This window comes from Aeoliella sp. (assembly GCF_965227375.1).
In the GTDB taxonomy this organism is placed as follows: Bacteria; Planctomycetota; Planctomycetia; order Pirellulales; family Lacipirellulaceae; genus Aeoliella.
This window is the reverse complement of the sequence record NZ_CBDDFX010000001.1, coordinates 1,262,883-1,320,553: the sequence shown is the minus strand read 5'-3', so window position 1 is coordinate 1,320,553 and position 57,671 is coordinate 1,262,883. Positions and strand designations below refer to the sequence as shown.

Genomic DNA, 57,671 nt, shown 5'->3' with positions numbered 1-57,671 from the left:
TGGAGGACTACCCGGCGGTGACGTTGATTGCGTCCGACTTGTGGGAGGCGGCTGCCAATCCAAACAACGGTGCACCGCCCAAACCTCAGGAACTCGCCTCGCAAACCATGCGTCGCATCGGGCAGATTGGCTTCGCCGGCGCCGTGTTGGCGGTGTTGGGACTTCTGCTGGGCGCGATTTCCCCCCGACGCGCTAAATCCATAGGAGTGTAGTTCGTACGCCGCCGATGAATCCTCAGCAACTCAAGCAGATCAGCAAACGACTTAGCTACGTACTTCGACATCGCCCCGACTCGGTAGGGCTGGAGCTGCAAGAAGGGGGCTGGGTGGAGGTGGACCAGCTGCTCGCCGCGCTCGCGCAAGCTGGCAAGCGGGTGTCACCGGAAGTACTGGACGAAGTGGTCCGCGACAACGACAAGCAGCGGTTCGAGTTCTCCGAAGATCGCCAGCAAATCCGCGCCCGACAGGGCCATTCCACCGAGGTCGACCTCGGCTACCAGCCCGCCGACCCGCCCGAGCTACTGTACCACGGCACCGCCACGCGGTACCTGGATTCGATCATGGCCGAAGGCCTGGTGAAAGGCCGCCGGCACCACGTGCACCTCTCGACCAACCGAGAAACCATGCTGCAAGTTGGCGCCCGCCACGGCAAGCCGGTCGTGCTGTGGGTAGCCGCCCAGCAGATGGTCGCCGCGGGTCACGAATTCTTTGTGACCGGCAACCAGGTGTGGCTCACCGAGCACGTGCCGCCGGAGTTTTTGGGGGTGGATGAGTGAATTAGCTCGCCCGTCATGGCGCATAGGGCAACTAGTTGGAGGAGCACCGTTTGGACAGAGCCTTCATCGATAAATGGGTCTCACCCTTCTACCCGAACATACTTCACGGCAACTACACTTCGGACCGAGAAGTCGGCCAAAAGCGTGAGCAGTTCAACGCCAATGTACGCGCCGCGCTCGAGTCGATCACGCCGGAGATAGCCGCGCGATTGATTGGCGACGCATGGCGCGAAGCGATCACGGGAAGTTGGTTGGCTGGCCTCAAGCCATTGGTGAAGTGCCGCGACCTGATTGGCGAGGTGCTGCTGGCTTCGAGGTCTTGCTACCAAGGCCAGTCCCACGCGTTCGCTATGGCGTGCTTTGCCGATGACGCGAGCATCGATTATCTGAAACAGTACCTCAATACGTACCTGCGCCAAATCGACTGCTACTACGACCAAGACTGGGCCATGCCGGCACTGATGTGGATCGACGGTCGGCGCGGTACCAACCATGCGGAGGAGTTTCTCGCCCCAGGCGGTTTGTGGGACTACTTTACCAGTGGGAAGATCTCCGACGACAATCACGCGTGGACCATTGAGAGCTGCCAAACACAGTTTTGGGAAAGCATGGAGTACTGTCAGAGACATTTCTTAAGCTAGCTTTCTGGCGTAAGCCACGATGGCACACATGGTTCTTCAAGCATGAACTACCAACCCCTCCACGTCGACCGCGACCACTATTACTCCGTCGGCATCGACGAAGAGTCTGGTGAGTACCTGATGGAAGTCGTGATTACCTGGATCGCTTGGTACAGCATCTACTTCCGGCTGCTGCCGGAGGAAGTGGAAGCGTTCAAACACGACTCGGATGCTCTGCGTGAGTTGTCGTACGAACTCGCCAAGGACCGCGGCAACGAGAAGTTCAAGGACCGAGTGGTCCTCAACGAGCGGCCCGGGCGGTAGGTACTCACCCGGCTTTCACTGCAGCTCAATCGTAGCGACGCGACCGTCGGGCGGGGTTTGTACTCGATAGTCCTGTCCTTGATGGCGAAGCACGAGGGAACCTCCTTGATGCGTGGGGTCGCATACGTAGGCAGTGTCGCCACGGACCATCACCAGGCAGGGTTGGTCCACGGCCACGTCGGCGACCTCGCCAGGTTCGTAGAAGGCGATGAGCGTCGGTCCATTCTCGAACCCGACGGCTTGCAGCTGTTTGGTGTTCGACAGCACGTTCCAGGTTGGTTGCTGGGCAAGCGATTGCAGCTTCCGACGGCTGGCGTCGAGAACCAGGGCGTAGCCAGTCGCGCGGAGCGGCGACGGGTGGTGCAGCCGAACATTCAACACCGGCTCGGTAACGGGTGGATCGTCTTCCTGAGAGTAGCGGCTGTTGATGTCCGACCAGCGACCCGTTTGATCGCCGGCCCGCACCCATAGTGCTTCGTCTTCGAGCGGCATGTAACCAAACCCGTTGTGCAGCAGCCACTGTCCGGGCTCGAGCTGGCACTCCGTGGTGTTTAGCGCCGTGGCGGGACCGCGCGGTGAGCCGGTGGTCGCGACACCGCGGAAGCGACACTGGTCGAGCGACGTAACCGCCCCAGCCCGATGCTGGGTGTCCCAGCCGGCGAGCAGGCACACCACCAGGTCGTCGTGGAAAAACCAAGCCTTGTTGACCGATAGCACTTGGCGGGCGCCCTGCTTCCTCGCGTAAGGCATGACGGTCATGCCGCTCGTTTGGTCGCTGACCGCGCCGACGAACGGTTGCTCGGCGTCCAGCTTCGTGCGGTCCGCTTCCTCATCGAGCACAGTCACGCCGGGTAGGTGCCGCCACTCGAGCACGGGTTGCAGCCCGTTGTATTCGCTTCCGTCGCGAATCAGGTAGCAGTCTCCGCCACACAGATAGGGCGTGCCTTTGAGGTTCTCGCCGTTGACCTGCTCCGTGATCCGCGTGCGGTTAGAGGCGGTTTTCAGGAAGACGGTCGCGTCGTGGCGGTGGTGGGTCGTGAAGTTGCCGATCCGCCAGTGGCGATGACCGACCAGCGGCGGGACTTGGCCCTCCTGGCGGAGGCGAAACTGCTCGACTTCCGCCCGACGCTGTGGTTCGAGGAGTTCCCAGTACTTCAGTTCGTGCCGCAGGTCGCTGTTCGTCAGACGCCCCTTACGAGCGAACGCCCGATCGATGGTGCCCGGTGCGGTGTGGATACCGCGGACCATCCATTGGGGGCCCTCCAGCAAATACTTCGTGAACAGCGCTCGTTTCTCGGCCGGCATCGCAAGTGGCGTATCGTGAAACTGCCAAGCCAGCTCCACCGCAATCCGTAGATAAGACTTGCCGTAGCTGAAGTTGTGCAGCCGTGGGCCGTGCTGGAAGTAGGAGCCGTCCTCCTGAATTCCCTCGCGTCCATTGTCTTTGACTTCCTGCCAGGTGCTCGCAATGGCTCTCTCCAAGTACTTGTCGTTGCCGGTCAGGCACGCGTAGTGGATTGCTAGCTCGGCGCTCCACATCAAGTTGGCGCCCGTGCCGCGCAAGTCGTGTTGCCGCACCACCTGCAGCGCAGCTCGGCGCTGCTCGTCGTCCAGCTCATCGCCGCACAGTACGACCACGTCACGCACCACGCGCGGCACGCCAATCTCGTTCCACCACCAGTTGGAACACTGCGGGCGATGCTGCAACCAGTAGTCCAGCGATTTGTGCAACGCAGGATAAATGGTGGGATCGGAGTGCAGCGGATGCGAAGGAGTTTCGGCCACATGCGCCAGCGCCACCATGCGCAGGAGATGCCGTACCGACGGCCAACCCGAGGGGTGATCGCTGGCGTAGTCGATGTCGGGCCAGGATCCGTCGTCCGAAAGTTTGTCGACGCTTTCTCGGATGGAATCCTCATCCAACGGGCCACAGTCCCTGCGTGGCTGCTCGATCAGGATGTCTCGGTACCTCGACAGCACCAGTTGGTGTAGTTCGGAATTTGGGCTCGCACTGCAATTCACAGCGCACAAAAAACTAGCCAACGCGAACCATGCGGCTCTGCTTGAAGAGAACATACCGCGCCTCATCGGTTTGGCCGCCGAGGTGGGAACGCACAGGGCGTCGGGGGCGGCTTGGTGGGGTAATCGATTACCTCTAGTTGAGCAGAGTGGCGGAGCAGATGCAAACTCAGAGCGTGGTTCGGACACTCGTCAGCAGGAGCAGCCAGCGGCTTTCTCTCGGATTTCTGCTAATGTCGTCCAGCCTTGCTGATTCGCTGTAACAAGTCTGCGCACTTCGGCTGTTTACTGATGCAGTTCAAGCGCCCCCGTTATGCGCATAGCAGCGAATCAACTGTCGACGACTACAACCAGGCCCACCGGAATGCCCCAGCTCTTGAGACGTTTCCTAGTTCTCTGTGCACTGCTTGCCTTTGGAAGCGCGTGCCCTTGGTCGCCATGCCGGGCGTGGGAAACGGTTCCTGCGGTCGATCTCGCGACGATCGATCCGACGCTGCTGACGGACGCCGAGGTGGACCGGATCACGCTCAACAACGCGTACTCGTTTCAGTACTACTTGGGACACTTCGCCGAGTTGGCTAATTCGGTCATCGAAACCGGTCCCGAGCGTGGTTACATCAGCTTGCCAATCTGGCGGAATCCCAGTGAGTCGTTTAACGCTCGCGTGATGGAGAACCACACGGCGCTGGCTTACTTCTATTCGACCAACCGCCCTTGGAATCCGTACTACAACTCGCCAGCGGTGCGGGAGCGTTTGGAGGCGTCGCTCGAGTTCCTGATCGACAGCCAAAGCTCTGCAGGTTGGTTCGCCGAGTACAGTCCCGGTGGCTACAACGTGCCCGCCACAGCGTTCGCCACGCGCTACCTGGGCGAGACGCTTCGGCTGCTGGAAAGTGGGCCCGGCATTGATCCGACAATCATGCAGGCCACGCGCGATGCCGATCGGGCCGCCATCATGGGGATGCTCACCTCCAACAGCGCCTACAACGTTGGCAGAACGGCGAGCAACCAGTATGGCGGAGTGTTCGGCGGTGCCTTGGAGTACCTGGACCTGTACCCCGACGAAGAAATCGCCACCTTGCTTCAGCAGCGGATGACCACGGCCGATGCCGACTTTCAAAGTCCGGCCGGCTACTACTACGAACGGGGTGGCGCCGACTGGGGATACAATCTCCGGACCCACGAAGGCAACACCCGAATCGCCTATCACCACGCTCGCGGCACTGCCATCGGCGATCTTATCGTGGAGGGAGAGGAGAGGTTCTTCGATTGGATCTCGTACAACGCGGTGCCGATTCCGGGGCAGCCGGAGTACTTGCTGAACAGGGCCATCGAAACTCGGCGGCAGTTCCCCACGATGGAACTCTTGGACTACTCGCCGGGAGAAGAGGTGGAACTGGCCAGGGCGTTCAGCATCAGCGTCGAGGAGCAGCAAGCACGAATCGCCGCGATTCGTGCGGATAACGCGGTGAACTGGACGTCTATCGAGCCGCTACTAGCGGGCACGGCTACTTACAGTCCCTCTGCCTTTGTCTACCTAAACAACTACCAATGGCATCCCACCGACGCCCAAAAGCAGGCCGCGATCGATAGCCTGCCCTACATGGCTTCGGATCGCTTTGTCCACCAACGAGCCGATGGAGGCGCTAACGCATCGGAAGGAACCTATGTCCGCCGCGACGACTACTACGCGGCCTTCAACGCCGGAAACGTCTTGGCTAGCCAACAGCGGTTTGGACTGGGGCTGCTCTGGAATCCCGAGGTCGGTGCGTTCATTCAATCGCAGACGGGAAGCCAGAGCTTTGCTTGGGGAACTCGCAGCAATGGCGCCAGCAACGTCTACGAGGCCTCCGCGCTCAACCCGCAGTATCTGCTGGATGGCCAAGCCTTCAACGCAGTCGCCGGCGCGACGGACCTGCCTGATGGAACTCTCTCTGCATCCTATCTGCTGAGTGGCAACGGCAACAAAATGGTCAGCTTTGGCGACGAAGCGATTCACGTCGAAGTCATCCACAGCGGTAGCTTCACCGAACAGATTCCCCTCTTGTTGCTGGAAAGCGATACGCTGTTCGTCTCCAACGAGGTGGTTCGTATCGTACGCGGAGAAGTGACGATGGAGATCCAGATGACTGGAGCCTCGTCCGTGGAGTTGCTCAACAGCTCAACCGAGTTTTCCGGCTATCAACTCGCCGGAATCGCCATCGAATCGAGCGGCTCGCTCGACTATCTGCTCACCTTTCCCGAGACCCTGTTAAACGGCCTGATGGGCGACGTGAATCAGGATGGGTTGATTACCGCGGGCGACGTCGACGCCTTTCTGGATGGGTGGAACACCGTGCTGCCTTCGGACACCGATCTGGTAGCGTGGTCCAAGGGCGACCTGAACCTCGACCGCCAGCACGACCTGGACGACGCCCTGCTGCTTTACTTCGCACTCCAGCAAGCCGGCTTGCCGGCTAACTTCTTCGGGCAGTTGAACCCAGTGCCTGAGCCCTCCAGCGTGGTCATCCTGGCGACGGCTTGTCTTGCCGCAGGCGTTCTGAGCAGGCGGTCCCACAAGTTGCACTAACATGCTACTTCCCGCACCTATGGGCGACTACCGCACGCCATTCGGGCCTTCGAAGCCGCTTTTGTAGTTTTTTGTAACGTGGCAAACCGGTCTGGCTATAAACAGTCTGGGGATCAAGAGACGTTTGTAGACAATCGGGGTCGCAATACCGCTGGAGCGGTGCTGACTTGAGGAGGCGGGCTGAAGTGAGCATGGAATCGCAGACTCCAAGTGAAGAATTCATCCGACAGCTTACGGCCCACCAAGCCCGGCTGTATGGGCTGATTCTGTCGCTTCTCCCCGATGCGCATGCGGCCAAAGACATCCTGCAGGACACCAACGTTGTGCTCTGGCGCAAATGCTCGGACTTCGAGCTGGGCACAAACTTTGGTTCATGGGCTGCAACCGTGGCCTATTACCAGGTTGCGGCCTATCGCAAATCACGTGGAAGAGATCGGCACTATTTTGATGACGACCTGCTGACCACCATTTGCAGTGAAGCGGAACAGAGATTTCAAAACTCCGATGAGCGAGAGATCGCCCTCGACTCTTGCCTCCAGCGACTGGGCGAGAGCGAACGCGACTTGCTACGCAAGCGATACACAGAAGGCTATTCCGTTGCCGACCTGGCGGAACAAATAGGCAAGACCGCCAGCGCAACTCGAGTTGCACTATTTCGCCTACGACATCTTCTCCTGGAATGTATCGAAACCAAAACGAGTTCCTCCTAGTGCTTTAACCATTCGACATTGGGCAACACACGCGCGCCATGGCGCGCAGAGGATCTAGCACTGACCAAACACGAGTGCCCTGACGCACTTGAGTTTTAGGATTGACAAAGCACTTGCGAGGGAAGGAACGACGTTCGCCTCGCTCTTGCTGCCATACGGCTGTCGCAGATTGGACCTAACGCATGCACTGCTCTAAAGAGCTTCGAGAACTACTATTGTCCGTAGTCGACCCGGACGGCGACGAGGTCGATCGCGCGCGCCTGGCCGAATTGCTTCGGTCGGACCCAGAGGCTCGGGCGTACTACCTGGAGTACATGAATGTCCACGCTCAATTGGAGAAGGCTCACGCATTGAGTCTATCCATGCCGGACGATCTATTCGACGACGGCGGGTGGGACACGCCGCAGACCATCCATGAGCAACCCCGCGCACCAAAACAACGCCCGCGTCAGGACTCGCCCAAGTGGTACTCGCGCCTGGGATTTCTCTCCGGCGCGGCCGTTGCTGCTTGCGCGGCGGGCTTGTTATTCGCGATCAGCACGTGGTTTGAGAATGACGGCGACCTACGTCAGGCAGCGTTGCCGAAGCATGCCGTGTACGAAACTCACAACGCGGCTCGCGTTGTGCGCCTGACCGAGTGCAAGTGGAAAGGCAATCCGTTGACCGTGAACGACTACGTTCTTCCTGGTCGCAGCGTCGATCTGGACCACGGCGTTGCCGAGTTGCAACTGGCCGACGGCGCGACCGTGCTGCTGGAAGGGCCGACGAGTTTCGTGGTCGAAACGTCCGATACGGCCTACCTCAAGAGCGGGCACATCACCTGCAGTGTGCTTTCGCACCTCGATGGTTTTACCGTGCGCACTCCCTTGGCAACCATCGTGAACCTGGGCGCCGAGTTTGGCGTGACGGTCAACCCCGATGGCACGACCGAAGCCCACGTTACCGAAGGCATGGTTGGATTCCAACCAAACAAAGACGACGACGCGGCCGAAGTGCTCATGCTGTCCAAGGCCGAAGGCGCCACGCTTCGCAAGACCAGCGAGCTGAAGCCCCAGTTAGTTCAATTCCGCCCCACCAAGGCAGGCCGATACGCCGAGATTGAGACGATTCTTAAGGCCCATCCTTCCAGTGGATTGGTTCGCTCCCATGATCAGGGCATGCTGTTTGGCGGCTATCGTGGACCTACCGCAACGGGAACGCGTCGCATCGGGACGAGCACCTACGCGATTCCCGAACGTCACGGCGAGTCGGGACCGATTGGGTTGGCCAATGTCTTGCTCTTCCGACTTCCGGAGGTGGCCGATCCTCGCAGCATTTCCGAAGTTCAGCTCGAATTCACTTATAGCGACCTGCTCGGTAATCCGGGGTATTGTGTCGACCTATACGGGCTCGGCTATTTCAATCTGCGTTCACCTCGCCGCGATTGGTACTACGCCGGGGAGCGCGATCCCAAAGGAGCGGTCGACTACGGCATGCATGGCGCAGCACCAGTGGAACTGCTCTCCGACGAACTATTGACTCCCGACTCGGAACCGGGTCGCGTGATGTTCGGAGGAGAGACGATGTTGAAATTTTTCCGATCCCTCTATCGCAATGGCGCCCAGGCAGGCGACGTTGTTGTCTTCCGGCTTTCGCCTAACCAGTCCTTGGAAGGCGAAGAAGCTGCCACCGGATATCGCGTAGTGCATCCACCAGCCATCCCGGAAAGCACATCCGAACAGGACCTACCCGTCCTTCGCATTCTGACTTCGGTACGCGACTTGGGGGTTGCCTCTCCCAGGCCGTCGTTACCGAAGCCGTCCCCCCAACCCAAGCACATTTCGTTGATGGAGCATAACCTTGCATACTAAACCACTCACACGGTATTGCCTGTGCAGCTCCGTGAGCGCTACGCGGATTCCATCGAGCCGTCACCACCACTGTACAGCAACTGCTCGCCGCGGGTTCACGCTAGTGGAGCTGCTGGTGGTCATTGCTATTATCGGCATCCTAGTGGGGCTGCTCTTGCCCGCAGTGCAGGCCGCCCGCGAAGCGGCCCGCCGGACACAATGCACCAACAATCTGAAGAACATCGTTCTGGCGATGATCAACTACGAGAATAGCCAGCAGGAGTTTCCCGCCGGTCGTTACAGTTGCGATGCTTCCTCGGTGTCCGATTGCAATCACCTTTCCGATCAGCAGCGGGTAGGTCCCAGCGCGTTTGTGGCGGTGCTTCCGCAGCTCGAGCAACAGCAACTGTTCGACCAGTTCAGCCAAGACGATTTTAATGGTGGTCCCTGGGTCACCGACACCTCTGGCGATACGCAGTGGATTCCGCGTTATGAAGATGCGATCGCCGCTCGGCCCGACGTTTTTGTTTGCCCCAGCGACGACGCCGAACCCTGCTGCCAGACCATGCCAGGTAACATCGTTGTCGGCCGCTCGCATTTTCTGCGAAACTCCCGTGGCGCCCAGGATTGTGCCGCGACCGGCAACTACGCTCTGTGCTTCGGCACGCACTCGCCTGCCATTGCCAATTGGTCGTCGAAAGTCAGCGCCAACGGAGCGTTTATCTACGTTCGTCAGCTAAAGATCAGGCAGTTCACCGATGGTCTCTCCAACACGCTCTTCGTTGGCGAGGGAATCGAAACGTCCACGCACGCCGGGGCGCTCGTGTGGAGCTTGGGATACCGCCACAGTTCGCTAAGAACGTCGGCCAATCCCATTAACACGCCTCCGGGCACGCTGGACGTCAACAGCGCTTACCCACCCGGGCTACTGAATGGTGCGTTTCAGAGCAAGCACCCTGGCGGAGCACTGTTCGCCTACGGCGATGGACATGTTGCACTGCTTGGCGAGTCGATTTCGCAGCGCACCTACGATGCGCTGATGACCCGCGCCGGGGCCGATTTACCCGATAACGAATAACAACCAACACCAACGTAACCGATTGACCATGAATCGATTCTTCAGCTTAACGAACCTCGCCTGCGGGCTGGTCGTGTTGACCATTCCCTTGCTGGGATGCGGCGATGGACGTCCGACGCGAGTTCCGATTTCGGGGCAAGTGCTCATCGATGGCAAACCACTCCCTCAGGCCTTCGTGAAGTTTGTTCCGGAGGAAGGGCGCGCGGCGGGAGGCAACACGGACAGCGACGGGCGTTTTACGCTCACCTGTTACGAGGCGGGTGACGGAGCATCCATTGGCCTCCATAAGGTGTCGGTCCGCGCTACCGACGCGGTGAGCAACGTGGCCATCCGCTGGCGTGCTCCGAAGAAGTACCAAGATATCGAAACATCGGAAATCGAGGTCGAAGTCTCTGAACCACGGGACGACTTGCTCATCGAACTCACATGGGACGGTGGAAAGCCATTTGTTGAAAAGGATCCCCGAGCGCTTTAAATGCAGTCAACAGATGAGCTGCCAAGTCTCTTATCTAACAGCCTATATCTCGAACATCTCTCCTGAACCAACCTCACAGTGATCACCATGACCAAACTCGTTGCACGTGCCGGACTTTGTCTGCTTTGTTTCGTAGGATTCGCTGCGCCCAGTCAGGCGGTAGTCGAAGGGATTACAGGAGTTACCTATGTGGCGGACCCGATCGACGGGTTGATCGTCAACACCGCGGTCATCACTTCGTTCACCACCAGCCAAGGCACGGTCAACACCCTTTCGCACGCCGTATCGGCCACGGGCAACTTCCAGCGGTCGGACGTCGGCTCGGACGTGCGAAACTTGTGGGCGCGAGACGGCGCGGAGATCGATGGCGTCCAGTCCATCTTGAATCTCGACATCTCAACGGGCGTCTTGAATGCTGGCGACAACACCGACCCCGAGCGGATGATCGACGTCGGTAACACCGGCGGCCTTACGGCGAACTTCATGTTCGAGCAGGCGATCAACTCGGGCGCGGCGGGGCTGGCCAACGATTTCTTCATCTTCGAAAACGGCGGCAACGACACAGTCGATATCGTGCCACTCAATGCCGCTGGGCTGCCGATTGGTGACTTCTCGCTCACGATTAACGACACCGACTGGGGATTGCTGCCCGAGAGCTGGTCGCGCGTGGCGGAGGATGTGGTTCCGTTGACGGTTAGCATCGGCGGCGTAGCGTTCGAGCTGAGCGACTTCACCGGCACCGGCACCCTCACGGGTGTTCACGGTCTCTCCATTGCTGGCGGTGCCGGGCTCGATCCCTTGGTGGTTGGCGTGAACAACGCCCTGGCGCCGGCTCCCAGGCCGACCCTGACGGTCAATCGACTGACCGGCGAAGCGGTGCTGAGCAACGAAGGAACCGTTCCGCTCGACCTGTTGGGCTACGAGTTGACCTCCGAGTTCGGCGCGCTTAACCCCGCCAACTGGCTCTCGATTGCCGACGAGTACGACGCCACCAGCGGCGGCGAAGTCGATACCGACGATGAATGGTCCGAGTTGTCGGTCGCTATCGATCGCGACGACATTGCAGAGTTCGCCTTTGGCGGACCGGGCAACGCGGGCGACGGCGGCGTGCTGATGCCCGGGCAGAGCATCGCACTGAGCACCGCCAACGGCCTGTGGTTCCCCACGTTCAACGAGGAACTCACCGGCTTGGTCGCCCGAACAGACGGAACCAAACTGCCCGTGACGATCCTGTTCACTGGCAACGGCGACGCACCGCTGATGCGCAGCGATCTGGACAGCGACGGCGACATCGACGCCGCCGATTGGCAGATCGTCAACTCCAATTACCGAGCGAACTTGGACGACTTGAGCCTCGCCGAGGCTTACTTGGCGGGTGACGTCACCGGCGATGGCGTGAACGACCTGAACGACTTCCTGCTCTTCGTTTCCGACTTCGACGCCTTCAACGGCAACGGCGCTTTCCAAGCGATGCTTGCCGGATCCGCCGTACCAGAACCTTCGAGCGTCGCCCTGGTCCTACTAGCAGGTACCTTGATCGGCCTGCGACGCATGCGGGCGATCGCTATTCCCGCCATTCTTGGTGTGCTCGCCTTGGGATTCGCCAACCGCTCCGATGCGGTGATCATTGCCCAAGAGAACTTCGAGTCGTACACGGCGGTGGAAGGCGATCCGGGTCCCGATTTTGGCGAGAGCGGCGAGAACGGACCCGGCGGCTGGACCAGCGCTTGGGAGGAGCACGACAACCCGATCAGCTCCTACGTGCGCAGCGACTTGCTGCCTGGTTACGGGCAGGGACTGGAGATCGCCAACCGGCAAAGTTCGGACTCGAACATCCTCACGCGGCAGTTTACCGCGCAGACCGATGACTTCTATGTCGGTTTCAGCATGCGGACCACGATGGATCAGCCGGATGGCAACAATCACACGCTGGTTTACTTCAGCGATGCCACAACGGACGACGCCAACGATGGCTACGGCGGCGGCACCGTGCGAAATTCGAGCCCCGCCGGACCCGGCTTCTTCTTCACCCGCCAGGGCGACAACACGACGCACACGATCAGCACGAACCAACAGATTTACGGTGAAGTGTACGACGTGGTGTTCAAGTTCTCCAAGAGCGGCGGGGCCACAGATCCGTTCGAGCAGATCGATATGTGGATCAACCAGGCGACGGAGGGGACTCCCGATATCACCTCCAATTCCGGCAACGCGTCACTGGCTGAACTTTCTACGTTCCATGTGTGGTTCGATCCGCGCAACATGAGCGCACCCGACCAAGGTCAATTGGCGCTCGACAACCTGGTTGTCGCCACGACCTACGACGAAGCGTTGTCGCTCGTTAATGGTGCGAATCCCATATTTAACCTCAATGCGCTGGTCAACTCCACCACCGGCGAGGTCACGCTCAAGAACCAGACTGACGGAGCCATCACCTTTAAGGGCTACGAATTGGTGAGCGATGCAGTCGACACGCTGGATGCCAGCGGATTGACGAGTCTGGCTAGCCAAAGTGGTATCCATCCATTGATCAACCCTGTGGATGGAGATGACCCCGGCAGCACCCCTGGCGACAGTGCTGGCGAAGCCTGGACCGTATCGGGCACCCCCGACAACTTCGCCATCGCCGAGCAGTTCCTGCTGGGCAGCACGACTCTGGGGGTGGGCGAGTCGGTGAGCCTGGGACAGATCTACGACACCTCGGTCGGCGGCGATCTTTCGGGTAGCTATATCGAAGATGGCGTACTGAAGTCGCTCGACATCGACTTCCTCACGCCAACGGGTCTGCCCGGCGACTTCAATGACGATGGCGTGGTGAACCTCGCCGACTATACGGTGTGGCGAAACAACCTGGGTGGTTCCGAAACGGCCCTCAACGGCAACGGCGATGACACGGGTGGCAGCACTGGTGTGGTGGACGGCGCTGACTATGCGTTGTGGAAGAGCAACTTCGGCAACACCGCCGGCGCAGCCGCGGTGGCACAGACCAACGTGCCCGAACCTGCTTCGGCACTGCTGTTGGTGCTGGGAGCCGTGGCATTGGCCCTCTACCGCCGGGCCCCGCAAGCTTGCCTTTGCCGCGCCACGAAGCTTGGCCTGTTGTTGCTCGCAGCGATGGTCGTCATGCAATCTTCTCAAGCCTTGACCACCGTTCGCCAATATACGATGGGCGACAATGCAGACGAGAACAGTGCCGACAATGGCCCCGTAAGCAGCGTGCATGGCGAACCGTTCGACGTGCTGGACAATATCGATTCCGATGGCGAGTTTCAGGACTTGGACGACGCGACGGGAGCGATCTACCACCAGATCACCTCGGGTGACGTGACTGCTGGGCACCCCGGTGCAGTGGGTTCGTTTGCCATTGAGCTAGCTGGCGACGACGACATGATGTTCACCACGTCGCTCAACTCCGCTGGAGACAGCGTTAGCCAGGGGCTTCAGATGTGGGTGCTTCCCCATGCAGCAGGTATCGGCGCGCGGCAGTCGATCGTGTTCGATACCAGCAACGCCGGTGGGCCCGCCATCACTGCAAGTGGGTTCTGGTCGCAGTCGCATAGTGGACATGCCGCCGACAACGACATCAGCGGCGCCGTTCCCGTGGTCGCCGACACGTGGCACCATGTGGCGCAACACATCTATCTGCGATCGGATGTGGACTCGCCTCAGTTGGTGCGGAATTCAGGTGGATGGCTGGCGACTACCAGTGTGGTTTATGTCAACGGCATCGCCACTTCGGCTAACAACGACACCACCGATACCGTGGCCGGCGAGTTTATCGTCGGTGCATCGGGTACGGCGCTCGAGCCGGTCAACTTCTTCGACGGCATCGTCGATGAGCTAGAAGTCTACACCAGCGAACCCAACGAGTTTGATCTGTTCACCGACAACGACTATATCGCCGGGGTGTTGATACCTGGTCTTCCAGGCGGAACGTTGTTGCCGGGCGACGCGAACCTCGATGGTTCGGTCGACGCGACGGACGCCTCGCACTTCATTAGCAACTGGCGCCGCGAGAAGGTGTTGGAAGGTGCGCACAACTCGATCTATGTGGGCGACTGGGAGACGCGCGGTTGGGGCGACTTGGATCTCAACGGTCGCGTCGACATCGACGACGCCATTATTTTGAATGCGGAACTTGTCGCGGCCGGGGCCGGAGCACTCAACTTCGCCGCCCTCACCGGCGGTGCTACTGTCCCTGAACCGACCACCGCGGTGCTTGCCATCGCTGGCTTGGCCATCGCCTTGGTTATGCACCAAAACCGCAGCTAACCCCGATCAATCAACGGAAGCAGAATAGGCACTTGTAAGTCACTAACCTTGTCCGTCAACTGAGAGGTAGAGCTAATGTCTTTTGTGAAGCTATCTACATCGCGCCTTGCGATCATCGCTTGCGGGTTGCTCGCCGCAGCCATCTGCACGTCGCAGGCCACCGCGGCAATCATTGCCCAAGAAGATTTCCAATCGTACACAGCCGTCGTCGGAGATCCCGGACCCGACTTTGGCGAGAGTGGCGAGAACGGCCCCGGCGGTTGGACGAGTGCCTGGGAAGAACACGACAACCCAATTAGCTCCTATGTTCGCAGCAACCTGCTGCCCGGCTATGGCAAGGGACTCGAAATCGACAATCGAGACAGCTCCGATTCGAACATCTTGACCCGCCAATTCACAGCTCAAGACGACGACTTCTATGTCGGCTTCACCATGCGGACCACGATGGACCAACCGGATGGCAACAACCACACGCTGATCTACTTCAGCGACGCGACAACCGATGACGCCAACGATGGCTACGGCGCCGGAACCGCGCGAAATACAAGCCCGAACGGACCAGGTTTCTTCTTCACTCGCCAGGGCAACAACACGACGCATACGATCAGCACGAATCAGCAGGTCTACGGCGATCTGTACGACTTGGTACTTAAGTTCTCCAAGAGTGGTGGCGCCGCGGATCCGTTTGACCAGATCGACGTATGGATTAACCAGGGAACCGAGGGTGCGCCCGACATCACTTCCACTGCGGGCACTGCGGCCCTCGCCGAACTCTCCACGTTCCATGTCTGGTTCGATCCACGCAATATGGATCCGCCAGAGCGTGGTCGCTTGGCGCTCGACAACCTGGTGGTCGCTACCACCTATGACGAAGCTCGGACGCTGATCAACAATCCCGTCCCCGAGCCATCGTCCCTCATGTTGGTTGGCATCGGCGTGGCATTGCTCGCCTGCCGCTACCGACGCAGTTAACCAATTTCCTCTCCAAGGGGCACACGTCGAAGCGGGCAGCGCGACGTGTGTCCCGGGGGAGGATCCCTATCCCATTCAGAAACGAAACCCCACCTCGAGACTACCCCTCCCACCTTCCTCGCACGCGACGCCTGTCGCACCTACTGGAGTCCCCACATGCTTCGATTCGCACTGATTAAAAGAATAGCACTTTGCATAGGCCTAACGACAGCGCTCGGCGTCGTGCTCGCCGACACCGGTGCGGATGATGGCGCGACTTCGGTATCGCCCGAACTCGAAAAGTACCGCAAGCGGACCGACCATTTCCGTCATGCAATTGGCTATCCTCCCACTAGCAAGCGATGGGAACGTGGCAAGGATGCGAGTCACGCCCAAGCGTGGGCCGAAACCGACCGCGCTTGGAGTGTGATGCTCTATCGCCAGGGCATCATCGATCACGAAACCGCTGCGAAGTTGCTCTCCGGCATCCGCAATATGAAGAACGGCGGAGAGGCACAGGTACTCAAAGCCGTGGGTGGCGACAGCGACGTCGCCAGCGCTTCGATCATCGGCCGCACCCGCCAGGAACCGATGTGCCGCATGGTGGTTCGAGACAAGCAACTCGACGTGATGGGCCGGATGCTCAAGACGATGGACGCCTGCCTGGTGGTTGGCGACAAGCACGCAGAAACCGTGATGAACGGGCAAACGCACATGGCCGATGCCCAGCCCACCACCTACGGCGCTTACCAGGTGGCCGTGTTCGATGGCCTGCAGCGTGGCTTCGAGCAGATGGAACTCGCCTACTCGCACACCAACAAGTCGTCCGTTGGTTGCGGTGCGCTCTCCGGTTCCGGCTGGCCGATCGACCGCATGAAGGTGGCAGACCTGCTGGGATTCGATGGCATTGTCGAACCCAGCTACGATTGCGAAGCGGGGCAGGACCACGCGCTCACGACCCTGTTCGCCTTGACCAACATCACGAACTTGATGAGTCGAACCGCGATGGACCACTACATCTGGATGATGGATGGAAACATGTGGTTCGTCCTGCCTGGGGGCTACCAGCAGCCCAGTTCGATGATGCCTCAGAAGGAAAGCGTGGGCTGTGTGTGGGAACACATGCAGATCAAGGCTGCCGAAGTGGGTGGGCTCGCCACGCGAGGTATGCTCGCCTGCCATAACCAGCCATTCCAGGATCAACTCCCCATCTACGTGGCCTGGAAGTCGGTGAACTCGGCCGCCAAGTCGACCGAGCACTCGCTTTCGATCTATGGCAACGCCATTCAAGACATTCAGCCCCAGGAAGAGCTGCTGCTGAAGTTGGCGAGCGAGTCGTACTCGTGCGCCGCGGACGTGAAGGTGGTCCTGACCCGCGACTACGGCTACGGTCTTCGCCACGCCCACCGTGTTGTGGCGACGTTCTTCCGCTTGGCCAAGGAACGTGGTATCCCGGCCAACCGAGCCACCGGCGCTTTGCTGGACGAAGCGGCTGAGTTCCTTGGCGAAGAAGGTCCGCACATGCCGGACCAGGAGCTGCGCGACCTGCTGGACCCGGTGAAGTTTCTCGAGCGGCACACCAACCCGGGCGACCCCAATCCCGACGAAACGCGTCGCATGGTGCAGGTTCGTCGCGAACGGTTAGCCGAGATGCAAGCACGTCATGACGAGCGCCAAGAGAAGATCAAGGACGCCCACCAGCGCTTGCTTGCTGAGATCGACGAGATCACCGGCAACTGAGCGAACCTGCCAAGGCACACGTGACTATCCCCGACCCCCGAGTGGTTGAGCCCCAAAGTAATCGGGCTCACCACGAGGGGGATTTTTTGCTGCTATGGTTACGCTTCAGTTCACCCGCCCCATCCGCTTCACGAATTCCCTGTCCAACTTCTCGATATCCCCGAAGTGCTCGCGGAATTCTTCAATCCGCGTCTCGGGCGATACCGGGATGAGGGGTTTCTTTTTGGCTTGGGCTTTGACGTAGGCGACGTACTCGTCGGGGTGGTAGCGAATGAGGAAGTAGTTGAGCGCCCAGGCGTCGGCGTAGGCGTCGGCGGCGGTGCGGGCGTCGCGGAAGCGTTTGTCGTCGGCGATCATCGATAGCAAACTTGCGCGTCGCGGGGTGTACAGATTCTTCTTGAACGTCGACAGGCGGAGGTGGTTCACTTTGCCAATGCCGCGCCAGCCGCGGGTGCTCGACAGGTCGGGCGCTTCGAAGTACACGGCCATGCCTTCGACCAGCCACAGCGGCAACTCGGCCAGCCGTTGTTGCAGGCCACAGTTGAACGCGATCTGATGCGTCGCTTCGTGCACCACCGTGGCCACCAAGGGAATGGCGGCCGGCTGCGCGAGCATGCGGTTGATGTCGCGGAGCGACCCGCGCCCTCCGTTGGCGCCGCGCAGTGCCTCGGAGCCGGTAAGGTCGTACATATTCACGCGATTGGTGGTCAGACTGTAGTAGCCGATGATACTGCCAGCGGCGGTGCCGAGTTCGTCGGCGCTGGCCGCGCGGTACTGATCGGCCGAAGCGTAGATCACCACGACCAGCGGAAACTCGGGCTCGTGGATCTCGACGCCCTGGTTCTCCCAGTAGTTGGTGAACGCGCGGTGCAGACGCTCCAGCAGCGAGCTGGTCCACTGGGCGTAGGCGCGGCTCGTGTTGTAGCACACCACGTAGTGCGGCGTAGTGTGCGTGTTGAATCCCTCGGGTAGCTCGCTGAGCACCCGCTGGGCCAGTTGGTCGGGCGTAAGTGGCGTAAAAGGAGCCTCGAGTCGTTCGCGCGACACCACCATGGCTGCTTCGACCAGGTGCTGCACGCCGTCGGGCGTCTGAACCATCACTCCGCCGTCGGTGTCCTCGGCCAGGATGCGGCCGGTGATGGAGCGCTCGGCCCCGCCGTCGCGATAGTGGACCACTTCCACCGGGGCGGGCGTGGGCTCGTCGGCCCGCACAGCGGCCGCGCCAGCGAGCAAGAGGGCCAGAACCGCGGCCAGGCGGCGTGGGCGCTCGAATTGTCGCTGGTGGGCGTGGATCAACGCAAAGGTCCCGGGGTGGCGGCGTGTTGACGATCGTGTGCGCGTCTTGTTCTATTGTAGCTCACCACCCGTTTACTGTCCCGATCGATATTTGCAGGCAAAAACACGACAATGAGCGACCCCTACTTTCAGCAGCTTTTTGCGGACCGCATCGGCGGAGCCAACTACGGCAAAGGCACCGCCATCTACAAGTTCGAGAAGATCAAGCGAGCCAAACGCCAGGCGCTGGCCGACCATCCCGATCGCAAGCTGCTGGACTTCGGCATCGGCGAGAACGACGCCATGGCGCCCGAGGGCGTTCGCCAGGTGATGGCCGCCGAGATCAACAAGCCGGAGAACCGGGGCTACGCCGACAACGGCATTGCCGAATTCAAAGAGGCCGCCGCGCGATTCATGCAGCGAGAGTTCGGCGTGGAACTCGACCCTGCGACCGAGATCAACCACGCGATTGGCTCGAAGCCGGCCTACGCCATGCTGCCGGCTGTGTTCATCAACCCAGGCGACATCACGCTGATGACCGTGCCGGGTTACCCGGTCGCCGGGACGCACACCACTTACTATGGCGGTATCGTGCACAAGCTGCCGCTGTTGGCCGAGAACGACTTCCTGCCGGACCTCGACGGCATCTCGCCCGACATCCTGGCCAAGGCGAAGCTGCTGGTGATCAACTATCCCAACAGCCCGACCGGCAAGACGGCGACGCGTGCGTTCTACGAAAAGGTGGTGGAGTTCGCCAAGACGAACAACATTGTTGTCGTGCAGGATGCGGCCCACTCGATGTTGTCGTTCGACCAGGAGCCAACCAGTTTCCTGAGCGTACCCGGCGCGAAGGAGGTGGGCGTCGAGGTGCATTCGATGTCGAAGGGCTTCGACATGATCGGTTGGCGAATGGGCTGGGTGTGTGGGCATCCGCTGCTTGTGCAGGCGTTTGCCGACGTGAAGGACAACAGCGACTCGGGCCAGTTTATCGCGGTGCAGAAGGCGGCCGCTGCGGCGCTGGACGATCCGGAAATACCGAAACAAATCCGCGAAAAGTACCGTCGCCGCATGGAAAAGCTGGTTGCCGTGCTCAGCAGGTGCGGTTTCGATTGCAAAATGCCCGGCGGGACCTATTTTCTCTATACGCCCTCGCCCAAGGGTCTGGCCGACGGAACCACGTTCGAAAACGCCGAAGCGGCCAGTCAGTACCTGATTCGCGAGCAGTCGATTTGCACGGTGCCGTGGGACGACGCTGGGCCGTTCCTGCGATTCAGTGTGACCTACGTCGCGGATGACGAAGCGGCCGAGGACGCCCTGATGGCGGAGACCGAATCGCGGCTTAGCAAGATCAGCCCGGTGTTTTAGCGTAACCAATCGACGCGCCCGATGACCGACGAACAACTTCTCACCCGACCGATCGTGATCCTGGGAGCCCCGCGGTCGGGCACGACGTTGTTGAGTCAGTTGCTGAAGTTTCATCCGCAGGTTTACCTGGCGAACGAACCGCGGATTCTCTGGAAGTACGGCAACGACAGCAAGTCCGACGCCCTGCAGCCGAGCGATGCGCGGCCCGAGGTGGTGAGCCACATTCGTGGTGAGTTCGCCAGTCAAATCCGCGCGGCCGGCCGCGAGCGGCTCGTGGAAAAAACACCGAGCAACAGCCTGCGGGTGGGCTTTGTCGATCGAGTGCTGCCCGACGCCATCTACATTCACATCATGCGCGAAGGCACCGAGTCGGTCCTCTCGATTCGCAAGTTCTGGGAGCAACACGCAACCGGCGTGGGCGGCACCACGCGGCGGCAGATCATGCGGCGCGTCAAAGAGATCAAGCTGCGGCAGGTCCCTTACTACGCGGGCGAGTTCACACGGCGAATGATGTCGAAGGTGGTGCCCAGCAACAAGCCGCGCGGCGTGTGGGGACCGCGCCTGCCGGGCATCCAGGAGATGGTCCGCGATCTCGACCCGCTGGAGGTCGCCGCCTGGCAGTGGCGGATGTGCGTGGAGCACGTGTGCCGCGTCGGTCGCACGCTGCCGCCGGAGCGATACACGGAGAGCCGCCTGGAAGAGTTCGACGAGGCGGAGTTCGAACGGCTGTTGGCATTCTGTCAATTGGAGTCGACTCCGGAAGTTAAAGAAGGTTTCGCCAGCAAGTTCCAGGCACGCCCCGCGCAAGCTCGCAGCGACGCGGCCGAGTCGGACGAAGTAAAGCTGGTGCGGGAGTTGATCGCACCGACGACCACGTGGCTCGCTTCGCTCGAACCCTTGGCCCGCCACCGGCAGTAGTCAGCGCGGTTTCTTCTTTACTCGCTCGGCCTCGAGGTCCGTCCTCAAGACCTTTCCATCCTCCAGCACAAACCGCACGCTGGCTAGCGTCTCGGCTTCGCTGCTGTTGTGAGTAACGTGCAGCGTAGTAGTCTCGCTGGCCGTATGCACTTCGCGCAACAGTTCGATCATCTGCGCGCGGGTTTGCTCGTCGAGCGCCGCCAAGGGTTCGTCCAGTAGCAACACCGACGGCCGGGCGGCGAGCGCGCGGCCCAGCGCAACGCGCTGCTGTTCGCCACCGCTGAGCCCAGTCGCTCGGCGGTCCAGTAGGTGCGTGATCGAAAGTCGCTCAGCCAGTTCGTCGGTCCGCGCGCGGATCTCCGCGCTCGGGCGCCTGGCCACCGAGAGGGCGAAGCCCAGGTTGTCGCGAACCGTCATCCGAGGAAAAACGGCGCCTTCCTGGGGAACATATCCAACTTGGCGATCGGCGGGACGAAGTACTGTGACGTCGCGGCCCGCCAGTCGCACCGCGCCGCTGGTGATCGCTCGCAGGCCACAGATGGCCTCGAGCAGTGTAGTTTTCCCGCTACCAGTGCGGCCCATCAGCACCGCATACGCCCCGGCAGGCACCTCCAGCGAGACCTCCGCCAGGCGGAACTCGGAAGTCGTCACACAGAGGTCTTGGCATTCGATCATGGGAGGCGTGTCGCGGAAGTCCGTCATTTTGGCCAGCCGACGCAATGCTAGCAATCGCTGCACGAATGGATAAGGGAACAATGCCTTCGAAAGCGCTACCCCCGCATCCCTGCTTATCTCCACTATCTGCTTTCCCTACTTTGCTAGCAGTACCAGCAAAGGGGAGATTCTGGAGCAAGCCGATCTTGCGTAATCCATGGCGAGCCGCTGTAATGCACGGAATCTAATCGGAACTCTCCTCTTTCGGCGGATCGGGCGAACCAACACGCCGATGTAGTTAGGCACAGGAAGGCCTAAGGTTAAGACATATCAAATGGGTATCAAATCGCAACACAACGCCGGTAGCTCGTGGAAGCAGCTCGTCTTTTATGGCGAGGTGGTAGGCTTTGTATTGGCGTGGGTCGTCGGCGGAGTGCTGCTGGCTCGCAGTGCCTCCAGCGAAAACAACCTGGCCAACACCAGCGGCCTGGACAACTACGCCGAAGTCGGACTCACCGAACTTCCCGGCAAAGATCTCGAGTAGCCGCGAGCCAAGTCACCGTGAGCCGAACTCGGCCCCGGCACTCGTACTCTTACACGTCGGCCAGTGCTTCGCTGTCGACATCGTCGCGCGTATCGCTCTCGCTCCGGCGACGCAGGTACAGCTTGATCGGCACTTCGTCGAACTCCAGATGATCGCGGAACTGATTCAACAGATACCGCTGATACGTGGCGTCGATCGCCGCCGGTTGGCTGCAGAACAGCACGATGGTCGGCGGTTGGGTTCCCACCTGCGTAGCGTAATAAATCTTGGGTCGGCGGTTCTTGTATAGCGGCGGCGCTTTGCGCTTCACTGCCTCGCGTAGCATGCGATTCAGCTCGCCGGTGCCGACGCGCAACCGAGCTTGCTTAAACAGCATCTGCGCGTGGTTCAACAACGCTTTGACGTTCTTACCCGTTTGCGCGGTGATGAACGCGATCGGCGCGTAGCGCACCGTGCGATAGGTGTCGTGCAGGTAGTTCACCCACTTCTCGGTGGGCATGCTGCCGGCCAGTTGGTCCCACTTGTTCACCACCAGGATCACCGGCTTGTACTGCCCGACGATGTAGTCGCACAGTTGTTTGTCGACCTTGCCAATCCGCTCGGTGCAATCGTGGAACAACAGCACCACGTCCGCCCGACGTATCGATCGCTGCGCGCGATGGGTGCCGTAGAAGTCGATGTCCTTCTGGCTCTTGCCTTTTCGCAAGCCCGGCGTGTCGATGGCGGTGAACGCCTTGCCGTCGAGTTCGAACCGCACGTCGACACTGTCGCGCGTGGTGCCGGGCACTTCGCTCACGATCATTCGCTCGGCTTTGGCCAGCGTGTTCACAAACGTGCTCTTGCCCACGTTCCGCCGACCGACGATGGCCACTTTCATCTCGGGTTCGGCGTCGGCTGTTTCCGAATCCTCGCCGTCGTGTTCGGGCAGCGTGTCGATGATGCGGTTGAGCAGTATTCCGCGGTTGCGGTTTTGTAGCGTGCTCACTTTGATCGGTGCGCCGAAGCCGAGTCGATGGAACTCCTCGGCCGACGCATCCAGCGACTCCGCGTCGGCTTTGTTCGCCAGGCACACCACCGGCACCTTCACCAGCCGCAGCCGCTTGGCCACTTCCTGGTCCATGGGCAACAGGCCGCTGCGGGTGTCGAGTACCAGCAGGATCAGGTCGGCCGATTCGATGGCCATTGTGATCTGATCCTCGATATGCTTCGTCAGATTGTCGGCGTCGTTGAAGCCCATACCGCCAGTGTCGACCAGCTCGAAGAACTTGTCCTCGTGGCACATCAGGTGCGTCAGGCGGTCGCGGGTGATGCCGGGCTGATTGTCCACGATGGCAATCTTGGTCCCCGCCAGCCAGTTAAACAGGCTGCTCTTGCCCACGTTGGGGCGACCGACGATGGCGATTTGTGGAACAGGCATGATGGCTGGACGTTCGGGGTGCCTTGGGGAAGGCCGCGACCATGCGCATCTTCCGAAATTCAATAGGGCGGCGAGTGCACTCTTCTCGCCGGGCGATCGAGGGGGTTGCTCATCCTGCGAACATCCCTCACCGTATTGTAATTGCCTCGCCGACGCAGGGCAGCCCCCAAGATAGCCTAAATCGCTAGCGAAAGTGCCGTGTCGCCCACCGATCCCGCCAAGCACCGTGCCGTCCTGGCCCGCCTCGAAAGCTTGCAGCTGGCAGGCGTGGAGCAATTGCCGCGCGGAGTGGCCCCTGCACCGGCCCCCGTAGCGGAGACCACGCCCACAGCCGCCGCCGACGTGCCTGTGGCCGAGTCGGCCCCGCCGCCGCCGCCAGCACCGCCAGCCGCCGCCAGCAGTGCCGAGCCGCCCATGCCTCGGGTAGCCAAGTCTTCCGCCCTGTTCGACGAACCTGCCGGCGGTGAGAAGGTCTCCACCGCTGCGACGCTCGAGGTGCTGCAAACCGAAGTCGCCGCCTGCACATTGTGCGACGAGTTGGCGACCACGCGAACGCAGACCGTGTTCGGAGTCGGCAATCCCAACGCCAAGCTCTGCTTCATGGGCGAAGCCCCCGGCGCCGACGAGGACCAGACCGGCATTCCGTTCGTGGGCCGCGCCGGGCAGCTGCTCACCAAGATCATCGAAGCCTGCCAGCTCACCCGCGACGAGGTGTACATCCTCAACGTGCTGAAGTGCCGCCCGCCGGGCAATCGCAACCCCACGCCCACGGAGTCGGCCCACTGCAAGCAATACCTGCGGCGGCAGCTCGAGCTGATCGACCCCGAGTACATCTGCTGCCTGGGCGCCGTGGCCGCCCAAAACCTGCTGGAGACCACCCAAACGATCGGCCGCCTCCGCGGGTCGGTACACCAATACCGCGGCATCAACGTCGTCTGCACCTACCACCCCGCCTACCTGCTGCGAAACCCATCGGCCAAAAAAGACTGCTGGGACGACATGAAAATGTTGATGAGCCTGATGGGCGTGGAGCTGTAAGGCTTGGGGTAGTAATCCATCATCACCCTCCCTCTGGGAGGGTCGCGACTGCATTTGTCGCGGGGAGGGTGAACCGCCAGCAAACGCCCAGCCACTGCTAACCCACGGTCCCTGAACCGTTTTGTCCCACCTGGTCCAAAACGCCAAATTGTCCATCTCCATAAGTCTTTACCTACCAGCGGCTTGCAAATTCGCCCACGTTGAGTAGTTCCCCGATTTTCATCCGTGGTACCAAAACTCCACCCACGGACGCCCCAGCTCGTCTACACAACTCTTTTCGCGACAACGAGTTACGAAGACCACCCTGCGGAACGGTCCACGGAGTTTTGTCCCTGGTGTGTTTACGGGAGGACAAAACCCAGCCCATGCCAAATCTCAACGCGCCCGCGCGCACCGTCCCCACCAACTGCGAAGCAGCCCTCTTCATTAGATCAAACGAGAGGGCGGAATCTACGGCGATCTTTTTACAGAGGCGATTTTCGGGGAAATGGATGTCGCGCCGATGCTTGGGGATGTAGCCCCAGAGTGGCGACGTACCGGCCATTAAACCGGTGAAACCGGTCAAAGCCGTTTCTGAAGAAATGGAACTTTGCCTGTTGTCGTGCATCCGCTCTATTATGGCGAGCACAAGGCGGTGAACTCAGTCAGCAGGGGAGGTAGGCCGTGCAGCGAAACGACAGGTTCCTTCGAGCGATTCTGTGCCTGGTGGCCATCCAGATCGGCAACTTGGCTGGGGACTGCCGCGCGGAAGACGATCCGCAGCTCACACTAGCCATCGAGCACCTGGAGGAGCTGGACCCATCGCAGCCCGAGGAGCGGCGCGAACTCATCGCGACTCTCAACGATTCCGAGCAGAGTGATTTGCTGCGTCGAACGGCGCTCAAGCGACTCGCAAGTACTGCCACCGACGACCAAGAGGTGCACGACGCGTTGATCGCCTTCGTGGAATCGGGCTATGGAGATTGGCACCTCCGCTCAGAGGCTCTTGGCAGTTTGCATCAGGCAGGCGTGCCCGCCTCGCGCGCGGTGCCAGTGCTGATCGTGGCGCTGGACGATCAGCAGTTTCGAGCAGGATGGAACAAGACTATTTACGTAACCATGACCGACATTACCGCGAGTCATTTGGCCGGTTACGGCGCCGAGGCCAAGGCGGCCATACCCAAACTTTTGGAGCATGATCAAAAAAACGCTTTGGGAGCTATCGATCCTTGGCAGTTCCCGTTGTATGCCCACGGCGAAGCTTCTGTGCTGCCGCTGGCGGGTGTGCTGGTGGACGATCCCGACGTAGAGCATCGCCGCACGGCTGCCAACCGCCTGTTGTACCATCGAAGTATCGCTCAGCCAGCCACCGATGCGTTGACCAAAGCGCTCGCGGATGCGGACGAGGAGGTGCGCGTCACCAGCGCCGCGACCTTAGTTCATCTAGGAGACCGTACCGAGGCGCTCGACACCTTTCTGTCGGCGATCAACAGCAGAGATGCGGAGCGTCGACTATTCGTAACGAAGTGGCTGATCCACTTCGATCCTCCAATCAAAGGCACGCAGGAAACCTTGCGGATGCTGCTCGAGGACGACGACGCCTGGGTACGGTGGCAGGCTGCGCAGTCGCTGAACCTCGCGGAAGTTTACGTTGCTATGCTCGAGGACGCTGATACTTCCACGCGCATCCGCGCAGCGCGTGAAGTGATCAAGACGAAGTCGCATGACGGTGAGGTCTTTGCGACGCTGCTTGAAATCGTCCGCACGACGGAAGGATCGGATCGTTTTCATGCGCTGGCTACGATGAAGTCGTTGCCGGAAGAGATTCGAGCGGCCGGCGCCCCCGTGTTCGTCACCCTGCTAAGCGACGACTCGCGTGGTTACGGCAGGGCTACTGCCTCGTACGCTGCAAGGTACCTGAGCAACGTCAAAGACCCTTCGCCCGAGCTTCGAGCGCAGGTCGAAGCGGCTGCCAAACAGTGGAAGAAGGCAAAATCCCCTCCCGCCCAGGTGCTGAAAGCCTGGGACGGCGAATGACGCGCGGCTGGCCGGCTGAAGTTGCAACGGAGTGCCACCTCCGAATCGTTGGGCGTGGCTGATGTCATCCGATTGAAACGAAGCTGGGTTCGCTTCAGTGTTCTCGTTGGCTTTTGATACGATGTATCCAATTTGGCAACTAAGTTGCACCACCACTCGCGTGTGGCAGATTCTCCGTCGGCGATGGTGGATGTTGGCGCTGCTTGTTCTCTTGCTGCTCGTATTGGCGCCCGTGCTGTGGCAGATGGTCCGCCCCCACTCCGACCTGGAGCAGCAGCTAGTTGGGACTTGGAAGTGGAAAAGCTACACTGATGAGGTGGTGACGATTACGCTCCATCCCAATCGCACGATTACCTGGGACGGCGAGTTCCTCGGAACGTGGTCCGCCTCGGGCGACACATTCGAAATGTGCGACCTGAACAACGTCGATGAGGTTCTCCGAGTGTTGTTCGCCGACGGTACGGTCACCTCCCGAGTCGTCGATGTCTCTGATTCCAGCCTGACCTTCACGCACGTAGCGAACGGGCAAACACTCGAGTGGCAGCGAGTCGATACCGACTGACCAATGGTGTCGAACCTGCCTTGGCCGCAAGGCCTCCGGCAAACTTCGCATAGTCACGGCGTGAGCAGCAAGGCGCAGGTGCCTAAGCCGGTTTCGCTTTCCGGATCATGGATTCTTTTTAAGTCGGCGAGTCCATCAGGCTGAAACTGCAAGTCTTGCGAGGACATGAAGTTGCCTTGATAATGTGCGGGTCTGTTCAAAAAAGGTTTGGCAGAGTTTTTCCGTACGCTTATCGATATCGGGCACGAGTCGACGAAGGATCCATGATGACGACACAACTTTCACTTGCATCCTCGTTACCTGACGAACAAAGTCGCCTTGCCGACGTGATCGCAGACATGGCGGATCACTCGCGCAAACGAGCGTACGCCACTTGGCTCGATGAACAAGGCGATCCACGCGGGGCCTTTCTCAACGACGTGCTGGACCAATGGGATGCTGGGGCAGAGACGCTGCCCACGAATGACACGCTTAGCATGGTCTGGCAACGCACATGTGGCGTGACGCTGCTGCAGATGATGCGAAGCGAAAAGCTTGATACGCTTGCGTCACTGTTTCCCGTATGTCGCCCGGCGCTGATGATCAACCTCACGCTGGCCGACAGTGAACTTCCGGTTGGCACAAGCAAGTTCGGCGGCAAGCCGGATCTGCCCGATGGTGAATCGTGGCCGGAGTTCAATGGCAACCTGCATACGTTTATCGGCCAAATCAACCTAGCTGAAATCGCAATCACTCAACTCTCCGGGGAGCTGCCGGCGAAGGGATTGCTATCCTTCTTCATCTTCGACGATCCCATCGAAACCGGACAACCCGCCGCCGAGGGCGAACCGGGTGCGTGGAAGGTAATCTTCACCCCCGACCTATCAAGTTTGCAGCGACATACGCCGCCCAAAGCCTTCGATGAGGGCAACGCGCTCGCTCCAGAGTGTGCATTGGAGTTTGAAGAGACGCTCGACCTGCCCTACGCATCGATGTTCGATTTGGATCAGGATCACGCCGATCTGTTCCTCGGGTGCCGACGCGCCAAAGAGCTAGGACTGACGAAGGGTCACACCGATGCCTACGAAGAGCTTCAGCAAGCACTAATGCCGGAGCGCGAGCAGCGGTCGCACTTGTTGGGCTGGTCGCATCCTCAAGTCGCCGCCGATGATCCGGTGGATGAAGGATTCCGAAATCTGCTCACCGTCGCTTCGGAAGAACTATGCGAATGGTGTTGGGCCGACGGCCACCTACTCTATTTCGGGATCTCGGACGAAGACCTCAAGAACCACCGATTCGATCGCACCACGATCATTGATGGCTGATTGACGTACGAATGCCGTGCCAGCCAAATGGTCACTACATCCTCGCTAAGCATCGCCGGTCGGTGCGAGTAAGACTACTTTGGGCCAGCGGCGCACAAAGTTCTTCTCGGCAGTTCTCTGCTGGTACGTTTCTGCGGTGGCCCGAATAGGATTGTGCCGAACGATCATTCCAAACAGGTCTTCGAGTCCATGCGGGGCGACCACACCAATCGATCCGTCCTTTTTCAGAGTGACGCCTACCGAGGTTGCGTACTCGGGCCAGGAACCAACCCCTTCTTCGAGCGAAGCAAAGGGTTCGAAAGTCCTTCCGCTGGTCGTCGCGTACCAGGAGTGAACGGTTGCTTGATTAACCACTTCCCACCTCGCGCCAGGTAGCACGGCTGGAAGCTGCCCGGCCAACTCGCGGTCTACCTGTGGGTCGAGTTGCTCTGGATCGTAGTAGACAAGGTCGATATCCGATATCGGCGTGGGGCAGGAGAAGCCATGCAGTCGGTCCCACACGACGGACCGCACCGCCCCTGCGCCGATACACCAGTTATTCAGATCGAGCTTCTGCGCCTCCGCCAGCGCATCCATCAGCCAGGCAGTCTGACGTGTGATTGCGATGAGGTCGCGACTGAGTTCTTGATCGACACTGCTGTTCACACGACACCTAACTCGACGATGGGCCAGTCTCCATATTATTTGCCGGCGTCAGACAGTATGTCACCCTCCCAACGCCGGAAGATAGTCCAGCTGGCTAGACGACCTCGGCCACTCCGTGGCTGTGAACGTGCCTTGGCCGCGTCGTCCGACCAACTCCCCGCCGCATAGCACACGAAATAGCCCCGGGACTGCCGGTCTTTCCCGAACCTTGCCGGTTGTGTGGGCTGGCGGGGCGGACCTTGCGGGTCGTGACGGTTCTTCCCGCGGCCTTTTTGTAACTTGTTCTCAAGGTTGCCTCCAAGCTCTTTTGTCACCCGCAGCCGGTTGTTAAAGTCGAATTCATCGGGGTGCCGGAGTGCCCTGGAGAATTGCACACGACGAAACGACGCGCGGCGTGCCGCTCGTCCAGACAACTTATGTTTATTCCCGATTCTTCCCAACACGACGAAGTCGACAACCTGCTGCGAAATGCCAGGTTGCGCGACGAATTGGAACCTCTGTTCGACGAGTCGATCGGCAGCGTCGACTACCGGTCGATGCCGACCCATCGCGAAAACGAGTTCCTCGAGTCGATGTTGGAATGGGAACGAGCGCCGATGGTGCCGATCAGCCAGTGGTTCGACCCCGAATTGCTGCTGCCGCACCCCGATCACTTGTCGCAGGAAGATCTCAGCGAGCTATTGGCCAGCGTGGTCGAGCAATTGTATCAGCAGTACATTGTGCTCGACTTTACCAATCATCTGGACGATCGGCAGCTCTACACGCTCATCTATCGCGACATTTTGCCGAGCTACGAGAAGAAGCTCGCCAAGCGGAGAAGCTTTCTGCATTGGGACTGTGCCAACATCGAGGGCGATCCCAGCGTGTGGCTGCGTTACTACGCCAGCGACGAGGAACGCGAGGTGTGGGCCGCCGAAACTGGCGAGCCGCTGCCGCCCCGCGAGGTGCCTCCCTTTGCCCGCCAGCTTCCGCGGGGACCGATGTAATAGATGCCTCAGAGCATCTCGGGCCACATCGCGTCGCTCACCAAGAGCCCTTCCCGCGTAAGACGTATCTGCTGGCCGTCGTCTGCCAGCAAGTCGAGTTCGACGAACCGCTCGATCGCCGCGCCAGCGAGTTCATCGATCGAGTAGCTGGTCGCCTGCTGGAATTCGTCGCGCCGCAACCCTTCGAGCCGCCGCAACGCGAATACCAATCGCTCGCGGGCGCGGGACTCCTCGTCGAGTTGCTCTCGCTCGGCCACGGCCGACTCGCCGGCTAGCACTCGCTTCAAGTAGGTGGTGGTGCTGCGATGATTGGTCTCGCGCACTCCGGCCACGTACCGCGCTGCGCCGGGCCCCACGGCGTAGTACTCGTCGCCACGCCAGTACGCTTCGTTATGGCGGCTGCGATGACCTGGGCGCGCGAAGTTCGATACCTCGTAGTGCTCGAAGCCCGCCGCGGCAAGCTGGTCGATGGCCGCCAGGTACATGTCGCGCTCCAGTTCGTCCTCGGCGGCTTGCATCTCGCCGCGCTCGCGGCGGCCCCAGTAGGTCGTGCCCTTCTCGAACGTGAGTCCATAGACCGAAATGTGCTCGGGCGCGAGATCGATGGCTTGCTGCAAATCATCAAGCCACTCGTCGAGCGTTTCGCCGGGCGCGGCGAAGATCAAGTCGAGCGACACCGCCATGTTGTGCTGCCGCGCCAGAATGACCGAACGCCGAATGTCATCCGCGCGGTGGTCGCGTTCCAGCAACTCCAGCTTGGCGGCGCAGAAAGACTGGCTGCCAAGGCTCAGCCGATTGACTCCGGCCGTGGCCATCGCGCGGGCGACCGCGTCGAGCATGTCGGCCGGGTTGGCTTCGACGGTCCACTCGTACCCGGCGGCCAGCGGGTGCCAGTGGGTGCACAGTTCGGCCAACCGCGAAAGCCCCTCCGCGCCGAGCTGCGTGGGGGTGCCACCGCCGAAGTAGAGCGTGTCGACTTCGCTCGGCTTATGGAGCTGCTCGCGGAGTTCGCGTTCGACCGCATCGAGGTACGCCGGCACCAAATCCGCCCGCCCGGCGACCAGCGCGAAATTGCAGTATCCGCACCGGTGTGCGCAGAACGGAACATGAACGTAGGCGGCTCGTGGCATGGAGTGAATGGACTACGTGGAGCGATTGACGACAAGGGGGCTTTACCCAGTTTAACATTCGTCAAAAAGCCTTGCTTGGGCGAATAAACCTCCCCCATAATTACGAATGCGGAAAGGAGCCACTTTCTCCCACTTAGCCTGGAATCCGCGATGCGTACTGTCATGTTGGTCTCAGCAGTGTTGCTGCCCCTCGCCGCAACGTCGGTTGCCAACGAGGATTCGGTGACCAGCGGCTTGGCCGAACGAATGACCCGCGAAGCCCTGGCGGCGGGAGCGGCGGGCGATATGGACCTGCGCGAGCAGTTGCTCACTCAAGTGCTGCGCGTCGCACCCGACCATGCCCCGGCCCATTGGGCCTGTGGCGAGATGCAGGTCGATGGCGAGTGGAAACCGATTGTCGCCATCCAGGACGAAGCCAGCCAGAACCGGCAGATCGACGAGTACCTGCGGCTTCGCCAGCGCGCCGCCACGCCCAACGACCAGTTCCAGCTCGCAGAGTGGTGCGAGCTGAACGACCTGAACGACGAAGCCCGTTACCATTGGCTGCAAGTGCTGGCCGCCGATCGGGACAATCGGCAAGCGCTGCGTGCCTTGGATTTGCAACGAGTGGGGAACAATCTGCTTCCCTCCGATCGGGCCGACCAGTTCCTCGCGGAGCAGAGGAAGCTCAACAAAGTGAATGCCAAGTGGCGAACAAGGATGGCTGGATGGCAGCGAGCGCTGGCGGCCGGTGGCGACGAGGCCGCCCGCGCGCTCGCGGAAGTCGAAGCGGTAGTGGACGAGTCGGCGATTACGGAGTTCGAGAAGCTGGCCGCACGAAGTCGCGGCAAGCATCCAGCCGAAGCCGAGCGATCGGTGCAGTTGCTGAAAGCCTACATCTCGTCGCTCGACCGATTGCCGAGCTACGAGGCGAGCCTTGCGATTACTCGCGTGGCCGTGCTGGCCGACGATGCTTCGCTGCGCAAGATGGCAACCGAGTCGCTCAAGGATCGTCCCAGCTACGAAGTCGTGCCTGTGCTGCTCACAGGGCTTGTGCCGCTGATCGAGAGTCGGTTTGATATCACGCGTTCGGAATACGGTCGACTCAACTACAGCCATCACTTCGAGGCCGAAGGAGCCGACACCGACTACTTGGCCGAGTCGTCCACCACGCTCAATTCACCGATTGTCGTGCAGGCCGAATCGAGATTGGATGCTGTACTCCGCGCGAGGCTGCTGGCCAAACAGCGATCCGACGCAGTGGCGTGGCAGTTCTATGAAGAGGCCATGCGCCTGGAGCGGCTGGCGAGCGAAGCCAACTCCAGTCGCCAGCAGCTTAACGAGCGGATCGTTGCGGTCCTGGCTTCGGTGACCGGAGAGAGCTTCGGCGACAATCCCTTACTGTGGTGGGACTACTGGCGCGAGGAGAATGGCTACGACGAATCTCGCGAGACGATCGCCTACAGGACGAGCCAAACTTACGATGTACCCCAAGTGACCGATCTGCCGCCAGAGGTTGAATACCGCCGCAGAGTGCCGAGAATCTCCTGCTTCGCCGCTGGCACGCTGGTGTGGACCAAGACCGGCAGGCATCCGATCGAGTCGCTCACCGCTGGCGACCTGGTGCTGACCATGGACCAGCGGACCGGCGAGCGTTGCTTCCGTCCCGTGCTTGTGACCACCCTTCGCCAGCCCAGCCCTCTAGTACGAATCGCCACCGGTAGCTTTGAGTTGCTGGCCACGCCAGGACATCCCTTCTGGGTGGAGGGCACTGGTTGGCAGATGGCCAAGGAGTTGGAAGCGGGCGATCGAGTGTTGTCGGCCCAAGGCGCGCCGATCGAGATCCAGGCAATTTCCAGCTCGGGCGTCGAAGAGGAAGCGTTCAACCTGATTGTCGAAGACAACAGCAACTATTTCGTGGGACCGGATGGTCTCTTGTCGCACGACAATACGCCGCGCAAGCCCGAATTGGCCCGCGCCGGCCAGTGGTGATTTCGAATCGAGTGAGTTAGTTAAACCAAGTTAACGGGAAGATTATGTCGATTAAGCTCTCAGCAGCACTTGCCCTCGCCCTCGCCCTCGGTACTGCGTCGGTCGTTGGCGCCACAGACAACAGTGTGCACCAAGGTCTAGCCGAGCGAATGACTCGCGAAGCCTTGGCAGCCGGCGCGGTCGGCGACATGGATCTGCGCGAGCAGCTGCTCGATCAGGTGCTGCGCATCGCGCCCGATCATTCCCCCGCCCATTGGGCGCGTGGCGAGATGCAGGTCGATGGCGAGTGGAAGCCGATCGTCGCCATCCAAGACGCGGCCAGCGAGAACCGACGGATCGACGAATACTTGCAGCTCCGACAGCAAGCCGGAGCGACGCCCGACGACCAGTTCCAACTGGCCAGGTGGTGCGAGCGCAACGACCTGAACGACGAAGCCCGCTACCACTGGTTGCAGGTGTTGTCTGCCGATCGCGACAACCGCCTGGCGCTGCGTGCGCTTGATTCGCAGTGGGTGGGCGATCAATTGCTCCCTAGCGACCAGGCCGAGGAAATCGTCGCCGAGCAGCGGAAGCTTCGCAAGGTGAATGCCGACTGGCGAACAAGGATCGCTGGATGGCATCGATCACTGACGGCCGGTGGCGACGAGGCCGCCCAGGCGCTCGCGGAAATCGAAGCGGTGGTGGATGAGTCGGCGATCACGGAGTTCGAGAAACTGGCCGCGCGCCGTCGCGGCAAGTATCCGGCCGAAACCGAGCGATCGGTACAAATGTTGAAAGCCTACGTCTCGGCTCTCGGCCGTTTGCCCAGCTACGAGGCGAGCCTGGCGATCACCCGCGTGGCCGTGCTGGCCGACGACGCCTCGCTGCGCGAGGTGGCCACCGAAACGCTTCACGATCGTCCCACCTACGAAGTGGTGCCGGTGCTGATAACGGGCTTGTCGCCGCTGATCGAGAGTCGATTCGATATCACACGTTCGGAGAACGGCCGACTTAACTACAGCCATCAATTCGTGGCCGAAGGGGCCGACACCGACTACGTTGCCGAGTTGTCCAAAACGCTAAACACGCCGGTCATTGTGCAGGCCGGCTCCGACGTGGCGTCCGTGCGCCGCGCGGTGGCGCGTGCCGAACGACGATCAAATGCCGCCGCTGCGCGGTCGTATCAGGAAGCGGTGCGATTGGAGCAGATGGCCAACCAGGCCAATACCAGTCGCGAGCAGCTTAACGAGCGGATCGTTACCGTGCTACGCTCGGTGACCGGGGAGGACTTTGGCAACAATCCCTTGCCATGGTGGGACTACTGGCGCGAGGAGAATGGCTACGACGAATCGCGCGAGACGGTCGCCTATCGGACCGTGGAGACCTACGACATGCCGGAAGTGACCGAACTGCCTCCCAGCGCCCTGCCGCCATCGGGCGGTGGAGGGGGCGGTGGAGGGGGCGGGCGTTGCGAGTGCTTCGCCGCTGGTACGCTGGTGTGGACCAAGACCGGCACTCAGGCCATCGAGACACTCACGGCCGGCGACGTGGTGCTGACCATGGACGAGCGAACCGGCGAGCGGTGCTTCCGCCCGGTGCTCGACACCACGATCCGCCAGCCGAGTCCGCTCTTGCGAATCGCCACCGAGGGCTACCAACTGCTGGCCACGCCGGGCCACCCCTTCTGGGTCGAAGGCACCGGATGGCGAATGGCCAAGGAACTCGAGCAGGGCGACCGGATCCTGTCGGCCAACGGAATGCCCATCGAGATCCGCACGGTCACCAGTTCCGACGTCGAAGAGGAGGCGTTCAACCTGGTGGTCGAAGGCAACAACAATTATTTCGTCGGCCCGGAGGGACTGTTGTCGCACGACAACACTCAACGACGACCCGAACTGGCGCGTGCCGGGAAGCGGTAGCCGCGAACCGTTTACGGTTCTGTAAATAATTGGGGGGAAACGTGACTACTAAGCTTTGGATGGTAGTGGGACTTTGCGTCGGCGCGGCTTCGATGTCCGTCGCGGCGGAAAGCAGTGTGAACCGCGGGTTGGCCGAGCGAATGACACGCGAAGCCTTGGCGGCCGGGGCCTCGGGCGATATGGAACTTCGCGAGCAGTTGCTCGACCAAGTGCTCCAAGTGTCGCCGAATCACGCCCCCGCTCGCTGGGCGCGCGGCCAAATGCGGGTCGATGGCGAGTGGAAGCCGATCGCTACCGTTCAGGGCGAGGCCAGCGGAAGCCGTGAGATCGACCAGTATCTGGGACATCGGCAAATGGCCTCCCAGTCGACCGGCGACCAGTACCAGCTGGCCAAATGGTGCAAACGAAACGGCCTGAAAGACGAAGCACGCTACCACTGGCTGCAAGTGCTGGATGCCGATCGCGACAACAAAGAAGCGCTGCGAGCGTTGGACAGCCGATGGGTGGGCAACCAATTGCTTCCCAACGACGAAGCGGAACAAGTCTTGGCCGAATTGCGGAAGCTCCGAAAACGGAACGCGACCTGGCGGACTCGAATTACCGGATGGCGAAGAGCGCTCAGGGCCGGTGGCGACCAGGCCGCCCGTGCGCTCGCCGATGTTGAAGCGGTGGTGGACGAGTCGGCCATCACCGAGTTCGAGAATCTGATTTTTGGGCTGGAGAAAGAGTCGTCCACCAATCGCGAACGTAACCGGCAACTCTGCGCCAAGTTTCTCTCCGCACTCGAGCGTTTGCCCAGTCACGAAGCGTCTGCTTCGCTGGTGCGCATCGGTGTGCTCTGCAACGATCGGAATCTGCGTTGGGAGGCCATTCAAATAATCAAAGAGCGGCCAGATTACGAGGTGATCCCCGATCTGATCGCCGGACTATCGCCGATCATCGAAACCAAAGTCGAAACGACCCGTAGCTCCACCGGACGGATCAGCTACACCCATGAATTCTTCGCCGAAGGCCCCGACGCCGACTATGTGACGGAATCGTCAGTTTCAGCGTCTATTCGATCGAGGCTGCCCGCCGCTGCCGATGTCGCCCAGTTCGTGCGTGAAGCGCAGCGAGCCGAACGAGCTTCCTACTCTCAATGGCAACTCATCGCTCGCGATGCGTCGAGACTCGAGAACCGAGCCGATCGCATCAACGCCAGCCGCAAGCGTCTCAATGGCCGCATCGTCTCGGTGTTGCAGGAGGTAACCGGAGAGGACCTCGGCAACGATCCCACGCTGTGGTGGGACTATTGGCGCGAGGAAAATGGCTACGAGAAATCGGAAGAGACGATTGAATACCGAACGTATCTCACGTACATCACGCCACCACCGCCGTCCTGCGAATGCTTCGCCGCTGGCACGCTGGTGTGGACCAAGACCGGCACGCAGGCCATCGAGACGCTCACGGCCGGCGACGTGGTGCTGACCATGGACGAGCGAACCGGCGAGCGGTGCTTCCGCCCGGTGCTGGAGACCACCATCCGCCAGCCGAGTCCGCTGCTGCGAATTGCCACCGAGGGCTACCAACTGCTGGCCACGCCGGGCCATCCCTTCTGGGTGGAAGGCACCGGATGGCGGATGGCCAAGGAGCTCGAACAAGGCGACCGAGTCCTGTCGGCCAACGGAATGCCAATCGCGATCCGTGCGGTTGTCAGTACCGACATCGAAGAGGAAGCGTTCAACCTGGTGGTCGAAGGCAACAACAACTACTTCGTCGGCCCGGATGGCCTGCTGTCGCACGACAACACTCCGCGCAGGCCCGAATTAGCCCGGGCCGGGAAGCGGTAGCGCTCGGTTGATGGAGCGCGGGCGGAAACGCACGCTATTGGCTGCACTTTCCGCCCATTCTGCGCGCCGGCCTGATTTCGCACACTCGGCGCAATGGACCTCGCGGTGCAGAATAGAGGGCAAGGCGGTGGTATCGTTCTGACGATGCTTTACTACTGAGGTCGCAGCGATAGGCCACAAGCCAACTGCGATTTTTGTCCTATCTCCGCCATCGCATGCGTGAGCAAGAAGAGGTCCTCCGTGAAGACTACTACCGCCGATGAAGCTCTAGACGTCGTAAAATCCGGCCACCGCGTGTTCATCCACACCGCGGCCGCCGCGCCGCAGGCCCTGGTGCAGGCGCTCGGCCGGCGCGCCAAAGACGTCGACCAGGTCGAAACCATCCATCTGCACACCGAGGGCGCAGCGCCTTACGCGTCGCCCAATTTGCAGGGGCACATCTACTCGAATTCGTTCTTCGTGGGCGCCAACGTTCGGCCGGCGGTGAATGAAGGTTACGCCGACTACATCCCGATCTTTCTGAGCGAGGTTCCCAAACTCCTCCGCAGCGGCGGGTTGCCGCTCGACGTGGCCTTGATTCACGTCTCTCCGCCTGACAACCACGGCTTTTGTTCGCTGGGCGTTTCGGTGGATGCTTCGCGGGCCGCGGCCGATTCGGCCAAGGTCGTGATTGCCCAGGTCAACAAGCATATGCCCCGCACGCACGGGCATGGTTTGGTGCACATGTCGGACATCGACTTCGCGGTCGAGCACGACGAGCCGCTGCACGCCCACCACACGGCCGAAGCGACGCCTGTCGAACGGGCGATCGGCAAGCACGTGGCCGAGTTGGTGGAGGACGGCGCAACGCTGCAGTTGGGCATCGGCGCGATCCCCGACGCGGTGCTGGCCGCATTGAAGGATCACAAGGACCTCGGCATCCACTCCGAAATGTTCTCCGACGGAGTGGTCGATCTGGTTGAAAGCGGCGTTATCAACGGTGCGTTCAAGGCCCGGCAGACCGGTAAGGTCGTCGGCTCGTTCTGCATCGGCAGCCAGAAGGTGTACGACTTTATCGACGATAATCCTTCGGTCGAAATGTTGGAAGCCAGCTACGTGAATGACACGGCCGTGATTCGTCGCCACCCAAAGGTCACCGCGATCAACAGCGCGATCGAAGTCGACCTCACCGGCCAGGTGTGCGCCGACTCCATCGGCCCGCGGATCTACTCGGGCGTGGGCGGCCAGATGGACTTCATCCGCGGTGCGGCACTATCGCACGGCGGCAAACCGATCATCGCGCTGCCATCGGTCACCCGTCGCGGCGTCTCCCGCATCAGCGCCATGCTCAAACTGGGCGCCGGCGTTGTGACCACGCGGGCCCACGTGCACTACGTAGTGACCGAAAACGGCGTCGCCTACCTGTACGGCAAGAACCTCCGCCAACGGGCCAAAGCCCTGATCGACATCGCCCACCCCGACCACCGCGAGGACCTGGAACGCGCAGCCCACGAGCGCTTCTCGTCGCTCGATTGGCGGGAATAGGCGAGCAACCAACCTGTGTCCTCGTTCCCACGCTCCGCGTGGGAACATGCTGGGTGACCGCTCCGCGGTCGTTGAGTAACTGCCATAAAAATTAAGCCCCGAGCAGGCTCGGGGCTTTTCATGTTTCCTCCACCGCGCGAGTTGGGATAAATTTGAAGTATGGCCACGCAAGTACAGGACCTTAAAAAGGATGTGTCCAAAATGCGATCCTATTTCCGAATCTTTGCTATCGCTACATGCCTACTTGGTGTCCTCTTCACGTCGGGCCTACGGGCAGACGAAGTCGCATCACCCAAGCCGAAGTCTGCCAAGGAATCAGGCATACGGTTGCTGAACACCAAGTTCTTCAGCAAGTCAGCCGATGAGCCGATCGTGGTACTCCAGAAGTCCGTAAAGGATACCGTTGCGCCTGAGAGTGTCTTCCTCGACATCGACGACGAAGGCACGTACTACGCCGCGACGGTTCGCTATCCGCTTAAGCTAGGCCTGGAGCGTGTTCGAACGTTGCTGAACAAGGAATATGGCAAGTGGGAGATGAAGGATTTCGCCAAGGATCCTACCATGGGAATTTGGCGGAACGAAAAAGAGAAGTTCAGCATTCAACTCAGCGAAGACGCGGATAACGTGGTGGTGATCTACATCAGCTTTGAGCGGGTGCCAGCCGATCGTATTGAGAAAGCAGTGGATCGATTCGTTGAAGAGTTGAGTAAGGAATCCGAAGAGTGAACTGTCGGCAATCAGAAGGCCCGTGATGTTCGGCAAACTCCACTTTCGACTCCGCTCGTTGCTGATTCTCACTCTACTTGTGTGCCTGGCGCTGTGGAGTGTGCCACGCGTTTATCGTTGGTATCACTCGGTTCCGCTCGCACAGGTGCTCGCCGAGTGCAACCAGCCGATACCTTTTGACCAGGAGGGGATCATCACTTATCCCTCACCGAACGTTACGGAGGAAGAGGTGCTTGGTGTGTTACATGAGTATGTGACCGACCCAAAAGTCCCCGCGGAGTCGCGAGCAGTACTCAAGTCGGTATTGCATTCCAGGCGTTTGCCCGGAGGGTCGACGTTGGACCCCTATTTCTGTGTGGTGAATTCAAGCATGCGCGTCGACGTACGTCTGCACGTTGCCATGTCGCGTGATGAATTCATCTTCATCCCAATTAGAGAGTTTGCTCCAACTCCAGAGCGGCTTCGATCTGCGTTCCCGCTTCATCACTACGACACCACGCTCTTGAACGACACGCACCTGTTCTCGCAGTAAGCCAATGCACACTGATCAGATTCTCGCAGAAGACGGCGTGACGCTGCGGCCGAGTCCCTTGAAGTGGCTCGGTATCTTGTTCGGCAGCCTGGTGTTTGTTGCGGGTGGCGTGTTCTTGGTGGCTATGGGATTGCCCAAGATTGGGTGGGTGGTAATCTCAGCCTTCAGTACTTACGCGAGCGTTGCATTCGTCGTTGTGAACAGACCGCTCAGCTGGCTTCGTATCACGCGGGGTCAGCTGCAGGTGATCCGCTGGCATCAATTAACCAGCTACGATTGGCGCGAGATCGACTGCTTTGGAGTGGCCGATATGCATTTCGGCAGACGCGTTGGAATAGGCGTCGTTGAGGGGCACCCGTCCATTGAAGAGAAGTCAGCCAAGCGCAACTTTGGTCGCTTTGGCTACCACGAAGTACTACCCGACACGTATGGGACTAGCGCAGAGGAACTCGCTGAATTGCTCAATCAAGTGCATGCCCAACTCGCAGACGCGCACCGTTAACGCGACTTCACACCGCCCTTGCCTTCTTCCTCACCGGTCTCCAGCACCGCCAGGAACGCCTTTTGTGGGATGTCGACCTGGCCGATCGACTTCATCCGCTTTTTGCCTTCCTTTTGCTTTTCCCACAGCTTCCGCTTCCGGCTGATGTCGCCGCCGTAGCATTTGGCGGTGACGTTCTTTCGCATCGCGCTGATCGTTTCGCGGGCGACGATGCGGGTGCCGATGGCCGCTTGCAGGGCCACTTCGAACATGTGGCGGGGGATTTCCTTCTTCAGCTTCTTGATCACTGCACGGCCGCGGGGGTCGGCGTCGCGGCGGTCGCATACGATCGATAGCGCGTCGACCCGCTCGTTCTTCACCAGGATATCCATCCGCACCAGGTCGCCCAGCTCGTAGCCGCGCAGTTCGTAGTCCATGGTGCCGTAGCCCTTGGTGGTGCTCTTGAGCTTGTCGTGCAGGTCGTACACCACTTCGGCCAGGGCGATGTCGTACACCAGCATCACACGCGTGGGGCTGAGGTACTCCTGCCGCACAAACACGCCGCGGCGATCGGCGCACAGTTTCATGATGCCGCCGACGTACTCCTCGGGCATCACGAAGCTCACGCGCACGATCGGCTGATGGAACTCTTCGATCTCGCCCATCTCCGGCACGCGGGTGGGCGTGTGCACCTCGAGCCACTCGCCGTCTTTTTTCTTGATTTGGTAGGTCACGTTCGGCGCGGTCTGCACCAGATCGATGTCGGCCTCTTGCTCCAGGCGTTGTTGCACGATTTCCATGTGCAACAGACCGAGAAAGCCGCAGCGGAAACCAAAGCCGAGTGCGTCGGACGTTTCGGGCTCGAAAATGAAGCTCGGGTCGTTCACCTGGAGCTTGCCGAGCGCTTCGCGGAGGGTTTCGAAGTCCTGGCCATCGGAAGGATACAGACCGCAGAACACCATCCGCTTTGGTTCTTCGTAACCCGGCAGCGGCTTGGCCTGTTCGCCGCGGGCGACGGTTACGGTGTCGCCGATGTGCACCTGGCCCAGCGATTTGATGTTGCACACCATGTATCCCACCTGCCCAGCCGACAGGCTGGGCTTGGCGGTGCGTTTTGGTGTCTTCTGGCCCAACTCGACCACTTCGTGCTCGGTGCCCGCTTGCAGGAACTTGATGCGGTCGCCTTTGCGAACCACTCCGTTCATGACGCGGACAAAGATGATCGCGCCGCGGAACTCGTCGTACACGCTATCGAACACCATCGCCTGCAGCGGCGCTTTGGGGTCGCCGGTGGGCGGTGGGATGCGATCGATCACCGCTGTGATTACTTGATCGCAGTTGAGACCCGTCTTCGCACTGCAGCCGATGGCCTCCGTGGCGTCGAGCCCCAGCGTGTGTTCGATCTCCTCTTTCACCTCGTCGGGTCGGGCGTGGGTCAGATCGATCTTGTTGAGTACCGGCACGATCTCCAAGTCGTGATCGATCGCATTGTAAGCATTGGCCACGGTCTGCGCCTCGACGCCCTGGAACGCGTCGACCAGCAGCAGTGCGCCTTCGCAACACGTGAGCGACCGAGACACTTCGTACTGAAAGTCGACGTGGCCCGGCGTGTCGATCAAGTTCAGCTCGTACTCCTTGCCCTCGTGTTTGACGCGCATCGAGACCGAGTTGGCCTTGATGGTGATGCCGCGCTGCCGCTCGAGTTCCATGTCGTCGAGCAACTGCTCCTTCATCTCCCGCTGGCTGACCGTACCGGTTACCTCCAGCAGGCGGTCGGCCAGTGTGCTCTTCCCATGGTCGATGTGGGCGATGATCGAAAAGTTGCGGATGTACTGAGGGTCCATGGAGGCAGCGGTTAGAGGCCGGAGGTCAGGGAGGTGGGGGTCGCGAGCCGGGTCGTCCCCGACCCCGGATTTCTCGAACGCATAGCCCCTCAATATACCATGGCAGGGCACTTGGGAAGAATGGGCGAATTCCCGGGGATTTTGCGGCTAGCGGAACAATTTGGCGACAAAAGCCATCGCCGCCGAGATGCCGAGCATGACACTCAGAAGCAGACAGCTAAGTGCGGGGATCAGCCAATACCAAGCAGGGCGGGTCAGCCGCGATAGTTCATAAGAGGTTCCAGTTCTGTAGTCAAAATCGCGCTGTAAGAAGGCAAGTGCTTCGTTTAATCCTAGCACAGCTGGGGCGAATTCCGGCAGTCATGTGATCTGCCGGCACGAGAATCCGCGAATGCGCCACCCATATGCCGCCAGCTCTCGCCTTGCCCTGACGTAGTAGACGATCAAGATGGGCACACCGAATACTGGAGTGGCTGAAAGCAGTGCCAAGAGCAGCCCCCAGCCCCAGCCAAGCACCAACGTACCAAACCACGCGTTGTAAGCTACCACGATTGGGCCCAACGACATCGCGAACCAGAAGCGGGTTTCTTCGCTGGCCATCGAGGACTGGCTCAGCACAACCAGCCCAACATGGTACGCGAGTATTAGCGGCAAAAGGCGGATCGTCCACGCAACGCGCCACTGCCAGACGGGCTCGCGCAGGAGCTTCTTTACCGGAATGACGCCGATAGGGGGAAGAAACGGATTGTTGCTTTCTTGATCCATTGGTTCTGCTGCAACCACAAAGTGTCCAGTAATCCATATTAAGTCATCCACCACCTTCGTGAAATCTTGCTTTGACTTCCGGCTTCGGTTGTCCGACAATACTGGCTCGCCACGATCAAGTTTCGCCAGTCACCCGGAGGGTTTGTCATGATGGTTGTCCGTTGCGCGTTTGCGTTGTTGTTGTGTGTTCTCGCGATTCCAGCCTCGGCCGAAGACTGGCCGCAGTGGCTGGGGCCCAATAGCGCCAGCGAGTGGAATGCCGAGGGAGTGAAGACCCAGTTCGGCGATGGCGACCTCACAACCAGATGGCGTGTGCCGTGCGGACCGGGCTATTCGGGTCCTGTGGTCGTCGGCGGCAAGGTCTATCTGTCCGACTACGAAGTAACCGAGGGCACCATCGAGAACAATCCTGGCCGGCCGATCGCTCTGAAAGGCAACGAGCGGCTGCACTGCATCGACGCGGCCACCGGCAAGGTCGATTGGACCAAGGGCATGCCGGTCGACTACTACGTTTCGTACCCCGGCGGTCCGCGGGCGACACCTTGCGTGGATGGCGACCACGTTTACACGCTCGGCACCGAAGGCGACCTGGTTTGCCGCCGCACGAGCGATGGCGAACTGGTGTGGCATGTGAACTACCTGAAAGAGTTTGGCACCAAGACACCCATCTGGGGCCATTCTTCCTGCCCGATCGTCGTAGGCGATCTGGTCTACACCTTGGTGGGCGGTCAGGGCACAGCCATCGTGGCGTTCAACAAGAATACTGGTAAGGAAGCCTGGCGCGCGCTCAACTCCAGTCAGCCGGGCTACGCCGCACCGATTGCCATGCAGCTGGAAGGCGAAACTTGCATCGCTGCGTTCCATCCCACCGGCGTGTCGATTCTCGACGCCGAAAACGGCGCGGAGAAATGGTCGAAGCCCATCCAACCGAAGTACGGGATGTCGATCGCCGTGCCGCGCAAGATGGGTGAGCAAATGTTCGTCACTTGCTACGGCGAAGCGATGATGGTCGGCGGCGTTGGCACTGGCGATCCGAAGACCACTTGGAAGTCCAGCGCACCACGCAAAGCCGTTTATTGCTCCAACGCTCCTCCGTACTTCGCCGACGATGTTGTTTTCGGTTGCGACATTGAGTCGAGCAAGCTGATGGCCATCGATCCCGAGTCCGGCGAGCGATTGTGGGAAGACGAGGCCGTGCTGGTCGGTAGCGATGCCGCCGGCGTGCGTCACGGCACCGGTTTCATCGTCCGCCACACTCCCACTGGCAAGTACTTCCTGTTCAACGAACTGGGCGAGCTCTTAGTGTGCGACATGACGCGCGACATGTTCGAGGTCCAAGCGCGAGCGAAAATCATCGAGCCCGACGGCGAGGCCTTCCGCCGCGAAGTGGTATGGACCCACCCGGCATTCGCCGAAGGCTGCGTATTCGCCCGCAACAACAGCGAGATTGTGTGCGTGGCGTTGAAGGAGTAGGTGGCCCTTCCAGGGTAGCGGCGTAGCCGCAACCCTTCGCTGGGAGACGGAATGCCTTCGGCATAGTGCGCAAGGCGCCTGAGTATCCCGAAGGGATTGTGTCATTCAGCCCAGTGTTGCGGCTACGCCGCTACGCTGGGACCGCTTGGAATGACACGCGGCGGCAATTCGGCTTCTACTCATGCTCATGCGCCGACTTCGGCGCGGCCGGGCCGAGCACCGGTTGGACCCAGGCTTGTTTGAAGTCGCCGACCTCCGAGGGGTTCGGGTGTTCGGCCGATGAGGTGATGCGGGCGCGGACGTAGTATTCGTCGCCGGAGAATTTGTACTCGGCCGAGGTGCCTTCGACTTTCTTTAGCACTTCGCCGATGCCGCCGGAGTAGCGGTGTGTTACGTGGCGAGGCTCATCGCCTTCGTCTTCGATCGGATGGCCGACCAAGTCGGTGGTGTTGCGCGTGCCGACGAACTCGATGGTGTAGGTCTCGCCGGGCACGGGGTCGACTTCCACTTGCATTCCGTCGTGGTCGGTGGCCACGCGCTTGAGCGACACGCCGCTCGAGGCGTAGAAGCGGGCGTGTTCGAGCGACTCGATCAGCGCTTCGGGCGTGAGCTGGTTGGCCAGCACCATCACCCAGCCGCGACCGGGGTTGCTTTTGCGGTTCGGAAAGTCGTGGTAGTTGTGTCCGTCGTCCACGGCCAGGCCGTACATCATGGGCAGGTTCAACGCCCCGATTCGTTGGGCGAGCACGATGTCCCAGATTCGCTCGGTGCCGGGGTGCTCCTCGTCACCCGTGTTGTTTACTCCGGGATGACCGTTGTAGACCTCGAAGAACTTCTCGCCGCGCACGCGAAGCAGATCCTCGGCGGTTACCGCGAAGCCAAAATTCGGGTGGTTCAGATGAATGATCATTGGCTGCCCGGTCGCTTCGCGCTGCGCTTGGACCGCGCGGAAGTTATTCTCGATGGTCTCCTGCACGCTACGCCCGCCTTGGGGAGGAATCAACTCCTGCACGTTGTGGGCGTTCATGTGGATGGGCTTGCCGTGATGGCTGTCGCTGATTTCTTCGCCTTGCACCAGCAGGAACTTGCCCGGCTGATCCAACCGCCCCGACACTTCGACGAACTGCCGCAAACGGACCTCCACCTCCTCGTCAGCGCCGCGCTCTTCGATCCAGTTGGGAAAATTCTCCTTCAGCTTCTTGTAGGCGGTCAGGCCACCCTTGGTCTTGCTGACCTTCACCCACCGCTCGGTGGTGGCCAGCACGTTGTGGTCGGTGAACACCAAAAACTGATAGCCATTGTCGCGATACCACAACGCGATCGACTCGAGATAATCGTCGCCGTCGCTCCAATGCGAATGGGTGTGCATGTTGCCCCGATACCAACTTAACCCATCCCCGGCCTCCAGCACCGCCGGTTCGTGGGCCGAAGCCAGGGACACCGTCATAGAGCAGGCCGCAACACAAGCGAGAATACGGAGAGCGTGCATGATGTTGAATCCGGGAGGGGAGAGGGGTAGGAAGGCTCCCCTAGCTTACACACCTCGCCGACTGGATGCGACATGCGGCCTGGAGACTTCCCGTTTGGTCGTTGGGTGGCTGGGGTCGAGCTCCGCGAGCCCCCATCTGCTAGCCATTTTAATCTTTCTTGTGGCTAGATTCCCTTCTCCGACCTAGTCCGTCACGCAGGTCAATCAAGAGGCCGATCACCACACCCATGCAGAGGGCAACCAGCATCTCGGACGCATTATCATCCCCTGTGTCTACGGCTGCGCACACCAATCCCATGACTGTCGGCACAAACACGATGGGGCCGAAGTTGCGGTACCCGCCATAGCAAGAAATAGCGAAAATGAATACCAGTGCCTGAATATTTATCCAGAACTCACGAGCCGATTCTTCAGACTCTGTCGCCAAGTAAGCGTAGAGCGTCAACAGAAGAAAGACCAGTGAAATACCGGCGGGCAAGCACCACAGTGCTCTCGACAAGCGGGCGGCTCTTTCTTTCGTACCCATGGCGTTGATGGTAACCAACGAACGCCGATCGACTCAGGGGTGGCAAAGTCGCGGCCAATTTGCGGTCTCGGTCATGCTCCGACTAGTGGATAACGTGCTACTCGACCGCGGGCGTCGTGGTAACCTTTCGCTTCAATTCGCGGGCGATAGCTACCGCCGGCGGCGATCGCGGCGCGTGAGTCGCGTGTCGACCTGCTCGTCGGGCATCGGCTCGTCGACCGGTGGTGAGTCGCGACGGTCGCGGCGACGGCGGGCATCGTCGTTGATCTCCAGGTCGTAGTCGCCGCGATCGATGACTTGCACCTGGTCGGGCCCCTCACCGGGAGCGACGACTAACTGGTCGATGTCTTCCACTTGGACCGTGGTGCCGCTGAAGTCGGCGAACGCTCCATCGAGGGTCACGCGGTCGAAGCTCGGACCGCCAGCCAGCGTGAGCATGTCGCGGCGGCCGCCGCGCCCGTCGATAACGAAGCCGCCTTCGAGCGAGAGGTTCATCGCGGTGGGATGCACAGCGATGCGGTCGTCGCCGCGGGTGCCCATCACGATTACTTTGGCGGCCGACTCCACCGCCACGCTGGCGAGCACCGCTTGCGATCGGTTGTCGACCAGTTGCAAGTCGCCATCGGCCACGCGAACCGTGGCGTCCAAGTTGCCCGACTCGCGGCTGGCCGCGTAGTACAATACCTCCTCGCCGAAGAACAAGTTGGTCCGCAGGTCGGTGATCGTGGTGTTCCGCTCGATCACATTGGCGAGCGTCGTGGTCCGCAGCGCGTCGAGCGCCGGGCCGTCGAAACGGTTCTCGTACCAGAACCGGTCGCCGTCGCGAATGCGAGTGAACTGGTCAATCAGGATCGTCCGCCCGAGTTCTCCCAAACTCGATCCGGCGACGTGATCCTCGGCCAGAATGCCGACCCACGGATCAACGTTGTCGACGCTGCCGTACAGCGCTTCGAGCTTCGCAGCCAGGTCCGCGTCGGAGGTGATCTCCGTGAAGCTCATCACGCGCGGCAGGCCATAGTCTTCGCGGACCTGATTGTAGTCGGCCAGACCATGATCGCGACCGCGCTGAATGTTGAGCGACGCCAGGTCGAACCCGCCGGCGCCGGGAGGGCCGAACAGGAAGTTGCGAACGTCGTCGACCACTTGCGTATCAACCTCCTGGGCAAGCTGACTGCTGGCGCCCAGCAGCAGTGATTCGATGCCGTTCTCGGTGATTTCGCCGGGCGAGAAGAACGCGTCGGCGAGTGACAGGTTGCCCTCGTCGGCCACCGAGCCGTCGGCGTCGAGTCGCAACAGCTCGGTCGACAGCATGCTGTGGCCGAAACGATAGGCGGCCGTCGAAAACACGTTGGCGATCGATGTGTTGACCGTCGAATCGTAGCCGCGGTACGACTCGATTGCATCGACGCCCAACAGCGCAGGCAGCCACTCGTTGTAGGTGATCGCCTGGATCTCGGCGGTGACGATCGCCCGCGCTTGTTGGTAGACGTCTTCGTCGGACAGCGCGGGGTCGGCCTCCGCGATGGCATCGGCCAGGCGGTTGTGCTCGCGGACCCAGATGGTGTGCATGGCGGTGAGGGCCACGTTCTCGTTGGCGCGGATGTCGCCGGCCATGAAGAAGCCGCTCTCGCCAATCGGCAGCAGGTCGCCCTCGCTGGTGAGCATCCGCCCGCCTTCGAATGTGCGCAGCGAGTCGGCGGTGTCCGAACCGTACACCACCGAGCCGTCGAGGTAGGCGGTGATCGAGTTGATCTGCTGCCGCACGCCGTCTTCGTCAACCGTGTAATTGGAGCGGCTGAGGCCGATGGTCGCTTCGCCACTGCCGGTGGGATCGAACCATGCATCGCCAGTGGGCACGTCGATCGCAAAGTCCTCGCTGGGATCGGCGCCGACGGTGAGATCGATGTCGTGGTCGATGAACTGACCCCAGATCCACACGAAGTCGGTCAGGTAGCGATCGTTGCTTTCCAGCTCTGTTTGATCGGCCACCGAGTTGGAGACCTCGCGGGCGCTGGGTCGATCTTCGCCGGTGGGCGTTGCGGCGCCATCGGCGTACTCTTCCGCCGTGAGTCGCAGCAGCTCGGTGAGCGCGGCGCCCCAGTCGGGGTTCGCCAGATTGTTGTTCGTCCCATCGACGGCGGCCACTTCGACCAGGGGAAACTCGACGAGCGGGTCGAGCGAAAGAGGGCCGCCGGAGTCGGCCGCCAGCATCCTACGTTGTTCTAATTGCTCAGTCCGTCCGCGCGCAGCAGGGGTGTAGTTTTTCATCGGTTGCCTTGCTCTGTTCCAAGTCACAAAAAGAAGAAGTCCCGCCCGGCGTCGGCATGGTTCCAGATGCCGCCCGAGTGCCACAGGTACTCAACCCACCCCTGCACAATGGGTCTTGCAAGAGACGGGATTATCCCGATACACGAGAAACTCCCTGACTCCGACTACCATTCGCTCAGACCGCGTGGAATCTATTGCACCTGCAGCGAAGTTTTTTTCTTGGCGCCAAATGCTTGCGGGATTTGGAGAGAGGTGTTCTTCCGTGGGGATCACGCAGAAGAGAGGTTCGCCCAAGACTACTGATTCCGAAGGGCTTCGATATTCCTCGATTTTATTGTTGGTGTCCACATGGGTTGTCGGCAGTGAATAGGATTAGAAATTGGACTTGTGGATTACGAATAGGATTCCATGCTCCTGACTGTAACCTACAAAGAGCAACTCGCCGTCTGGCCCACGTTCGTCGGGTTGAAAATTCACCGACTTGTAGAACTTCAAGTCCGTACAATCTTCAGGAGTCCACCACTCAACTGAATCTTCATTCCAAAATCGATCGGGGACTTTGGTGTTGTCTTGCAGAGGATTCAGTTCTTCAGAGGTCAACATGTAATCCACGAATGGTTGGTCGCATTTCAACCGCCAAAGGTATTCGTGGTCTACCAAACCACCAAGGTCATAGACCTTCACATCGTCAACGGCGCCTGCCGGGGATTTTTCGAGGAGGGTATTCAACGGATATGGCCAGTCTTCTCGCACTTCTGATGGCCGAAACACCCAATAGACGACCCCCCATCTGAACGCCTCCCACACTCCAAAGCAAGCGCAGACGATGGTAATGAGCAACAGGCATGTACGAAGACTAAAGCGAAACCGCATCTTGAATCTGTTCCTAGACCAATTCGGCCCTTGATTGCTTTCGACGGATTGCTTCGATGTGTTGAGTCCCACTCGCTCTATGGCCGCGTCGAGGAATTCTCCTCCGGCGCGCTCACGCCCGGCAGCGGCAGGCCCAGTACGTTCAGCTTGGGATTCAAGAAGCACACCCCGTAGTACAGAATCATCAGCCCGAGGAACACCGCGACGAACGAGCCGAGGATGATGCCCACTTGCGACGAGGATTCTTCAACGTCCTCTTGCTCACCCCAGACCAGTTCGCCTTTCTCTTTCTTCGCTTGGGGTTTCGCGGCCGGCTTTGCTGACGATGGTTTGGGTTGCGACGGGGTGGAAGCCGTCGAAACGGCCGTGGCGGCTTTGTTTTGTTGCCGCTGACTTCGCAGGCGGTCCGACGCTGCTTGCGGTGCGCCGGTGTGGACGGCCGGCTCGAGTGTTTGTTTCTTGCGCTCGATGGGGGCGGGCTCCGCCGGTTTGGTCGGCATCGCTTTGTCGATTTCGTCGTCGTTCAGGATCATCGCGGCCACGGCTTCTTCGAAATCTTCGTAACCACCGTCGCGGCAGATGATCTTCTTCCACCGCTCCACGCTTTGCTCAGGCAGGCCGCGGACGCGGTCGAGTTCGATTTGCGCTTGCTCGCCCAACCCTTCGACTGCCGCGCTCACCGACAGCCGGCCGCTGGTGTCGTAGTCGTACGTCACCGTGATGGGCGTGCCGGCGGGCAGGCCGGGCGGCAGGTGCTTGATGGCAGCCACCGCCAGCGGCGAGCATTGGTCGGGCAGTGAACTTTCGCCTTCGAGAAGTTGGATCTTGATGCTTCGCTGGTTGTCGGTCTTGGTGACGAACTTCCGCGTCACCGTGTACGGCAGCGGGGTGTTCCGCGGGATGAGCGTCACGTTTTGCGTGCGGAGCGTCTCCTGGTTGATGCCCTCGATGCCCAGCCCGTGCGAGTTGACGTCGGTCACCTTGAGCTTTGGCACCTCAGCGTCGATGCCCTGCACTCCCATTTGATAGCGCGCGAACACCGCCGCGCCGCGGGCCACCGCTTCGTCGGGATGCACTCCGTCGTCGGGCTTCAGGCCCGAGATCTTCTGCATTGCCTTGCGAATGGCCGGCATGCGGGTCGAGCCGCCCACCAACAGCAACCGATCGACCTGGTCCCACAACACGCCGGCTGCTTTCACCGCTTGGTTGGTGGTGAACACGGTGCGCTCCACCAGGTCGGCGGTGAGCATCTCGAAGTCGGCCCGCGAAATCGGCAGCCGCAGTTCCTGCTCGTCCATCGCGAACACCAGCGTCGCCATGGGCAGTGCGGAAAGGTCGTGCTTTGCCGCCCGCGCTGCGCGGAGCAAGCGGACCTTGTCGCGGTCGTCGAACTCACGGGCGTCGGGATACAGCGCGCGGAACTGCTCGGCGGCGTGGTCGGCCAGGCGGGCATCGAAGTGGATTCCGCCCAGTTCGTAGTCGCCATCGGTGGCCAGGGTGCGCACCTTGCCGGCGGCGAGCTGCATGACGGTCACGTCGAACGTACCACCGCCCAGGTCGTACACCACGATTTTCATTTCGCCTTCCGGCGCGCCATCGGGCGACAGGTAGCCAAGTTGCTCGCCGAACGCCAGGGCGGCGGCCGTTGGTTCGTTCACGATGTCCAAGACCGGCAGACCGCTCATCTTGCCCGCGTCGGCGGTGATCTTGCGGCGCGCTTCGTCGAAGTAGGCCGGCACGGTAATCACCGCCTGAAAGTTCTCGCCAATCGCTGCGGCGATGTCGTGCCGCAACTGGCGCAAGATGCAGCCCTGGATCACTTCGGGCGGGTACTGCTGGCCGACGATCTTGTACCGATAGAGCTCCGCGCCGACGTCGCGTTTGGCGTTCTCGGCCACGCGCCCGGGAAACTCGGCGGCCGCCTCCCACGCGGGGTTGCCCACCACGATGTTGTCGTCGTCGAACAGCACCACGCTGGGCGTAAGGATGCCGCCCGTCGTGTTGCGAATCATCTGGGTGTGCCCCTCGGCGTCGATATAGCTGACGGCCGACAGGGTCGTGCCGAGGTCGATTCCAACGGGGATAACTTTTGCCATGTTTACTCTTCCGCAGCGTGAGTGTACCGACAGCCGCACCACTTCGCGTTGCGGCTATTTTTGCCGGCTGATACCATAATAATCTAGAGGCTTGCCATTTGCTTGTGTTCTAGACTTGAGAACCCTGCGAACTACGGTAGGTGTCGTACAAATCGGGACCTGCGAGTCGGCAATCCGTGCACGCCCGGGGGAATACGGCAGGACAAGATTCCAGCGGAAGCGATGAGCACAGCAGCTACCAACGACTTCGACCCTTATCACAAGTGGCTCGGCATCCCGCCGTCCGAGCAACCGCCGAACCACTATCGCCTGTTGGGTTTGACGGTGTTCGAGGACGATCCCGATGTGATTGCTGCTGCCGCCGATCGGCAGATGGGGCACGTGAAGAGCTTCGCCACCGGGCGATACGGCTCGCATTCGCAGGAGCTGTTGAACGAGCTGGCGAAGGTGCGGGTTTGTTTGCTCAACCCGAAACTCAAGCCGACCTACGACGCGAAGCTCCGCAAAGAGCTACCCCCTAAACCGACTCCCAAACCGGCCGCACCACCACCGGTACCAGCTGCCGCGCCGAGCGCGCCTACCGCCCCGCCGGCGCAGGTCGTGCCGCGCGTGGCGAGGCCAACGAGTGTCGCACCACTGGCAGCGCCATCGAGCGCCGAGCCGAGCGAACTACCGACGATCGGTCCTCGCCGAGTCAGGCGTCGCCGACGCAGAAAACCCTCGGCGGTTCCCATCCTACTAGGGCTAGCGATCGCCGTGCTGGCAGTGATTGGCTTGATGATCTACTTGTCCAGCAAGCCGGTGTAAATCAAAGGCACAGCGTAGCTGGATTCGCAAGAATTCAGAGGCACGACCAGCGCGTCCGAATTCTTGCGAATCCGGTTACCGGTTTGGGAGGCTCCACCGCTACTGCGACTTGGTAGCGTCGTTGATCTGCTGTGGTCGCTCGTCGGCTTGCGTAAAGTACGTGACGTTGGTTGGTGGGGCGAACTCGATGCCTGCTGCCGCAAAACGGCGGACGATTTCTTCGTTCGCGCGCTGGCTGAATGCCAGGAAGTCCCAGTACTCGGCTGGGTGGTACCACACCATCATGCGAATGTTGAACGAATCGCGATTAAAGTCGTTGAAGAATACGCGCGGCGGAAATTCGGGCGTCATCCCTTCGTGGTTGTCGAGCACTTCTCGAATGATGTTCACCGCCTCGTCGATTTTCTCGGGCGGGGTATCGAGCGGGATCGGAATGTCTGACACGCGGCGGATCGAAGGGCGGCGTCCGATGTTCTCGATGTCGCAGCGGGCCATCTCTTCATTGGGAATGGTGGTCAGGTGCCCGGTCAGCAGTCGGATCTTCGTGGACCGCAGCCCGACCTCTTCCACCACTCCGTCGTAGCCTTTGGCCACGATTCGCTCGCCCACGCGGTACGGTTTGTCGAGCGAGATCATGATGCTGCCAAAGACGTTCTTCAGCGTATCTTGGGCCGCCAGGGCGACTGCCAACCCGCTTACCCCGGCTCCCGCCAGTAGCGTCGTGAGCGGGATGCCAATTCGCTGACCTCCTTCGAGCAGCACAATAACCGCCGCGGCAATCGTGACGACCCGACAAGTCAATCTGACGAGTTGGGCGTCCATACCGCCTGGTTTGATCCATGAAGCGGCGATGACGAACTCTGCAAGTCGGCTGCCGATTCCCAGCACGAACATCATCAGGGCGAATAGAAAGACCACGTTCCAAAAGTAGGTGAGCGCCACGAGCAACCCACCCGTTATTCGCAATTGGCTTTCGATAAATTCGTTGGTCAGCAGTGGCACTAGCATCGCCACGATCGGGAAGATGAGCGTCGCCAGATATTTCAGAAACCCAGCTTCCCTGGCCGATCGGCTGCTGCGCATGCCCAGCACGTAGGTGCCCACCATCACCGCTATCGACACCAGCATGACGCACGCCAGCCCAACCCACTGCCACATTGCCTGCCCGGCGGGTCGTTGGTGGAACCAGCGGGGTAGGCTGAGGATCCAATTGCGCGGCAGCATGTCGCCGGGTTCGGCGTGAAAGAAGTCGTACGCGCCGGGCGTGGTCGTGGGGCGGTCGATGTAGGGTAGATGCTGCACGCGCTCGTAGAACTCCGGCGCCCGCTCGACGGTAGCCGGTGAGAACAGCCACTCTCCGGCTTTCTCTCCCTCGGCTACCTTTGCAATCGTGATTTCGGTGTGGGGGATGGTCCATCGCGTTAGCTCTTGCTCATCAACCTCCTCTTCGTCGGGCCACTCTTGCTCGGGTGGCAGCTCAATGCGATCGAGAACTTCCTTCAAGCTAATGAGCGACTCGGACGCTTGCGCCGACAGAAGCGCCGGAGGAATGTCGCTGAGGTCGAAGCAACCTGCGAGACGGTGCCGATAGTATTGCTCTTGATCGGCGGACAGCGTGCCGCGACGCATGCCCTCGCTCTGGACGATCTCGTACACCTCGCGGTACGTCTCCAGAAAGGTCTTCAACGTGGCTCTTGGACTCGTCGTAACGGCCGGCTCCAGGGGATGCTCCACCGGCGCGTCGGTAGCTCGCGCGCAAGCCGCCAGAGCAAAAACCAATAGCGTGACGAGAGAGGACCTTCTCATAGCAGCCTTTTGAACAACCGAGGCGGGACCAATTCACGCTGTCCCGCGGAATCGGTCGGTGAAAAGCGTGCTGGCCTCGTTTCGGCCAATCACAACCCGCATCTGCGAGTATACACCAACCGTGCGATGCTCGACTACTTCACTGCTTCCTGCCGCAGCACAATCGGCACGTAGCCGAACGCCATTCCCGCGGGTGGCTCGACAAGCAATGCAGGATCGAGTGAGACCAGCTCGCCCGAGGTGGGCGGGGACATGTAGTCGCGGTCGATGGGCCAGGCGTGGTGAATCCGCTCGACGAACTTCTGTAGAGCGGCTTTTTTTTCGTCGCTCCAGTTGTACTGCCGGAAGCTTGGTTGGTCGACGAAGCGGTACCACGCGTAGGTTACCAAAGAACCATCGCCGAGCGTCACCTGAAACGGCTCCGACGCCGCGCCTGGGGTGGTCCAAGCCGGCGATTGGGGAGACGTGAACGGCTTGCCGGGCGCGGCGAGTTTGAACTGGGCATCATGCAAACCGGTTTCCTTCGGTACTTCATCGGGAGAGACAGCAACGCGCACTTGTTCTTCGTGGCGGTAGTACTGTGGGAACTGCCCCGCTGGCGCGTCGCCATCGGACTTCCACACCAATCCCCACGTGTTGTCATCGAACACCTGGGGGTCGAACGTGTCGGCAAATCCTCGCATCGGAGCCTTGTCTTGATCGAAACCCGGCGTGCGGGTGCTGAGCTTGGCGACGTAAGCGCCCTTGGGATCAAACCGGCCGGTAGGTGCGTTGCCACCGCGCCGCCAAGCGAGAAAATCGTTGTACAGCGCGGCCGGCGAGTAGTAAGTCACGTCCTGCACCAACACCGCGCGGCGGCGCTCGTCGATCGGGAAACGTAGCGTGGGAATCTTCGAGTACCGCACACCCGCGTTGTCGGTCGCGGTAAGTTGCGGCACCGTGTTAATCTCCATCGCCCCGCCACCCATCAGGCCGGACCGCGAATCGAGCCCTCGCCCATGCAGGAATGGCTCGTCGAACACGTCGGCGATCTTGCTCCAGGTCTCGGGAATGTAATAGGCGATCGGGCCCTTGAAGTTTTCCGTCGAGAGGAAACAGGTCCACGCCTTGTCGCCCACCGGCGCGTGACCATCGACTGAAGGTACTGGATCGGTAAACGGCAGCGCCATGTAGGTGTACCCAAAGAACCGTCCCGCGGGATCGCCATCCAGCGGCAGTGCGTCCGGCGGGATCAGCAACCGGTTGCTCAATTGAGCGATGCCCAGCCGATTGTCGGGCAGGGCCTCGGTGTCGTAGAAGAACGACCAGCCGGGCGAGCCGACTTCGTAGTCGTAGCACTGCGGCGTGCCGTTCATGCTGAACTTGGGAGGGCCATAGCGAAAGCGATTGCCCCGCCAGTAACCCAAGCCACCTTCGACCGTCTGAAACACCGACGCCCACGTAGGCCCGCGCTCTTTCCACGTTCGCGCCAGCGTTCCTTCGGGCGCAAGCGGCCGGTCTTTGTTGTCGCGGTTGTCGGGCATGATCCAACCACTTGCCAAGCCAATCTGAAAATGGGCGAGCGGTTTGTCAACCAGCGTCCAGGCCGCCGAGTAGAACCCCATACCGTACCCGTACTCCGCCCGATCCTCGGGCTGTGACGCTTGATAGCTAATGTAACCGTGCAGTCCACCGCCGCGCTGCTGCGGTTGCTGCTGGGCATAAGCAACCTGCAGGCAGAGCGATGCCAGTGCAGCTATAACGAAGCGTGACCGAAGGTTCGTTAGCATGTCTTGTAGCCGGTTTCGTAAGAACTCGGAGGCTAAACTCGGGTGCCTGCGTGAGGCCAACTACCCGGTGACGAGAATCTCGTCCAACACCTTTCCATGCACATCGGTCAGGCGGCGCTGGCTGCCGTTGTGGGTGAAGGTGAGCTGCGTGTGCTCCAGTCCTAACAGATGCAGGATCGTCGCGTGGAGGTCGTAGATGGTCGTCACTTTCTCGACAGCGCGGTGGCCAAACGCGTCGGTGGCGCCGTAAGAGTAGGGCGCTTTCACCCCTGCGCCGGCGAGCCACACGGTGAAGCCATCGGGGTTGTGGTCGCGACCCTGCGCGCCTTTCTGGAACACCGGCATCCGCCCGAACTCCGTGCACCACACGACCAGCACGTCCTCGAGCATTCCGCGGGCTTTGAGGTCGGCCAACAGCGCGGCGGCCGGTTGATCGAGCACGGGGCCGTGCCGGTCGTAGTCGGACTTGAGTTGCTTATGCCCATCCCAATTGCCAACCCCTTCGCCCATCGCATAGGCGCCGTTGAAGAGCTGGACAAACCGCACGCCGCGTTCCAGCAATCGGCGGGCGAGCAAACAGTTGCGGCCGAACCCGGCGGTGAGCGTATTGGGATCGTTGATGCCGTATCGGTCGAGTGTGGAAATCGACTCCCGCGACAGATCGGCCACTTCGGGTGCGCTCGATTGCAGGCGGGCGGCCATTTCGTAGCTGGCGATCCGCGCAGCCAGCTCGCTGTCGCCGGGGAACGACGCCAAATGCCGTTCGTTGAGCGAACGGACGAACGCGCGGGTTGCATCGTCGGTGGAGCGCGACACAGTCTCCGGGCGGGCGATGTTCTCGATCGGGCGATTGGCGCTGAACGCGGTGCCTTGAAACACCGCAGGCAGAAAGCCGTTCGACCAATTGTTGGGCCCCGCTTGGGGAACGCCGCGCGGATCCGGAATGGCGACGAACGCTGGCAGATCCTGCGACTCGCTGCCGAGGGCGTAGGTGGTCCACGCTCCGATGCTGGGGAAACCGTCGAGCGTGAACCCGGTGCTCATCTGATTTTCACCCGGCCCGTGCGTATTCGACTTGGCGGTCATCGAGTGGATGAAACACATGTCGTCCACCAGTTCGCCCAAGCGCGGCAACAGATCGGAAGTCCATTTGCCACACTCACCACGCGGGCGGAACGTGTAGGGACTGCGCGTGAGATTCCCAGCCACGCTTTGGAACGACACCAACTCCGCATCGCCCGGTAGTGGCTGGTCGTGATGGGCAATCAGTTCGGGTTTGTAGTCCCAGGTATCCAGCTGGCTGCACGCACCGCTGCAGAAGATCATCAGCACTTGCTTGGCGCGCGCCGTGCTCTGTGGGCTGCGGGCGGATGTCGGGCTGGCTGGCGCGTCGCGGGACACGCCCGACGCCAGCGCACCGTCGGAGGCCAGCAGACTGGACAGAGCCAACGCACTGAGTGAACCGGCGGCATCGCCCAGGAATCTCCGGCGATCAAGCAACCGATGCCCGTCGATGGATAGTGGCGAATTACTCACGGTATTGCGCCCCAATAACTACTGGATGTAGACAAACTCGTTGGCGTTGAACAGCGCCCGGCAGAAGGCAACCAGCCCATGCTGCGAGACGAACTCGAGACTCTCCTGACGCTCCGCTTGATCGGGAGGACGACCGAAAGCGAGTTGGAAACCAAGGTCGACCAGGGCTTCAGCGTCATCGGTAGCTTCCCGCTCCAGGCGCTCGGCGAACAGACCCGCTTGTTGCATGACGAACGGGCTGT

At 60.7% G+C, this 57,671-nt stretch carries 46 protein-coding genes (2 of these 46 cut by a window edge); 29 read left to right on the top strand and 17 right to left on the bottom strand.

Annotated elements, in window-relative coordinates:
* The 4 genes in view from ACQK2L_RS05470 to ACQK2L_RS05455 are tightly spaced (at most 50 nt apart) and all read left to right on the top strand, a layout consistent with a single transcriptional unit that may run on beyond the window.
* A protein-coding gene (locus ACQK2L_RS05470) for a hypothetical protein (protein ID WP_425395921.1) crosses the window boundary here: on the top strand, positions 1-212 show its 3' portion. 115 nt of this gene lie to the left of the window's left edge; only the last 212 of its 327 coding nucleotides appear in the window; the start codon falls outside the window, past its left edge; the stop codon is at positions 210-212.
* A 14-nt stretch (positions 213-226) separates the two neighbouring features.
* Positions 227-775: an RNA 2'-phosphotransferase gene (locus ACQK2L_RS05465; RefSeq protein ID WP_425395920.1), complete on the top strand. Its 549-nt coding sequence runs from the start codon at positions 227-229 to the stop codon at positions 773-775.
* Positions 776-825: 50 nt separating this feature from the next.
* Positions 826-1,416, top strand: a complete 591-nt coding sequence (locus ACQK2L_RS05460) for a DUF6000 family protein (protein WP_425395919.1) — start codon at positions 826-828, stop codon at positions 1,414-1,416.
* 42 nt (positions 1,417-1,458) lie between these two features.
* On the top strand, positions 1,459-1,719 hold the full coding sequence (locus tag ACQK2L_RS05455; RefSeq protein ID WP_425395918.1) for a hypothetical protein: 261 nt from the start codon (positions 1,459-1,461) through the stop codon (positions 1,717-1,719).
* 15 nt (positions 1,720-1,734) lie between these two features.
* Here ACQK2L_RS05455 and ACQK2L_RS05450 read toward each other — a convergent pair whose 3' ends face one another.
* A complete protein-coding gene (locus ACQK2L_RS05450; RefSeq protein ID WP_425395917.1) occupies positions 1,735-3,642 on the bottom strand; it encodes a polysaccharide lyase family 8 super-sandwich domain-containing protein in 1,908 nt (635 codons plus the stop codon).
* Positions 3,643-4,114: 472 nt separating this feature from the next.
* On the opposite strand from ACQK2L_RS05450, the gene ACQK2L_RS05445 reads away from it, so the two are divergent.
* The 8 genes from ACQK2L_RS05445 (at position 4,115) to ACQK2L_RS05410 (ending at position 17,362) form a co-directional block, all read left to right on the top strand.
* On the top strand, positions 4,115-6,307 hold the full coding sequence (locus ACQK2L_RS05445; RefSeq protein ID WP_425395916.1) for a hypothetical protein: 2,193 nt from the start codon (positions 4,115-4,117) through the stop codon (positions 6,305-6,307).
* A gap of 191 nt (positions 6,308-6,498) precedes the next feature.
* The gene (locus tag ACQK2L_RS05440; protein ID WP_425397420.1) at positions 6,499-7,017 is read left to right on the top strand and encodes a sigma-70 family RNA polymerase sigma factor; all 519 of its coding nucleotides are present in this window, start codon (positions 6,499-6,501) and stop codon (positions 7,015-7,017) included.
* A gap of 182 nt (positions 7,018-7,199) precedes the next feature.
* Positions 7,200-8,867: a FecR domain-containing protein gene (locus tag ACQK2L_RS05435; protein ID WP_425395915.1), complete on the top strand. Its 1,668-nt coding sequence runs from the start codon at positions 7,200-7,202 to the stop codon at positions 8,865-8,867.
* Positions 8,868-8,898: 31 nt separating this feature from the next.
* Positions 8,899-9,924 (top strand): DUF1559 domain-containing protein, encoded by a 1,026-nt coding sequence (locus tag ACQK2L_RS05430; protein WP_425397419.1) that lies wholly within the window; start codon positions 8,899-8,901, stop codon positions 9,922-9,924.
* A gap of 28 nt (positions 9,925-9,952) precedes the next feature.
* Positions 9,953-10,399: a hypothetical protein gene (locus tag ACQK2L_RS05425; RefSeq protein ID WP_425395914.1), complete on the top strand. Its 447-nt coding sequence runs from the start codon at positions 9,953-9,955 to the stop codon at positions 10,397-10,399.
* A gap of 87 nt (positions 10,400-10,486) precedes the next feature.
* Positions 10,487-14,671, top strand: a complete 4,185-nt coding sequence (locus ACQK2L_RS05420; RefSeq protein ID WP_425395913.1) for a PEP-CTERM sorting domain-containing protein — start codon at positions 10,487-10,489, stop codon at positions 14,669-14,671.
* A gap of 75 nt (positions 14,672-14,746) precedes the next feature.
* The gene (locus tag ACQK2L_RS05415) at positions 14,747-15,643 is read left to right on the top strand and encodes a PEP-CTERM sorting domain-containing protein (RefSeq protein WP_425395912.1); all 897 of its coding nucleotides are present in this window, start codon (positions 14,747-14,749) and stop codon (positions 15,641-15,643) included.
* Positions 15,644-15,799: 156 nt separating this feature from the next.
* Positions 15,800-17,362, top strand: coding sequence for a lyase family protein (locus tag ACQK2L_RS05410; RefSeq protein WP_425395911.1), 1,563 nt, complete (start codon positions 15,800-15,802; stop codon positions 17,360-17,362).
* A gap of 105 nt (positions 17,363-17,467) precedes the next feature.
* On the opposite strand, the gene ACQK2L_RS05405 is transcribed toward ACQK2L_RS05410, so the two are convergent.
* The gene (locus ACQK2L_RS05405; protein WP_425395910.1) at positions 17,468-18,658 is read right to left on the bottom strand and encodes a DUF1570 domain-containing protein; all 1,191 of its coding nucleotides are present in this window, start codon (positions 18,656-18,658) and stop codon (positions 17,468-17,470) included.
* A gap of 111 nt (positions 18,659-18,769) precedes the next feature.
* On the opposite strand from ACQK2L_RS05405, the gene ACQK2L_RS05400 reads away from it, so the two are divergent.
* Positions 18,770-20,002, top strand: coding sequence for an LL-diaminopimelate aminotransferase (locus ACQK2L_RS05400; RefSeq protein WP_425395909.1), 1,233 nt, complete (start codon positions 18,770-18,772; stop codon positions 20,000-20,002).
* A 21-nt stretch (positions 20,003-20,023) separates the two neighbouring features.
* Positions 20,024-20,920 carry a sulfotransferase family protein gene (locus tag ACQK2L_RS05395; RefSeq protein WP_425395908.1) on the top strand — a complete coding sequence of 299 codons (897 nt, stop codon included), beginning with the start codon at positions 20,024-20,026 and terminating at the stop codon, positions 20,918-20,920.
* Here ACQK2L_RS05395 and ACQK2L_RS05390 read toward each other — a convergent pair whose 3' ends face one another.
* Complete coding sequence (locus ACQK2L_RS05390) at positions 20,921-21,595, bottom strand: ABC transporter ATP-binding protein (RefSeq protein WP_425395907.1); 675 nt, start codon at positions 21,593-21,595, stop codon at positions 20,921-20,923.
* Between the two features lie 313 nt (positions 21,596-21,908).
* On the opposite strand from ACQK2L_RS05390, the gene ACQK2L_RS05385 reads away from it, so the two are divergent.
* Complete coding sequence (locus ACQK2L_RS05385) at positions 21,909-22,118, top strand: hypothetical protein (RefSeq protein WP_425395906.1); 210 nt, start codon at positions 21,909-21,911, stop codon at positions 22,116-22,118.
* Positions 22,119-22,167: 49 nt separating this feature from the next.
* On the opposite strand, the gene der is transcribed toward ACQK2L_RS05385, so the two are convergent.
* A complete protein-coding gene (der, locus tag ACQK2L_RS05380) occupies positions 22,168-23,535 on the bottom strand; it encodes a ribosome biogenesis GTPase Der (protein WP_425395905.1) in 1,368 nt (455 codons plus the stop codon).
* A gap of 198 nt (positions 23,536-23,733) precedes the next feature.
* Between der and ACQK2L_RS05375 the strand changes: the two genes are divergently transcribed.
* From ACQK2L_RS05375 to ACQK2L_RS05360, 4 genes are all read left to right on the top strand, one after another.
* On the top strand, positions 23,734-24,573 hold the full coding sequence (locus ACQK2L_RS05375; RefSeq protein WP_425395904.1) for a uracil-DNA glycosylase: 840 nt from the start codon (positions 23,734-23,736) through the stop codon (positions 24,571-24,573).
* A gap of 663 nt (positions 24,574-25,236) precedes the next feature.
* Positions 25,237-26,589, top strand: coding sequence for a HEAT repeat domain-containing protein (locus ACQK2L_RS05370; RefSeq protein WP_425395903.1), 1,353 nt, complete (start codon positions 25,237-25,239; stop codon positions 26,587-26,589).
* A 121-nt stretch (positions 26,590-26,710) separates the two neighbouring features.
* Positions 26,711-27,151, top strand: coding sequence for a hypothetical protein (locus ACQK2L_RS05365; protein WP_425395902.1), 441 nt, complete (start codon positions 26,711-26,713; stop codon positions 27,149-27,151).
* 263 nt (positions 27,152-27,414) lie between these two features.
* Complete coding sequence (locus ACQK2L_RS05360; RefSeq protein WP_425395901.1) at positions 27,415-28,455, top strand: DUF1963 domain-containing protein; 1,041 nt, start codon at positions 27,415-27,417, stop codon at positions 28,453-28,455.
* Positions 28,456-28,500: 45 nt separating this feature from the next.
* Here the strand turns inward: ACQK2L_RS05360 and ACQK2L_RS05355 are convergent, their stop codons facing one another.
* Entirely contained in the window at positions 28,501-29,100 is a 600-nt protein-coding gene (locus tag ACQK2L_RS05355; protein ID WP_425395900.1) for a nucleotidyltransferase family protein, read from the bottom strand.
* A 416-nt stretch (positions 29,101-29,516) separates the two neighbouring features.
* On the opposite strand from ACQK2L_RS05355, the gene ACQK2L_RS05350 reads away from it, so the two are divergent.
* On the top strand, positions 29,517-30,086 hold the full coding sequence (locus tag ACQK2L_RS05350) for a hypothetical protein (RefSeq protein ID WP_425395899.1): 570 nt from the start codon (positions 29,517-29,519) through the stop codon (positions 30,084-30,086).
* 8 nt (positions 30,087-30,094) lie between these two features.
* On the opposite strand, the gene hemW is transcribed toward ACQK2L_RS05350, so the two are convergent.
* Positions 30,095-31,216 (bottom strand): radical SAM family heme chaperone HemW, encoded by a 1,122-nt coding sequence (gene hemW, locus ACQK2L_RS05345; protein ID WP_425395898.1) that lies wholly within the window; start codon positions 31,214-31,216, stop codon positions 30,095-30,097.
* Positions 31,217-31,366: 150 nt separating this feature from the next.
* Between hemW and ACQK2L_RS05340 the strand changes: the two genes are divergently transcribed.
* From ACQK2L_RS05340 to ACQK2L_RS05310, 7 genes are all read left to right on the top strand, one after another.
* A complete protein-coding gene (locus ACQK2L_RS05340) occupies positions 31,367-33,187 on the top strand; it encodes a polymorphic toxin-type HINT domain-containing protein (protein ID WP_425395897.1) in 1,821 nt (606 codons plus the stop codon).
* Between the two features lie 44 nt (positions 33,188-33,231).
* Positions 33,232-35,085, top strand: coding sequence for a polymorphic toxin-type HINT domain-containing protein (locus ACQK2L_RS05335; RefSeq protein WP_425395896.1), 1,854 nt, complete (start codon positions 33,232-33,234; stop codon positions 35,083-35,085).
* A 41-nt stretch (positions 35,086-35,126) separates the two neighbouring features.
* Positions 35,127-36,914 carry a polymorphic toxin-type HINT domain-containing protein gene (locus ACQK2L_RS05330; RefSeq protein ID WP_425395895.1) on the top strand — a complete coding sequence of 596 codons (1,788 nt, stop codon included), beginning with the start codon at positions 35,127-35,129 and terminating at the stop codon, positions 36,912-36,914.
* 240 nt (positions 36,915-37,154) lie between these two features.
* Entirely contained in the window at positions 37,155-38,438 is a 1,284-nt protein-coding gene (locus ACQK2L_RS05325; RefSeq protein ID WP_425395894.1) for an acetyl-CoA hydrolase/transferase family protein, read from the top strand.
* Between the two features lie 201 nt (positions 38,439-38,639).
* Complete coding sequence (locus ACQK2L_RS05320; RefSeq protein ID WP_425395893.1) at positions 38,640-39,164, top strand: hypothetical protein; 525 nt, start codon at positions 38,640-38,642, stop codon at positions 39,162-39,164.
* Between the two features lie 25 nt (positions 39,165-39,189).
* Positions 39,190-39,696, top strand: coding sequence for a hypothetical protein (locus ACQK2L_RS05315; protein ID WP_425395892.1), 507 nt, complete (start codon positions 39,190-39,192; stop codon positions 39,694-39,696).
* Positions 39,697-39,700: 4 nt separating this feature from the next.
* Positions 39,701-40,198, top strand: coding sequence for a hypothetical protein (locus ACQK2L_RS05310; RefSeq protein WP_425395891.1), 498 nt, complete (start codon positions 39,701-39,703; stop codon positions 40,196-40,198).
* On the opposite strand, the gene lepA is transcribed toward ACQK2L_RS05310, so the two are convergent.
* The gene (lepA, locus tag ACQK2L_RS05305; protein WP_425395890.1) at positions 40,195-42,021 is read right to left on the bottom strand and encodes a translation elongation factor 4; all 1,827 of its coding nucleotides are present in this window, start codon (positions 42,019-42,021) and stop codon (positions 40,195-40,197) included. The genes ACQK2L_RS05310 and lepA overlap by 4 nt on opposite strands.
* Positions 42,022-42,381: 360 nt before the next feature.
* Positions 42,382-42,885 carry a hypothetical protein gene (locus tag ACQK2L_RS05300; RefSeq protein WP_425395889.1) on the bottom strand — a complete coding sequence of 168 codons (504 nt, stop codon included), beginning with the start codon at positions 42,883-42,885 and terminating at the stop codon, positions 42,382-42,384.
* Between the two features lie 48 nt (positions 42,886-42,933).
* Here ACQK2L_RS05300 and ACQK2L_RS05295 point away from each other — a divergent pair, with 48 nt between their 5' ends.
* Complete coding sequence (locus ACQK2L_RS05295) at positions 42,934-44,259, top strand: PQQ-binding-like beta-propeller repeat protein (protein WP_425395888.1); 1,326 nt, start codon at positions 42,934-42,936, stop codon at positions 44,257-44,259.
* A gap of 175 nt (positions 44,260-44,434) precedes the next feature.
* Here ACQK2L_RS05295 and ACQK2L_RS05290 read toward each other — a convergent pair whose 3' ends face one another.
* From ACQK2L_RS05290 to ACQK2L_RS05270, 5 genes are all read right to left on the bottom strand, one after another.
* Positions 44,435-45,748, bottom strand: a complete 1,314-nt coding sequence (locus ACQK2L_RS05290; RefSeq protein ID WP_425395887.1) for a hypothetical protein — start codon at positions 45,746-45,748, stop codon at positions 44,435-44,437.
* A 148-nt stretch (positions 45,749-45,896) separates the two neighbouring features.
* Complete coding sequence (locus tag ACQK2L_RS05285) at positions 45,897-46,274, bottom strand: hypothetical protein (RefSeq protein WP_425395886.1); 378 nt, start codon at positions 46,272-46,274, stop codon at positions 45,897-45,899.
* A gap of 150 nt (positions 46,275-46,424) precedes the next feature.
* Positions 46,425-48,542: a peroxidase family protein gene (locus ACQK2L_RS05280; protein WP_425395885.1), complete on the bottom strand. Its 2,118-nt coding sequence runs from the start codon at positions 48,540-48,542 to the stop codon at positions 46,425-46,427.
* 372 nt (positions 48,543-48,914) lie between these two features.
* Positions 48,915-49,415 carry a hypothetical protein gene (locus ACQK2L_RS05275; RefSeq protein WP_425395884.1) on the bottom strand — a complete coding sequence of 167 codons (501 nt, stop codon included), beginning with the start codon at positions 49,413-49,415 and terminating at the stop codon, positions 48,915-48,917.
* A gap of 77 nt (positions 49,416-49,492) precedes the next feature.
* A complete protein-coding gene (locus ACQK2L_RS05270) occupies positions 49,493-51,511 on the bottom strand; it encodes an Hsp70 family protein (RefSeq protein WP_425395883.1) in 2,019 nt (672 codons plus the stop codon).
* 222 nt (positions 51,512-51,733) lie between these two features.
* On the opposite strand from ACQK2L_RS05270, the gene ACQK2L_RS05265 reads away from it, so the two are divergent.
* Positions 51,734-52,318 carry a hypothetical protein gene (locus tag ACQK2L_RS05265; protein ID WP_425395882.1) on the top strand — a complete coding sequence of 195 codons (585 nt, stop codon included), beginning with the start codon at positions 51,734-51,736 and terminating at the stop codon, positions 52,316-52,318.
* Between the two features lie 99 nt (positions 52,319-52,417).
* Here the strand turns inward: ACQK2L_RS05265 and ACQK2L_RS05260 are convergent, their stop codons facing one another.
* From ACQK2L_RS05260 to ACQK2L_RS05245, 4 genes are all read right to left on the bottom strand, one after another.
* Positions 52,418-54,124: a mechanosensitive ion channel family protein gene (locus tag ACQK2L_RS05260; RefSeq protein ID WP_425395881.1), complete on the bottom strand. Its 1,707-nt coding sequence runs from the start codon at positions 54,122-54,124 to the stop codon at positions 52,418-52,420.
* A 134-nt stretch (positions 54,125-54,258) separates the two neighbouring features.
* The gene (locus ACQK2L_RS05255; RefSeq protein ID WP_425395880.1) at positions 54,259-55,893 is read right to left on the bottom strand and encodes a hypothetical protein; all 1,635 of its coding nucleotides are present in this window, start codon (positions 55,891-55,893) and stop codon (positions 54,259-54,261) included.
* Between the two features lie 60 nt (positions 55,894-55,953).
* Positions 55,954-57,429 (bottom strand): DUF1501 domain-containing protein, encoded by a 1,476-nt coding sequence (locus ACQK2L_RS05250; RefSeq protein ID WP_425395879.1) that lies wholly within the window; start codon positions 57,427-57,429, stop codon positions 55,954-55,956.
* Between the two features lie 18 nt (positions 57,430-57,447).
* On the bottom strand, positions 57,448-57,671 hold the end of the coding sequence (locus ACQK2L_RS05245; protein ID WP_425395878.1) for a DUF1553 domain-containing protein. It continues 2,611 nt past the right edge of the window; 224 of the gene's 2,835 nt are visible here — the last part of the coding sequence; its start codon lies beyond the right edge, outside the window; it ends in the stop codon at positions 57,448-57,450.

Bases quoted from the DNA above. Each gene is read 5' to 3' on its own strand.
- ACQK2L_RS05295 (WP_425395888.1), top strand. From the start codon at position 42,934: ATGATGGTTGTCCGTTGCGCGTTTGCGTTGTTGTTGTGTGTTCTCGCG.
- ACQK2L_RS05385 (WP_425395906.1), top strand. From the start codon at position 21,909: ATGGGTATCAAATCGCAACACAACGCCGGTAGCTCGTGGAAGCAGCTC.
- ACQK2L_RS05435 (WP_425395915.1), top strand. From the start codon at position 7,200: ATGCACTGCTCTAAAGAGCTTCGAGAACTACTATTGTCCGTAGTCGAC.
- ACQK2L_RS05335 (WP_425395896.1), top strand. From the start codon at position 33,232: ATGTCGATTAAGCTCTCAGCAGCACTTGCCCTCGCCCTCGCCCTCGGT.
- ACQK2L_RS05275 (WP_425395884.1), bottom strand. From the start codon at position 49,415: ATGCGGTTTCGCTTTAGTCTTCGTACATGCCTGTTGCTCATTACCATC.
- der (WP_425395905.1), bottom strand. From the start codon at position 23,535: ATGCCTGTTCCACAAATCGCCATCGTCGGTCGCCCCAACGTGGGCAAG.
- ACQK2L_RS05290 (WP_425395887.1), bottom strand. From the start codon at position 45,748: ATGCACGCTCTCCGTATTCTCGCTTGTGTTGCGGCCTGCTCTATGACG.
- ACQK2L_RS05415 (WP_425395912.1), top strand. From the start codon at position 14,747: ATGTCTTTTGTGAAGCTATCTACATCGCGCCTTGCGATCATCGCTTGC.
- ACQK2L_RS05270 (WP_425395883.1), bottom strand. From the start codon at position 51,511: ATGGCAAAAGTTATCCCCGTTGGAATCGACCTCGGCACGACCCTGTCG.
- ACQK2L_RS05395 (WP_425395908.1), top strand. From the start codon at position 20,024: ATGACCGACGAACAACTTCTCACCCGACCGATCGTGATCCTGGGAGCC.
- ACQK2L_RS05350 (WP_425395899.1), top strand. From the start codon at position 29,517: ATGTTTATTCCCGATTCTTCCCAACACGACGAAGTCGACAACCTGCTG.
- hemW (WP_425395898.1), bottom strand. From the start codon at position 31,216: ATGCCACGAGCCGCCTACGTTCATGTTCCGTTCTGCGCACACCGGTGC.
- ACQK2L_RS05420 (WP_425395913.1), top strand. From the start codon at position 10,487: ATGACCAAACTCGTTGCACGTGCCGGACTTTGTCTGCTTTGTTTCGTA.
- ACQK2L_RS05315 (WP_425395892.1), top strand. From the start codon at position 39,190: ATGTTCGGCAAACTCCACTTTCGACTCCGCTCGTTGCTGATTCTCACT.
- ACQK2L_RS05400 (WP_425395909.1), top strand. From the start codon at position 18,770: ATGAGCGACCCCTACTTTCAGCAGCTTTTTGCGGACCGCATCGGCGGA.
- ACQK2L_RS05360 (WP_425395901.1), top strand. From the start codon at position 27,415: ATGATGACGACACAACTTTCACTTGCATCCTCGTTACCTGACGAACAA.
- ACQK2L_RS05390 (WP_425395907.1), bottom strand. From the start codon at position 21,595: ATGATCGAATGCCAAGACCTCTGTGTGACGACTTCCGAGTTCCGCCTG.
- ACQK2L_RS05285 (WP_425395886.1), bottom strand. From the start codon at position 46,274: ATGGGTACGAAAGAAAGAGCCGCCCGCTTGTCGAGAGCACTGTGGTGC.
- ACQK2L_RS05365 (WP_425395902.1), top strand. From the start codon at position 26,711: ATGTATCCAATTTGGCAACTAAGTTGCACCACCACTCGCGTGTGGCAG.
- ACQK2L_RS05260 (WP_425395881.1), bottom strand. From the start codon at position 54,124: ATGAGAAGGTCCTCTCTCGTCACGCTATTGGTTTTTGCTCTGGCGGCT.
- ACQK2L_RS05465 (WP_425395920.1), top strand. From the start codon at position 227: ATGAATCCTCAGCAACTCAAGCAGATCAGCAAACGACTTAGCTACGTA.
- ACQK2L_RS05255 (WP_425395880.1), bottom strand. From the start codon at position 55,893: ATGCTAACGAACCTTCGGTCACGCTTCGTTATAGCTGCACTGGCATCG.
- ACQK2L_RS05440 (WP_425397420.1), top strand. From the start codon at position 6,499: ATGGAATCGCAGACTCCAAGTGAAGAATTCATCCGACAGCTTACGGCC.
- ACQK2L_RS05265 (WP_425395882.1), top strand. From the start codon at position 51,734: ATGAGCACAGCAGCTACCAACGACTTCGACCCTTATCACAAGTGGCTC.
- lepA (WP_425395890.1), bottom strand. From the start codon at position 42,021: ATGGACCCTCAGTACATCCGCAACTTTTCGATCATCGCCCACATCGAC.
- ACQK2L_RS05455 (WP_425395918.1), top strand. From the start codon at position 1,459: ATGAACTACCAACCCCTCCACGTCGACCGCGACCACTATTACTCCGTC.
- ACQK2L_RS05320 (WP_425395893.1), top strand. From the start codon at position 38,640: ATGCGATCCTATTTCCGAATCTTTGCTATCGCTACATGCCTACTTGGT.
- ACQK2L_RS05340 (WP_425395897.1), top strand. From the start codon at position 31,367: ATGCGTACTGTCATGTTGGTCTCAGCAGTGTTGCTGCCCCTCGCCGCA.
- ACQK2L_RS05425 (WP_425395914.1), top strand. From the start codon at position 9,953: ATGAATCGATTCTTCAGCTTAACGAACCTCGCCTGCGGGCTGGTCGTG.
- ACQK2L_RS05410 (WP_425395911.1), top strand. From the start codon at position 15,800: ATGCTTCGATTCGCACTGATTAAAAGAATAGCACTTTGCATAGGCCTA.
- ACQK2L_RS05280 (WP_425395885.1), bottom strand. From the start codon at position 48,542: ATGAAAAACTACACCCCTGCTGCGCGCGGACGGACTGAGCAATTAGAA.
- ACQK2L_RS05310 (WP_425395891.1), top strand. From the start codon at position 39,701: ATGCACACTGATCAGATTCTCGCAGAAGACGGCGTGACGCTGCGGCCG.